Genomic DNA, 56692 nt, shown 5'->3' on the forward strand with positions numbered 1-56692 from the left:
CCCCCGTGCAGGCCCTTGCCGAGCATGGCTCGGCACTACCGCACTGACAACCGCAGCATTCCCCCCCTAACGGCACATCCGGGCGTCATCTGACACCGCTAGACTGCTTGATCGTGTATCAGATGGGACTCTGTATGTTCGGGCGATTTGCCGCCACCGTTGCCGGTGGCACTGTCTTGGCGCTGGCGTTGGCCGGATGCAACCGCAAGAACCCCGAGGCGCCGCGGCAAGCCGCCGGCGCGGTGCTGGTCACCACCCAGGTCGTCAAAGCCGCGCCGTGGAGCGATACCCTGCAGGCCAATGGCACCGCCAAGGCCCGCGAATCCATCATCGTCACCGCCAAGGTCAGCGAGATCATCGACAAGGTGCATTTCGAAAGCGGCCAGCAGGTCGCGGCCGGTGCGCCGCTGGTGACCCTGCGTGGCCAGGCCCAGCAGGCCGCCCTGGCCCAGGCCCAGGCCACCTTCTCCGAGGCCGACCGGCTGTACAAGCGCCAGCGTGAACTGGCCGCACAGCAGTTGGTGGCCCATTCAACCTTGGACACCCAGCAGTCCATCCGCGATGCCGCCGAGGCCCGCGTGCAGCAGATGCGCGCCGATATCGTCGACCGCCAGGTACGCGCGCCATTCGCTGGCGTATTGGGCATCCGCCAGGTCAGCCCCGGCTCGCTGGTCACGCCGACCACCGCCATCGCCACCTTGGACGACATCTCGCGCATGCACGTGGACTTCCAGGTGCCGGAAGCGCAGCTGTCCTCGCTGCAGATCGGCGACAAGGTCAGCGGGAGCAGCATTGCCTACCCGGGCCGCAATTTCGAAGGTGCGGTCAGCACCATCGATGCCCGCGTCGACCCGGGCAGCCGCGCCATCACCGTGCGTGCCGATTTCGACAATGGCGACCACGCGCTGCGCCCGGGCATGTTGCTGGACGTGCGCCTGTACCGCCCCGAGCGCGATGCGCTGGTGATCCCCGAAATCGCCGTGGTCCAGGTGGGCCGCGACTCCTATGTGTTCCGGGTCAAGGACGATGAAAGCGTGGAGCGCGCCGACGTCAAGACCGGCACCCGCCGGGCGGGCGTGGTGGAGATCGTCGATGGCCTGAAGGCCGGCGAGCGCATCGTGATGGACGGCACCGGCAAGCTGCGCCCGGGCATCCGCATCCAGGATGAGAAGCCGGCCAAGGCCGTCGAGGCTGCCGCGGTTGAGAAGGCTGCGGAAGCGCCGGCCCCGGCCAAGACGGCGAGCGCCGGATGAAGCTGTCCGATCTTTCCATCAAGCGGCCGGTATTGGCCGTGGTGATGAGCCTGTTGCTGCTGGTACTGGGCATCATGTCGTTCAACCGCTTGACCCTGCGCGAGCTGCCGGCCATCGATCCGCCCATCGTCTCGGTGTCGGTGGATTACACCGGTGCCTCGGCGGCGGTGATCGAAAGCCGCGTCACCCAGGTGCTGGAAGACGCGCTGGCCGGTATCGAAGGCATCGATACCATCAATGCGCGCAGCACCAACGGCCGCGCCTCGGTCAGCATCGAATTCACCGCCAACCGCGATATCGAAGCGGCCGCCAATGACGTGCGCGACGCGGTCAGCCGCGTTGCCGACCGCATGCCGGAAGAAGCGCGGCCGCCGGAAATCGCCAAGGTCGAGAGCGATGCCGACCCGATCATCTGGTTCAACATGGCGTCCTCGTCGATGGACACGCTGGAGCTCAGCGACTACGCCGACCGCTATGTGGTGGACCGTTTCTCCAGCATCGACGGCGTGGCCCAGGTACGCATCGGCGGCCGCCAGCGCTACGCCATGCGGGTATGGCTGGACCGCGACCAGCTGGCCGCGCGCGGGCTGACCGTCAACGAGGTGGAAACCGCGCTGCGCAACGAGAACGTGGAATTGCCGGCCGGCCGCATCGAATCGGCCGACCGTGATTTCACCCTGCGCGTGGAGCGCAGCTACGTGGCCCCGGCCGACTTTGCCAGCATTCCGCTGGGCAAGGGCAATGACGGCTATGTGGTGCGCCTGGGCGATGTGGCCAAGGTGGAACTGGCCTCGTCCGAACGCCGTGCCTATTACCGCAGCAACGGTGAGCCGGGCATCGGCCTGGGCATCGTCAAGACCTCCACCGCCAATGCCCTGGACGTGGCGCGCGACACCCGCGCCGAGGCCGAGCGCATTGCCCAGACCCTGCCCAAGGGCACGCAGATCTTCGTCGCCTTCGACAACACCACCTTCATCGAGGCGGCGGTGGAACGCGTCTACGCCACCCTGGTCGAAGCGATGATCCTGGTGCTGGTGGTGATCTGGCTGTTCCTGGGCAGCCTGCGCGCGGCACTGATTCCGGCGGTGACGGTACCGGTGTGTCTGGTCGCGGCCTTCATCGCGCTGTTTGCGTTTGGCTTCTCGATCAACCTGTTCACCCTGCTGGCGCTGGTGCTGTGTATCGGCCTGGTGGTGGATGACGCCATCGTCGTGGTCGAGAACGTGCAGCGCCGCATCGATCTGGGCGAGCCACCGCTGGTGGCTGCCAAACGCGGCACCGCGCAGGTGGCATTCGCGGTGATTGCGACCACCGCGGTGCTGGTGGCGGTGTTCCTGCCGGTGGGTTTCCTGGAAGGCAATACCGGTCGACTGTTCCGCGAGCTGGCGGTAGCGCTGGCGGCGGCGGTGGCCTTGTCGGCCTTCGTCGCGCTGACGCTGACGCCGATGATGGCGTCCAAGCTGCTCAAGCCGCACAGCGAGCAGAAGGTCAGCCGCCTGCACGGCTTCATCAACCGCCAGCTGGAACGCTTGTCGGGTGCGTACGGGCGGGTGCTGGACCGGCATGTGCAGCGCAGTTGGGTGTTCGGGCTGGTGATGCTGGCCGCGCTGGGTGCCAGCTGGGGCCTGTTCAAGCTGATTCCATCGGAACTGGCACCGGCCGAAGACCGGGGCTCGTTCCAGATCATGATCGACGGCCCGGAAGGTGCGGGTTTCGATTACACCGTTGGCCAGGTCCAGCAGGTGGAGAAGATCGTCTCCGCCTTTGTCGGCCCGGAGGAACCGATTGTCCGCGCCAACCCGCGCGTGCCCGGGGGCTGGGGCAACAGCGAGGAAATGCATACCGGCCGCATCAGCGTTTTCCTGCAGCCCTGGCGTGAGCGCAGCGAGGCCACCAGCGACGTGGCCACCGCGCTGCAGAAGGAGTTGAACGACCTCAGCGGCGTGCGCGTGCGCACCATGGTCGGTGGCGGCCTGGTCCGCAGCATGGGCCAGCCGTTCCAGATCGTGCTCGGGGGCCCGGAGTACGCCGAGATCGCGCAGTGGCGTGACCGCCTGCTGGCACGCATGGCCGACTATCCCGGCCTGGTGGGCGCCGATTCGGACTACAAGGAAACCCGGCCGCAGATGCGGGTCAACATCGACCGCCAGCGTGCGGCCGACCTCGGCATCTCGGTCACCGACATCGGCCGCGCGCTGGAAACCATGATGGGCTCGCGCCGCGTCACCACCTTCGTCGACAACGGTGAGGAGTACGACGTACTGGTGCAGGCCGGCCGTGAAGGCCGCGCCTCGCCGGCCGACCTGTCGGCCATCCAGGTGCGCGCGCGCTCCGGTGAACTGGTGCCGCTGTCCAACCTGGTCACGCTCAGCGAAGTGGCCGAGGCCGGCAGCCTCAACCGCTTCAACCGCCTGCGCTCGATCACCATCAGCGCCAATGTCGCACCGGGCCACACCCTGGGCGAAACCATTGCCTGGGCGCAGCAGGTGGCCGCTGAAGAGCTGCCGGAGTACGCGCAGATCGACTGGAAGGGCGAGTCGCGTGAGTACCAGAGCGCCGGCGGCGCGGTGCTGCTGACCTTCGCGATGGCACTGCTGGTGGTGTATCTGGTGCTTGCCGCGCAGTTCGAGAGCTTCATCCATCCGCTGGTGATCATGCTGACCGTGCCGCTGGGCGTGCTCGGCGCCTTCGTGGGCCTGTATCTGAGCGGTGGCACGCTCAACCTGTTCAGCCAGATCGGCATCGTCATGCTGGTGGGTCTGGCGGCAAAGAACGGCATCCTCATCGTCGAGTTCGCCAACCAGCTGCGCGATGAAGGGCGCAGCGTGCACCAGGCCATCGTCGAATCGTCGATGGTGCGCCTGCGGCCGATCCTGATGACTTCGATTGCCACCGTGGTCGGCGCCATCCCGCTGGTGGTCGCTGGCGGCCCCGGTTCGGCCAGCCGTGCCACCATCGGCATCGTGGTGATCTTCGGCGTCAGCGTGTCCACCTTCCTGTCGCTGTTCGTGGTACCGGCGTTCTATGCGCTGCTGGCGCCGTACACCAAGTCACCGGAAACCGTGGCCAACGCGCTGAACCGGCTTGAGGCGGAGACCCCGTCGGTGGGCGGCCATGCGTGAGTTGCTGGCCGGCGGCCGTGTCCAGTTGCGTCCCTGGCAGCCCGGGGACGTGGACACGCTGCTGGCCCACGCCAACGATGCGGCGGTATCGCGGGGGCTGAGCACACGCTTTCCCTATCCCTATACCCGCGCCGATGCGCTGGCCTTCCTGGCCGGCGAAGTGATCGAACTGGATCGCAGCGTGTTTGCCCTGGTCATCGATGGCCAGGCCTGCGGCGGCATCGGCGTCAGCCAGGGCCGCAACGAGCGCCGCTATTCGGCAGCGCTGGGCTATTGGCTGGGGCAGCGCCATTGGGGCCAGGGCCTGATGACCGAGGTGGTCGCTGCCTATGCCCCCTGGGTGATGGAAGAGCTTGGCCTGGCGCGGCTGTCCGCGCAGGTGATGGCCAGCAATCCGCGTTCGGCGCGGGTGCTGTTGAAGAACGGATTCAACGAGGAAGGCACCGAGCGGCAATCGGTGTTCAAGGACGGCCAGCTGCACGACATGCGTTGTTTCGCGCGGCTTAGGACTTTGCCGCTTTTGGCGTGACGGCCCTGCACAACCGGGTCTAATCGTGGAAAAATCGGCCAGCCCCGGGATTCCGGGCTTTGGCTACCTTTCAGCTTTCCGGGGAATTACGTGGAATCCATCGTCGAATACGTAAACGGCATCATCTGGAGCAATGCGCTCATTTTCATGTGTCTGGGCGCCGGCCTGTGGTTCAGCCTGCGCACGCGTTTCATGCAGATCCGTGGTTTTGCCGAGATGTGCCGGCTGACGGTACGCGGTGAGAAGTCCGACGCCGGCGTGTCTTCCTTCCAGGCCCTGGCCATGTCGATGGCCGGTCGCATGGGTATCGGCAACATCGCCGGCGTGGCCACGGCCATTGCCTACGGCGGCCCGGGCGCGATCTTCTGGATGTGGGTGATGGGCTTCCTCGGCGCCTCCACCTCCTATGTGGAATCGACCCTGGCGCAGATCTACAAGACCAAGGATGCCGAAGGCCGCTATCGCGGTGGCCCGGCCTATTACATCGAAAAGGCCATGGGCCTGAAGTGGTATGCGGCGGTGTTCGCCGTGGCCACCGTGATCGCCGCCGGCTTCCTGCTGCCGGGCGTACAGGCCAATGCCATCGCCGACAGCGCGGTCAACGTGTTGTGCACCGGCGCCGATGCCTGTGCATCGGTCGGCGGCGCTGCCAGCATGAAGCTGTGGATCGGCCTGAGCGTGGCGCTGCTACTGGGCATCATCATCTTCGGCGGCGTCAAGCGCATTGCCAGCTTCGCCGAGGTGATCGTGCCGTTCATGGCGCTGGGCTTCATCCTGATGGCGATCGTGGTGATGATGCTCAATGCCAGCAAGGTGCCGACGATGTTCGCCGACATCTTCTCCAGTGCCTTCGGTGCCCATGCAGCGTTTGGCGGCATCATCGGCCAGGCCATTGCCTGGGGCGTGAAGCGTGGCATCTACGCCAACGAAGCCGGCCAGGGCACCGGCCCGCACGCGGCTGCCGCCGCCGAGGTCTCGCACCCGGCCAAGCAAGGTTATGTGCAGGCCTTCGCCATCTACTTCGACACCATGCTGGTGTGTACCTCGACCGCGTTCCTGGTGCTGTCCACCGGCATGTACAACGTGTTCCGCGAAGTCACCGAAGGTGGCGTGACCAAGCTGGAAGCCATCATCACCGGCGTCCCCGGCGTACAGCCGTCCGAGGGCGCGCTGTTCACCCAGGCGGCGGTGGAGTCGGTGCTGCCGGGTTGGGGCGCGGGCTTTGTGGCACTGGCGCTGTTCTTCTTCGCCTTCACCACCATCATGGCCTATTACTACATGGCCGAAACCAACCTGACCTATCTGGCCGGCAGCAACCGCACCCATCCGGCGGCGATGCTGGTGCTGCGCCTGGGCATCATGGGCATGGTGGTGTTTGGTGCCTACCACAATGCGAAAATGGCCTGGGCGCTGGGTGATATCGGCGTGGGTCTGATGGCGTGGCTGAACGTGATCGCCATCCTGATCCTGCAGAAGCCGGCCATGCTGGCGCTGCGTGACTACGAGCGGCAGAAGAAGCTGGGCCTGGACCCGGTCTTCGACCCTGACGCATTGGGCATCAAGAACGCCGACTTCTGGCGTGGCAACAAGTAATTCAAAGGAACCGCTGTGAGCAACCCCTGGAACAACCGTCGTCCCTCCTCGCGACCGCCGCGTGCAACCCCGGCGGCACCTGCCGCCACGCGCGAAGGCGACGGTGTCCCGGTACGCGGCGGCGACGAGCTGCGCTTGTACGGCGTCAATGCGGTGCAGGCGATGTTCGCCAAGCGCCCGCAGTCGCTGCGCAAGCTGTACCTGGCCGAGGACATGATCCCGCGCCTGCAGCCGATGCTGAAATGGTGCGTGGCCAACCGCGTGGGTTACCGCGTGGTCGGCGATGGTGACCTGAACAAGCTGGCTGCCACCACCCATCACGAAGGCGTGGTCGCCGACGTGTTGAAGCAGGAACCGTTGCCGCTGGCCACCTGGCTGGCCTCGCTGCAGGACGGCCCGGTGCTGGCGCTGTGGCTGGACGGCGTTGGCAACCCGCACAACTTCGGTGCGATCCTGCGGTCGGCTGCGCATTTCGGTGTTGGCGCGATCCTGCTGCCGGCGGAGTCCGCGCTGGCCCTGTCTGGTTCGGCCGCGCGCGTTGCCGAAGGCGGCGCCGAATCGGTGCCGCTGGTGCGCCTGCCGGCCCTGCCGCAGGCCGTCGCGCAGCTGCGTGATGCCGGCTTCGGGCTGGCAGCGACGCTGGTTGAAGGCGGCGACAACGTGTTCACTACCGCGCTGCCGGACCGGATGGTTTACGTGATGGGAGCGGAAAGCGAAGGCATGGACCGCGGGTTCGCACAAAGCTGTGACCTGCGCCTGTCGATCCCGGGCAGCGGTGCGGTGGAGAGCCTCAACGTGGCTTCGGCAACGGCGGTTTTCCTGGCCAGCTGGAAGAGCCGCCAGCAAGGTTGAACCGCACTGTAGTGCCGAGCCATGCTCGGCAGAGGCCTTACCGGTAAAGTCCCGTTGCCGAGCATGGCTCGGCACTACAAAACAAAGGCGCCTTGTGGCGCCTTTGTCGGCATGGGCTCCACCCGCAATGCAAAACGCCCCTGTTGGGCCTCGCCATGCTGGGCAGAGGCCTTACCGGTATAGCCCCATTGCCGAGCACGGCTCGGCACTACAAAAAACAAAGGCGCCTTGCGGCGCCTTTGTCGTCATGGGCTCCACCCGCAATGCAAAAAGCCCCTGTAGTGCCGAGCATGGCTCGGCACTACAAAACAAAGGCGCCTTGCGGCGCCTTTGTCGTCATTGCCTGCCAACCTCATTCCTTCGGCGGCACCACATCCTTGGCCTCGCTGCCGAAGCTGCCTTCCGATTCGGCGGCCAGATAGGCAAACACGGTGTAGGCGGCCACGTTCTGCGCCAGTGCCTTCGGGTCGATCTTGTCGAGGGTGTCGTCCGGGGTGTGGTGCAGATCGAAGTAATCGGTCCCGTCCTGCGCCAACCACGCCCAGGCACCGCCCTTGGCCGCCAGCGGGCCGACATCCGGGCCGGGGCCGCCTTCGTTGGCACGGTATTCGATGCCCAGCGGGGCCAGCGCCTCGCCGATCTGGCGGGTGGCCTCACGCGATTCTACCGGGTTACCCGAACCGGTGTTGAAGGCATAGATGCGGCCGGCGCCGAAGTCGCTCTCGGCAGCGATGTGCTGCTGCACGATCTCGCCTGCGGCCACGCGCGCGGCAGCATAGGCCTTGCCGCCGTGCAGGCCCTGTTCCTCGTTGGCAAAGGCGATGACGCGGATGGTGCGCTTCGGCGCCTGCTTGAGCTGGCCGATCAGGTGGCCGGCGGCCATGGTGATGCCGACGCCGGCACCATCATCGATGGCACCGGTGCCCAGGTCCCAGGAATCCAGGTGACCACCGATCACCACCACTTCCTTGGGCAGGCTGCGGCCGGTGATTTCACCGATCACGTTCTGCGAGGTGTAGCTGCCATCCCAGCCGCAATCCAGCGCGATGCGGATGCGGGTGGGACCGCGCGCGACCAGACGGTTGAGCTGGTCGGCATCCGGGCCGGACAGCGCGGCCGACGGCACCGGGGTCAGGCCTTCGTCGTAACGGGTAATGCCGGTATGCGGCATGCGGTGCGAATCAGTGCCAGCCGAGCGCATGATGAAACCCACCGCACCCTTGCGGATCGCTTCGGACGGGCCGCGGCTGCGTACACTGCCGCCGATGCCGTAGTCAGCGCCATCGCGCTTGCGGGTCATGGTGAAGTCGACATAGGCGATCTTGCCGGCCAGCGAGCCTTCCGGTGCTGCTTTCAGTGCATCCAGGCCATCAAAGCGCACCACTTCGGCTTCCACCGTACCGGCCGGGCTGCCACCCAGTGCAGTGATGGTCAGCGGCTGTGGGTTGGCGCCGAGCACGGCGGCATGTTCGCTGCGGCGCTCCCACTTGGGGAAGGTGACCGGCTCGGTCCACACCTTGTCGAAACCCAGCTGCTTGAACTTGGCCTTGGCCCATTCCACCGCGCGTGCATCAGCTTCGCTGCCGGCCATACGCGGGCCAACCTCGGTGGTCAGTGATTCCACCACCTGCCAGCCGGTGTTGTCAGCCAGCGCCTGCGTTCGCAATTGCGCGGCCTGCGCCAGCGCCTGGTCCGGAATATGGGTGGGGGCAGCAGTGGCAGCAGCAGAAGTGCAGAACAGCACGATGGCAAGAGCAAGGGCACGGCGGCGCATGGTCGGTTCCACGGTGGATTGAACTATCAGGGTAACAGTGAGCAGAAGTAGGGGAATGTGCCAGTTGGTATGGGTCAACCATCAGGGGCAGATTCAGTGAAGTCCCTATGGCCTTGTTGATCACCTTCAGTTAGGCCGATAGCGCAGTGGAAAACGCTACAGGGTGAATGGGAGTTTTCCTGTGGCCCCGCTGCTGCGGCGCGGGAGAGCCTGCGTTTCCACCGATCGGGTGGTTTCAACAGGACGTTGTAATGACAGTGCGAAACAGGGCTGCAGGGATGGTGTTGATGGCGATGGTGGCGATGGTGGCGCCGGCGGCATGGGCACAGACGCACGCACTTGATGATGTGCGCTTCACCGGCCCCTTGCTGACCCCCTCGCCTTCGACCCTGCCGCAGGGGCAGTTCTTCCTGCAGCCCTATCTGGTGCAGACGCATGGTTCGGGGAGCTACGACGACAAGGGGGATCGCCATGCATTGGCCGCGGCGAACGAAACCTCGCTGCTGTCGGTGCTGCTCAGCGCAGGTCTCACCGACAGGCTGGCCGGAGAATTGGTGATGGACAGTGCGCGCAGCACCCAGGGCGGCCAGCACAGCGATGGCTACCGGCTGGCGGACAGCGCGCTACGCCTGCGCTATCTGTTCCGCGAAGGGGATCCGCTTACCGGCAAGTCCGCGCTTGCGGTGATGTGGGGTCAGGCGCTGCCAACAGGTCGCCATGACCGGCTTGGCGACAACCTGCTCAACGGGCAGGGCAGCGGCGCCTATCGCAGCACGTTATCGCTGCTTGGACAGGCCTACCATTGGTTGCCGAACGGACGGCCACTGCGCTGGCGCTGGCAGGCGCGCTGGAGTCCGTCGCCGCGTGATGTAAGCCTCACCGGTCGCAGTGTTTACGGTACCGGGCAAGGCTTTCGTGGCCAGGTGAGTCCCGGGTCTGCGGTGGGCGCGGGCTTGGGCCTGGAGTACAGCATCGACGTGCATTGGGCGCTGGCCTTGGACCTGAGCGCCAGCCATCAGTCCGGCAATGCGGTGGACGGCACGGTGGTGGTGGAGGACGGTCAGCGCCAGCGTATCCATCGGCGTGATCGCGCGAGCCGCAGCTACAGCATCGCGCCGGCAGTGGAATACAACGTCAGCGACCAACTGGGTTTCCTCGTTGGCGTGCAGGCATCGCTGCCTGGGGGGCGCAACAGCGCCACCTATGTCAGCCCGCAGGTGTCGATGGCGCTTTCGTTCTGAAGGCTGCAATGACAACGGCCGGGCATTGCCCGGCCGTTGTGGTGTAGCGCAGGCCTGCGCCTGTATCAGCGCTTGTTGAGGCTGTCGCGGATTTCACGCAGCAGCAGCACTTCCTCGCTCGGCTCGGCCGGGGCAGCTGGCGCTTCTTCCTTCTTGCGCGAGAGCTTGTTGACGACCTTGACCAGCATGAAGATCGCGAAGGCGACGATGATGAACTGGATCAGCGTGTTGATGAAATCGCCATAGCCGATCACCACGGCGGGGATTTCCTTGCCATCGGCGCCGATCTTGGCCGGCGCCAGCGTCCAGGCCAATGCCGAGAAATCGACATTGCCGATCAGCCAGCCGATCGGCGGCATGATCACCTTGTCCACCAGCGAGGTGACGATTTTGCCGAAGGCGCCACCGATGACGACACCGACTGCCAGGTCGATGACGTTGCCGCGCATGGCGAATTCCTTGAACTCGCTGATCATTCCCATGTGTTTCTCCTAAAGATGCATGAGGGGGAGTGGGCGCAGCCTACTCCAGTGGATGTCATCAGGCGATCACGCCGTCGCGCTGTGCGATTTTTCCTAGGCGGGCGCTGAAACGGTCGCCGCGTTGCAGGGCGGCCACACCGGCGGGAGTGCCCATGAAAACCAGGTCGCCGGCGCGCAGCGCGTAGAGCTTGGACAGCTCGTGCAGGATCTCCGGCACGTTCCAGATCATCTGGTCCAAGGTGGATTTCTGCCGCAGCTGGCCGTTGATCTCCAGCGTGAGTTCCAGCGGCTCGAGATCGCCGACCTGCGCTGCCGGCACCAGGCTGCTGACCGGAGCGGAATGGTCGAAGCCCTTGGAAATATCCCAGGGGCCGCCCTTGGCCTTGGCCGCGGCCTGCAGGTCGCGGCGGGTCAGGTCCAGGCCGACGCCGTAGGCCAGCACCAGCGCCATCGCGTCCTCAACGGCGAGCACGCCGGCGGGTGCGTCCTTGCCCAGTGCGACCACCAGTTCCACTTCGTGGTGCAGGTCGGCGGTGGCGGACGGGTAAGGAATGGGGCCATCGCCAACCACGATGGCATCGGCGGGCTTCATGAAGAACATCGGCTGGCCACGTTCGGCGGCGGCGGGCACGGCGGCGCCCATTTCGCGGGCATGGTCAGCGAAGTTACGGCCGACGCAGTAGATGCGGTGTACCGGGAAAGTACCGCCGCCCTCGACCGGAATGCGGGGCTGGGGCAGGGCGGGGATCAGATCGGTCATGGTTGCGTCCAGGTGAAACGACGCAGAAGTCTAGCGGACGCAGGCCGCGTCTGTAGAGCCGAGCCATGCTCGGCTGGGGCGTTACCGGGAAAGCTTCTGCCGAGCATGGCTCGGCACTACAAGATCGCTCCCTCCCTTTCGTGCAGCGAAGTGGAGGGTTGGAGAGGGGTAAGGCGCTTCGCCGTGCGGTAGAGCCGAGCCATGCTCGGCTGGGGCATTGCCGGGAAAGCCTCTGCCGAGCATGGCTCGGCACTACAGGGCCTCAGCGTGCTTGTGGCAGGGCGGCTTTGCGCACCACGCGGTACTCGGCGTCGACCACGGTCGGGTCAGCCTTGGTGCTGGCGCGGGCCTTGCGCGATGCCAGCAGCTTCCAGGTGATACCGCCCAGTATCATGGCTGCGCCGATGAACACACCGCCCACCACCAATACCGCAAGAATGGCGATACCCAGCAGCCCCAAGGCGATCCGCACCAGCGGATTCCGCGGTTTGCGCGGCTCGAACAGGTTGCGAAGCTTGGCAAATTGGACGTAACGGATATTCATGAAAGTTCGATGACGTTGAGTCTGGGACGGAGTATCAGGGGCGTTGGGGTCAATTGCGTGAAGTTGTCGTTAATTTGAATATGAATAGGCGGTGGCGACAAGGGGTTGAGTCAGCTTCGTCTTGGGCAACGAAGTCGCGTGCGACAATGACGGGCTCTTTTGTATTGGTGTTCCAATGTCCAGTGCCATCGCTTCCGGAATCGAACTTTGCCCGCTGGCCGCAGTGCCGGATCAGGGCTTCCATGCGGTCGTGGCCGTGATCGATGGCGATGCCGAAACCCTGGTGCTGTACCGCGATGGCGATCAGGTCCGGTCCTGGTTGAACGTCTGCCCGCATGCCGGGCGCGCGCTGGACTGGGCGCCGGGCCAGTTCCTGAAGAGCCGCGAAGGGCATCTGGTCTGTGCCGTGCACGGTGCCTCGTTCGAGCTTGACGGTGGCATATGCGTCGCCGGGCCGTGCAAGGGCGACTCGCTGCGCGCGGTGCCGGTGCGGGTACAGGACGGAAAGGTGCTGCTCGGCTGAGGCCGGGCCCACAACCCCGATGTGGGAGCGGCGTAAGCCGCGAAGCCGATAAAGGCGGATGGCAGACCGCCGCCTGCACTCGCCAGATCGCGGCTGGTTGTTCCGCAGAATACGACCGGCAAGGTCACGGGTTTCGCCGCCCCAGCACGCCCCCGCCGCGCCTGCTCAGAACATGATGTTGATCATCAGCACCACGATCACCGTGTAGAGCAGTGACAGCGGTCCGCCCACCCGCCACATCTCGCGCGGGGTGTATTTGGCCGGGCCCATCGCCATCGAGATCACCGGGTTGGAGGCGGTCATCAGGTTGTTGGAGGCCGACAAGGCCACGATCAGCGCGAACGCGGTGGGGTTGCCGCCGGCCGCCAGTGCCAAGTTGACTGCGATCGGCACCATCACGATCGTCGCGCCAACATGGCTGATCACCAGCGAGAACGCGGTGGTCAGCAAGGCCAATGCGATTTCCAGCACCCAGACCGGGATGCCGGTGGGCAGCTTGTCGATGGTATGGCCGGCGATCCAGGCCGCCGCGCCACTGCTGTCCATCGCCCAGCCCAACGGGATCAGCCCGGCCATCATGAAGATGGTCTTCCAGTTGATCGCGGCGTAGGCCTCGTCCATGCGCAGCACCCCGGTCAGCAGCATGCCGGCCACGCCGGTCAGCAGGGTGAGGGCGACCGGCAGGTGCGAGGTGAGTGCGATGATGATGGTGATGGCGAAGATCGCCATGGCGATCTTGAACTTGTGCGGGCGCTGCTCACCCTTTGGGTAGTCGGTGACCACCACGAAGTCGCGGCTGCCGGCAGCGGCGGCGAGGTCCTGCCAGATGCTGTGGAAGACCAGCATGTCACCGGCACGCAGCGGCGTGTTGCGCACGTCCTCGCGGATCACCTGCTTGTCGCGGTTGATCGCCAGCAGGCTGATACCGCGTTCCTTGCGCAGGCGCAGTTCGCCGGCAGTCTTGCCGATGACCTTGGAGGTGGGTGGCACCACCGCCTCGGAAATGCCGGCGCGGGCAGGGTTGAACAGGTCGCCCAGCTGCTTCAGCCGCGAGGACATGCGCAGGAACTGATTCTGCGCGAAATCCGACACCTGCTGGCGCGGGCCCATCGCCCCGATCACGCTGCCCACCCAGATGCGCATGTCTGCCGGCGGCGACAGGCGGGTGTCATCGCCGGTCTTCAGGGCCAGCAGCATCGGTGCATCGAACAGGTTCTCGGCCTCGCCGACGGTCATGCCGACCAGCGGGCTCTCGGCGGTGACCAGCAGCTCGAAGACATCGCCCTCGATGCCATAGGCCTTGGCGAAATAGCTCTCGGTGCGGGCCGGTGCCTGGCCGTCCTCGCTCTCGGTTTCCTCTTCCTGCAGCTTGCGGCTGCCGTAGAAGCGGAAGTAGGCCAGTGATGCGATCAGCAGCGCGATACCAATCGGCAGCGGTGCGAACATGCGCAGCGGTTCGATGGTGGCGGTGCCAGAGGGCAGGTTGTTGTTGGCCGAAACCAGCAGGTCGTTGAGGAGGATCAGCGGTGAGTTGCCGACCATGGTCAGCGCGCCACCCATTACGATGGCGGCCGAGATCGGCAGCAGCTGGCGCTTCAAGGTGAGTGCGGTACGCGAGGCCAGGCGCGAGGCGACTGGCAGGTACAGCGCCATCACCGACGGGTTCTGCATGAACGAAGAGTTCAAGCCGGCGGTGGCGGTGGTCAGCAGCAACAGGCGTTTTTCCAGCCCATGCGAGCGCCGCAGCAACCAGCCGGCAAGCCGGTTCAGCGCACCAGTGCGGTCCAGGCCGGCGCCGAGGATGGTGGTGGCGATGATGCTCATTACCGCGTTACCGGAAAAGCCGCCGAAGATTTCTTCCGGCGCGATCAGGCCGGTGACGCCCAGCACCACCATCACCACCAGCGCCACCACGTCGGCGCGGATGCGCTCGAACAGGAACATCGCCATCGTGAAGCCCACCAGCCCGAGCACGAGCTTCATATCGGTGGTGAGCGTCAGCGCGGTATCCATCAGGGCAGGTGTCTGGAAAAGGAAAACAGGGGCGGGACGACGGCGCAGTCTGCCATCAACGCTGCATGGCCAGCGTGTGGATCAAGCGGCTTGTGGCTTGCTGCGGTCATCACGCCCTCGGTTCTCAGCCAGCGTCGCTGGCGTCTGGCTTGTCGTAAAGCAGGTCCCAGACGCCGTGGCCGAGTTTCTGGCCGCGGGTTTCGAAGTGGGTCTGCGGACGCCAATCCGGGCGCGGCACTGCGCCACGCGGGCCGGCACGGTTGACCAGGCCAGGGGTGGCATCGAGCACGTCCCACATCTGCTCGGCGTAGTCCTCCCAGTCGGTGGCGCAGTGCAGGCGGCCGCCCGGGCGCAGCTTGCGCACCAGCAATTCGGCGAATGCCGGTTGCACCAGGCGGCGCTTGTTGTGGCGCTTCTTGTGCCAGGGATCGGGGAAGTAGATGCGCACTTCGTCCAATGCGCCGTCGGTGATTTCCTTCTCCAGCACCTCGACTGCGTCGTGGTGGTAGAGCTTGACGTTGTCGGCGGCGTCATCGGCCAGCGCATTGAGCAGGCGGCCCACGCCCGGTGCGTGCACCTCGATGCCGATGTAGTCCTTGCTGGTATCGAACTGCGCGGCATAACGCAGGGCTGCGCCATTGCCAAAACCGATTTCCAGCACCTTGGGCGCGTTGCGGCCGAAGGTGGCCTGCAGGTCGCGCGGTTCGCCGTTGAAATCGATGCCGAAACGCGGCCAGCGCTCGTCGAAGGCGCGCTGTTGGGCCGGGGTGAAGCGGCCCTGGCGCAGCACGAAGCTGCGGATCTCGCGGCGGCCTTCGGTCACGGTGAAGGGCTTGGGCGGCGCCTTGGCGCCTGCACTGTCAAAGGGATTGGTCATCAGCCGATCAGCCCATCTACCGGGGAGGAGGCGCTGGCATAGCGCTTGCGCGGGATGCGCCCAGCCAGGAAGGCCTCGCGCCCGGCTTCCACCGCCTTGCGCATGGCACTGGCCATCAACACCGGGTTGCGGGCGCCGGCAATGGCGGTGTTCATCAGCACGCCATCGCAGCCCAGCTCCATCGCGATGGCCGCGTCCGAAGCGGTGCCAACGCCGGCATCGACGATGATCGGCACCTTGGCGTTCTCGATGATCTCGATCAGGTTGTACTTGTTCTGGATGCCCAGGCCGGAACCAATCGGCGCGGCCAGCGGCATCACCGCAGCGCAGCCGATCTCTTCCAGGCGCTTGGCCAGGATCGGGTCGTCCGAGGTGTAGACCATGACGTCGAAGCCGTCCTTGACCAGCTGTTCGGCGGCCTTGAGGGTGGCCATCACGTCCGGGTACAGGGTCTTCTGGTCGCCCAGTACTTCCAGCTTGGTCAGGTTGTGGCCGTCCAGCAGCTCACGGGCCAGGCGGCAGGTACGCACCGCGTCCTCGGCGGTGTAGCAGCCGGCGGTATTGGGCAGGATGGCGTAGCGGTCCGGCGGCAGCACGTCCAGCAGGTTGGGCTCGCCCGGGTTCTGGCCGATATTGGTGCGGCGGATGGCCACGGTGACGATCTGGGCGCCAGCGGCTTCGGTGGCTAGGCGGGTTTCTTCCAGATCCTTGAACTTGCCGGTGCCGGTCAGCAGTCGGGAGGAATAGGTTTTGCCGGCGATGACCAGCGAATCAGGGGGGACATGTGCATTCATGCCCGAATTATCACCCATCCCGCCGACCGGTAGTGCCGAGCCATGCTCGGCAAAGGCTCAACCATGCCCGTAGTGCCGAGCCATGCTCGGCAAAGAGAATCATCGGTAATGCCCCAATGCAGCTAGGCTGTGCTCTCCATGCGCGCCGCTGTAGCCCCCTCCCTTTGCCGCAGGCAAGGGGAGGGCTGGGGAGGGGTTGGCTTTTGAGTCCCTTGCTAACGCGAGTTTCGCGGCTGATGTCATTCCTGCAAGCACTGCTGGGAAAGCCTCTGCCGAGCATGGCTCGGCACTACCTTGCTGCGGTGCCTCAGCCGCCGCCCAGCGCATGCACGATCTCCACCACGTCACCGTCCTGCAGGGTGTGGTCCGCATGCTGGCTGCGTGGAATGATCTCGCCGTTTATCTCGACCGCGACGCGGCGCTCGGCCAGCCCTTCGGCAGCCAACAGTTCGATCAGGCGCAAGGCGGGCTGTAGTTGGCGTGGTTCGCCATTCAGATGGATATTCATGCCGCCATTCTCGCCAGCGCGGAGGAAAAAGCCCAGCCGGCGGACAGTTTGCGGCGGCGCAGCGTGTGTGTCTTACGCGGTAATGAAAACATAACAACGTGCGGCAGCGTATGTCTGCCGCTTCCCCACCCAGGAGTTGAACATGTCTCTTTCCCTTCGCCCGCTGCGCGCCGCCATGGCCGTTGCCATTGCCCTGGCCGCGGTGCCGGCCATGGCGCAGTCGCCTTACTCCAAGACGGTATTCTTCGGTGACAGCCTGACCGACACCGGCTACTTCCGTCCTGTGCTGGTGAAGCTGGATCCCAATGCTTCCCTGGTGGGGCGTTTCACCACCAACCCGGGTTGGGTATGGGCGGACTACATCGCCGACCAGTACGGCACCAACGCCAGCCCCAATGGCAACGGCCAGACCGGCGACAACTACGCTGTTGGCGGCGCCCGTGTGGGTGTGGATGAAGTCGGTTTGCTGGGCCCGACCCCGTCGATGAAGTCGCAGATGACCGCGTATCTGGCGGCCAATGGCGGCAAGGCGGATGCCAATGCGCTCTACACGGTGTGGGGTGGCGCAAACGATCTGTTCACCGTGACCAGCCCGACCCAGGCGCCGGCCGTCATCGGTGCCGCGGTAACCGAGCAGGTGGGCATCGTTGGTGCGTTGAAGGCCGCTGGAGCCGAGTACGTGATGGTGCCGAACCTGCCGGATATCGGCTTGACCCCGATGGCGCGGGCGGGTGGTGCGGCCGGCATGGCACAGGGCACGGCATTGGCCAAGGGCTACAACGACGCGCTGTTCGGCGGCCTGAAGCAGGCTGGCCTGCAGGTGATCCCGGTGGATACGTTCACCATCCTGCAGGAAATCGTCGGCAACCCGGGCGCCTATGGCTTCACCAATGTCAGCAACATGGCCTGCACCTCGGCCTCGTCAGTGACCTGCTCGCCGCTGAGCCTGGTTGCACCGAATGCCAACAACACCTATGTGTTCGCCGACGGCGTGCATCCGACCACGGCGGCGCACCAGATCCTTGGCCAATACGCTATTTCGGTGCTGGAAGCGCCGCGCCTGCAGCAGATCCTGAGTCATTCGGCGCAGACCACCGGCCGTGCCCGCGCCGATCAGGTCGGTGCACATCTGGGCTCGCGTCCGGCCGATGGCCTGAGCTGGTGGGGCAATGTGCGCGGCGACATGCAGCGCTATGACCATGCCGATCTCTACGATGGCCTGGCACCGGCCGGTCTGTTTGGCGTGGATTGGTCGCGTGACGGCATGGTGCTCGGCGGTTTCGCCGGCTACGGCCGCATGGATGCTGACTTCGGCAACAACAAGGGTGACTTCACCCAGGACGACACCACCCTGGGCCTGTTCGCCGGCTGGTATGGCGATCGCGCCTGGGTCAACGGCCAGCTGAGCTACAGCTGGTTGGGGTATGACGTGACCCGCAAGGTGCAGCTTGGCCCGGCCACCCGTGAGCACAAGGGCTCGCCGGACGGCAGCAACCTGACCGCCGCGATCAATGCCGGTTACGAGTTCGGCCAGGCGGGGGGCTTCCGTCACGGTCCGGTGGCTGGCGTGGTCTGGCAGAAGGTGAAGCTGGATGGCTACGTTGAAAGCAACGCCAGTGCCACCGCGTTTGGCTACGGTGACCAGGATCTGGATTCGACCGTTGGCCGCATTGGCTGGCAGGCCCGCTTTGATGGCGATGGCCTGAAGCCGTATGTGCAGGTCACTTATGACCATGAGTTCGAGGACGGTAAGCAGGCCAGCGCCTGGCTGCAGACCTTGGCTGACGTTGGCATGTACAAGGTGCCGGGGCTGGAGTTTGATCGCAACTACGCCACCGCCGTTCTGGGGGTCCGTCTGAAGTTGTGGGGGCTGGACAGCAACATCGGCCTGAGCACCACCACGATGCAGAAGTCCGCGCGTGATGCCACCGTGTTCGCCAGCTTTGGCGGCAGCTTCTGAACTGCCGTGGGAAGTAGTAGCAAGTAGTTAGCTGTTGTGTGTGGGAGGCGGTGCCGCGTCAGTGGCATCGCCTCTTTTTGTTTGCGCGACGGGATCTCCTGGATGCGCGTGGTACCGGGTTTTACGCCCCTGCTGAGCGCCAACGGCCGGGAAAGCAGGACTCAACCTGCTGCATCGACCCGAAGCAAGTGCCGCAGGGCCGGCCGTTGCTTTGTCACAGCGTCACGCATAGACTTCACCCTCGCCAAAGCGGGCGTAGCTCAATGGTAGAGCTGTAGCTTCCCAAGCTACTGACGAGGGTTCGATTCCCTTCGCCCGCTCCACTCCCCGGCGATTGGCAAGGGGCAAAAAGGCAGGCTTTCACGCCGTTGCGAAGTCCCCATTTCAGATCATCCGGATCGACCAAGGCCGCGATATGCTGCGCGCCTACTGTCCGATCCCGCCGCGATGAAACTGGCCATCCTCTCCCGTAATACCAAGCTCTATTCGACCCGTCGATTGGTCGAAGCTGCACGTGCCCGCGGTCATACCGTGCGCATTCTCGATCCGTTGCGCTGCTATATGCGGATAACCTCCAGCGGCTTTGGCATGCACTACAAGGGCAAGGCGCTGACCGGGGTGGACGTGGTGATCCCGCGGATCGGGGCCTCCATCACCCGTTACGGCACTGCTGTGCTGCGCCAGTTCGAAATGATGGGCGCGCGCACCCCCAATCCGTCCGACGCGATCCTGCGCGCCCGCGACAAGCTGCGTGCGCACCAGCTCTTGGCGGCCAAGGGTATCGACATGCCGGTGACGGTATTCGGCGACAACCCCGACGACACCGACGACCTGCTGTCCATGCTGGGACCACCACCGCATGTGGTCAAACTCAGTGAAGGCACGCAGGGCAGGGGGGTGATCCTCACCGAGAAGCTCAGCGCGTCCAAGGGAACCGTCGAGGCCTTGCGTGGCCTGTATGCCAACTTTCTGGTGCAGGAGTTCATCGCCGAGGCCCAGGGAGCAGACCTGCGCTGCCTGGTGGTAGGGGACCAGGTGGTGGCGACCATGCGTCGGCAGGCGCAGGACGGGGATTTCCGTTCCAATCTTCACGCCGGCGGCAGCGCTGAGCGTGTGGTCTGCAGCAAGGCCGAGCAGCAGGTGGCGGTGCGTTCGGCCAAGGCGCTCGGGCTGGGCATCGCCGGTGTCGATCTGATCCGCTCCAAGCGCGGTCCCTTGGTGTTGGAGGTCAATTCCACGCCGGGCCTGGAGGGTATCGAGGGGGTCTCGGGCGACGATATTGCCGGGCGGATGATCGAATACGTGACCAGCCTCAAGCGCTGAAGCAAGGGATGCAATTTCTTTGCATGGTTTTAACAAGCCTTTAATCCGGCTGGCCCTAGCCTGTTTCCACTGTGCCCAGCCCTCCTCAGTGGGTCCGGTGATCGGGAATTTTTAAGGCCCTGGCGGGTTCCGCCGGGGCCTTGTTTTGTCTGGATTTTCGTTTGCATCTGGCAGTTGTTGTGATCTTCACACAGCGCTAGAGTGAGCCCATTCCTAAGGAGAGGGTCCGCTATGCTGCGTGGTCTGTTGTTGGTAGTGCTGTTGGCTCCGGCCGTGGTTGTGGCAAAACCCGCCGAGCCGCCGTTGCAGGCATCCATCCCCTTCCAGGTGCAGCAGCAGAAGGTGCGCGGGGACCTGCAGGGCAATGAGGTGTACAGCGAGATTTCCTCGGCAGACCGAGGTCGCGTGCTTGAAGCACTGGAGCGCATGTCCCAGGCAATCGGTGCGGGTACGGCGGATGCCTTGCCAGCGGAGAAGAAGGTTGCGGTATTCAATGATCAGGAACTGGTAAATGGCATCCTGACCAAGGCTCGCGAGGACAGTCGCCTGGTCTGCAAGCGTGAAAAGCGGGTGGGTTCGCAGATGCCGACCACAAGCTGCCTCACCGTTGCAGAACGCGACCGTATGCGGCGTGAGTCCGAACAGCACGTTCGTTTTGCCCAGGATGGCAAGATCATCATCAACAATAAAGATGCTGTGCGGTAATCCTCGCGGAACGCACTGCTAGGAAGGCATTAACAAAGCCTGTGGTGTAATTCTTGGCAAGCAGACCAAGTCTGCTTGCTATTTCCAAATACGAAGGTAATCGCCCACGTGCGCATTCTTGTAATCGAAGACAACAGCGATATCGCAGCCAACCTTGGTGACTACCTCGAGGATCGTGGGCATACGGTCGATTTCGCCGCCGATGGCGTGACCGGCCTGCACCTGGCTGTGGTGCATGAGTTCGATGCGATCGTGCTGGATCTCAACCTGCCGGGTATGGACGGCATCGAAGTCTGCCGCAAGCTGCGCAACGACGCGCGCAAGCAGACACCGGTGTTGATGCTGACCGCGCGCGACTCGCTCGACAACAAGCTGGCCGGCTTTGATTCCGGTGCCGACGACTACCTGATCAAGCCATTCGCGCTGCAGGAAGTGGAAGTACGGCTCAATGCACTGTCACGCCGTGGCAAGGGTGCCCACACCCGCGTGCTGGAAGTGGGGGATCTGGAATACAACCTGGACACCCTGGAAGTGCGTCGCCAAGGCAAGCTGCTGCAGCTCAACCCGACCGCGTTGAAGATCCTGCAGGCCTTGATGGAGGCTTCGCCGGCGGTGGTTACCCGGCAGGAACTGGAGACCCGCGTGTGGGGCGAGGAACTGCCGGATTCGGACTCGCTGCGCGTGCATATCCATGGCCTGCGCGCTGTGGTGGACAAACCGTTTGAAGTGCCGATGATCCAGACCCGCCACGGCATTGGTTACCGTATCTCCGCACCCGATGCCTGAAACAGCCCTGCCTGAGATCGTGCGCAGGCGCGGACGCTACCGCCGGCGTCTGCGCAGCCGCATCATCCTCTCCTTCGTGTTGTTGGGCTTCTGCCTGACCACGTTGTTCGCATTCGCGACGAATTGGGCACGGATGCGCGTGGAAAACCAGTTGGTAGAGGATGTGATGAATCGCAACCTCGATGCCTCCTGGCAGAGCTATATGCGCAGCGGTGGCACCGACGTTGTCGCGCCGGTGCAGCAGATGCGTGCGTTCCTGTTCCGCCCGGACAAGCTTGATGGTCTACGCCGTGACTATCCCGAATGGGAGGGCTTGCAGGACGGTATCCACAACATCAGTGGTGAGGACGCCGAAGGCAAGCCGTTCTCCTACAAGGTCGGTGTACGCAAGACGCCGGACGCCTGGTTCTTCATTGCCTATGACATGGGGCAGGCGCTTCGTGGTGAGCAGCAGCTCAACCGCGCGCTGTTTCTGTCGGTGATCATCTTCAGTTTGCTGTCCTGGGTGCTGGGCTGGTGGTCTGCCTCAAGGGTGATGCGGCCTGTGTCCGATCTGGCAGCGCGCCTGCGTGCCTATCGCGGTGGCAATACGCATCCCGAGCCGCTTGCCCCGCGTTTTCCCGATGATGAGGTGGGGCAGCTGGCCGAGGCGCTTGATGACTATTCGGCACGTCTGACCGAAGTGGTCCAGCGTGACCGCGAGTTCAATGCTGACGTCAGTCATGAGTTGCGCACTCCGCTGGCGGTGATCCGTGGCGCTACCGAGTTGTTGCTGACGCGCCCCAACCTTGATGACAAGGTGCTACAGCGCTTGCAGCGCATCCAGCGCGCCGAACAGCAATGCAGCGATTTGATCGGTTCGCTGTTGTTGTTGTCGCGCAATGAGCGTGCACAGGGCAGTAGCAATGTCGCCCGGGTCGCCGAGCAGTTGCTGGAATCGCACCGTGCCCAGCTCGGCGGCAAGCCCCTGGAGCTGGTGCTCGACGGGTCGCGTGAGCTGGTGATCGATGCTCCGGAGTCCGCGCTGTCCGTTGCCCTGGGCAACCTGATCGGTAACGCGGTGAAGTATTCGCAGGAAGGCAGGGTGCTGGTGAGGGTTGGCGCGAACGCTGTCGAAGTTATCGATAACGGTCCGGGACTAAGCGAGAAGGATGCTGCCAGCCTGTTCCAGCGTGGCTATCGTGGTACCCATGCAGGACATTCGCAGGGTGGCGGTATCGGCTTGTCCATTGTCAGTCGTCTGTGCGCGTTGTATGGGTGGCAGGTGGATATCCGTCCGGGCGAAGAGCGCGGCGTGATCGCGACGCTGACATTCGCCCCCGAGCAGCCTTGAGCTGCAATCAGAGGCTTCGATCGGCACGCTACAGCCGTATGGCCGTATAGAGCTGTATAGCCATACAGCCATACAGCCGTATAGCTGCACAGCCTGGCGGCAGGTGGCGGGTTGAGGGAGACTGGATTGCGTCAGATTGCCCGCTTTTTGGCCCCTCTCCCGCCAGCGGGAGAAGGGCTGGGGTGGGGAGCGTTCTGCGCACGAATCAGAAGCTGCGATCGGCGCGAAAGGCGGTGAGCCGGGGAGGCTGGATGGCGCCGGATTGCCCGTTTTTAGCCCCTCTCCCGCTGGCGGGAGAGGGGTTGGGGTGAGGGTGCTCTCCGCGCGCTGTTGAAGGCAGCAGTCAAGCCAGCAACCCAGCAAGCTCCCGATAACGTGCATCCAGTGCTTCGATATGCACCTGCAGCGCATCCGGGTGACCATCGTTGATGATCACATCGTCGGCAATGGCCAAGCGCTGCGCGCGGCTGGCCTGTGCCTGGATCATGCGCTCGGCCAGTGCGGCATCGATGTTGTCGCGGCTGCGCAAGCGTGCGTGCTGTACTTCCTCCGGGGTGTCCACCACCAGAATGCGCTGCAGCCAGGGGTAGGTCGAACGCCCGCCGGCTTCAGTCAGGAGTGGAATGGCGGCAATCGCATAGGGACTGGCTGCCGCCTCGCAGAGGCTGCGCACGCGCGCGCGGATTGCGGGATGGGTGATGGCTTCCAGTGCGCGGCGTTCATCGGGGTTGGCGAACACGCGTTGGCGCAAGTAGGCCCTGTCCAGACTGCCATCGGCCTGTAGAACCCCGGCGCCGAACAGCTCGGCAATCGCTGCAAGGCCGGGGCTGCCAATCGCGACAACCTCGCGCGCTGCTACATCCGCATCAGCCACGGCAATGCCCAGCGCCTCGAAGCGCCGGCTGACTTCACTCTTGCCCGAGGCGATGCCGCCGGTCAGTCCGACGATGAAGCTGCTCATGCGATGACTCCGATACAACAATGGCCCATGAAGGGCCATTGTCGCGTGTGCTGCTTTATTGCTGTAGCCCTGCCAGCCGCATGTAGCCGCCTATCATCTGGTCGCCCCACATGAAGACCAGCCAGCCGGCGATGGCCAGATAGGGGCCAAACGGGATGGGTGTGGCGCGGTCGCGCCCCCGCGAGTACAACCAGATCGAGCCGATGATGGCGCCGACCAGCGAGGACAGCAGGATGATCGGCAGAATGCCCTTGAGTCCGCACCAGGCGCCCAGTGCCGCCAGCAACTTGAAGTCGCCGTGGCCCATGCCTTCCTTGCCGGTGATCTGCTTGAACAGCCACCAGACCGTCCACAGTGACAAATAGCCGACTGCGGCGCCAATCAATGCAGGCTTGGCCGGCATGTAGAGATTGTCCATGCTGCCGATCAGGCCCAGCCACATCAAGGGCAGGGTGAGTTGATCAGGCAACAATTGGGTGCGCAGGTCGATACCCGACAGGGCGACCAGGAAGCAGCTCAGCACGATCGCGCCAAAGCCCTGCCAACCAAACCCGAACTGCCAGACGCTGGCCAGCACCATCAAGGCGGTAACCAGCTCCACGATCGGGTATTGGATGGAAATCGGTGCCTGGCAATGCCGGCACTTGCCGCGCTGGATCAGCCAGCTGAACAGCGGGATGTTCTCGTACCAGCTCAGTTTGTGCTTGCAGTGCGGGCAGTGCGACGGCTCCACCACGATGCCCGGCGGCGGCGGCTCATAGATATCCGGCTGCTCGAGGATCTCGCGCGCATCGCGTTTCCACTGCCACTCCATGCGCTTGGGCAAGCGCAGGATCACCACGTTGAGGAAGCTGCCGATCAGCAGTCCCAGTCCAGCCGCGGCGGGGTAGCCGAGGCCGGGATGCTGGTCGAGAAATGCCATGCTTTTAGTTATCCAACAACCGATGCAAGTTTGAAGATCGGTAGGTACATGCCGATGACCATGCCGCCTACGATGGTGCCGATGAAGACCATGATGAGGGGCTCGATCAGGCTGCTCAAGGCGTCGACGGCGTTGTTGACTTCCTGCTCGTAGTACTCGGCAACTTTGAACAGCATCGCGTCAAGTGCACCTGCTTCTTCACCAATGGCTGTCATCTGTATCACCATATGCGGGAACAGGTTGACCTGCTTCATCGCCATGTTCACGGGGTAGCCGACTGCGACATCGTCCCTCATACGCAGAACAGCTTGTTCGTACACCGTGTTGCCTGTGGCTCCGGCGACAATCCCAAGTGCTTCAACAAGAGGAACGCCCGCCTTGAACGTTACGCCGGTCGTGCGAGCAAAGCGGGCAATCGCGCTGTTATGCATGATCTGACCGATGATTGGTACTTTCAGGACCAATTTGTCAACGGTATGTTGCAGGGCAGGTGAGCGTTTGAAAGCGAAGATGAAGCCCACAACCGAACCGATAGTGACGAGCAGGAGCAGCCACCACCATGACACCATGAAGCGGGACATGCCGACAATCATCTGTGTAAACGCTGGCAGCTCCGCGCCGAATCCCTTGAACACTTCTTCGAACTGAGGCACCACCCAGACCAGCAGGATCGAGCTGACCAGGAGGGCGACTGCGACGACCATCGCTGGATAGAACAAGGCTTTTTTGATCTTGCCTTTGAGGCCTTCGATGTTCTCTTTATAGCTGGCGATCGTTTCTAGGACGGTTTCCAGCACGCCGGCGCCTTCGCCGGCTCTGACTAGATTCCGGTAGAGTTCATCAAACTGCACCGGGTGTTTGCTGATGGCCTCATAAAGAGAAGAGCCCCCCTCGATATCCGAGCGGATTTGTCCCACCATCTTCTTCATTCGGAGGTTCTTGTGGCCCTCGCCAATGATCTCCAGGGAGCCAACAATTGGAACGCCCGATTTCATCATTGTTGCCATCTGGCGACTGAAGAAGGCAATTTCCTTGGCGGTGATCTTGGATCCCGCGGCGCCGAACAGTGGCTTCGACTTGGGTTTGACCGTTGAAACGGTGATGCCTTGCCTACGCAGTTCTGCGCGAAGCATGTTGATGTTCTTGGCTTGTTGTTCGCCCTTCATCTTGACGCCGCGTTTGTCTGTTCCCTCCCAGACGAAAGGCAGCAACTGGTTGGTATTGCGGGCGATCGGCTCGTTTTTTACCGCAGTGCGCGTAACGGACATTGATATTGGCTCCCTGCCCTGACCATCCCCAGGTCGAGCATCTGTTGGCCATGGTAGCTGCTTCGCTGCGAACTGGCACCATCCTTGCCACCTTAGTGATGATGCAGAGAGATCACACATGGGGCAAAGAAGGTCAAAAGGTGACGCTGTACGTCACTTTTTTAGAGCGATGGTAGAAGTTGCCTATTGGGGGCTTCCATTCCTTCGGGTTGATGCGATGATTGTCGACGGGGAGCTGGGGGCTGCCAGAACTTGGCACGCAACCTGCTTTGTAACACCCCGCATGGGGGGAGTTTGCCTATGCGGCTTTCACCCTCGTCAACAATCACAAACCTCTAGGGGATGTATCTAATGAAGAAGCAGCAGGGTTTTACGCTGATCGAACTGATGATCGTTGTCGCGATCATCGCCATCCTGGCCGCAATCGCGCTGCCGGCTTACCAGGACTACGTCGTTAAGTCGCAGGGTGCATCGGCACTTGCCGAAATCACCCCGCTGAAGACTCAGTTCGAAGTCATGGTCAATGAAGGCAAGACTCCTTCATTGACGGCCTCTGCAAATGGCTATATCGGTCAGACCGCCAATGGTGGCAGCTATTGCAACCTGGCCCTGACCGGCACCACCGTGATCGAGTGCACCGCCAAGGGTGGCAACGCCACCAAGTTCAATGGCAAGAAGCTGACGCTGACCCGCGATGCCGATGGCATGTGGAAGTGCACCTCTGATCTGGATGCAAAGTACAAGCCGGGCAAGTGCGTCTAATAGACATGCAGCTGGTTTAAAAAAGGGGCGCTTGCGCCCCTTTTTCTTTTGTAGATGGGCGGGATAATCGAGGCGCGGGGCACCGGTAAATGTCCGATGAATGCATCGGAGTGTAGTCTGGTTGTCCGTGACTAACTCTGATCTGGTTACGGCTGGAATGGAGCTGAGTAATGTGTTCTTGCCTTTTCCACGTATCAGAAGCCATAGCGGACCAATGACTCACTTTGCTTCAGCTGCCGGTTGGTTGCGGCGCCATCGATTCCTCCTGCTCGCAACGATCTGCGCGCTCGCAATTGTTATGTTATATCGGCCGGGTCTGAGCGGGGGCTTCTTCTTCGATGACAAGCCCAACATTACCCAGAACGTCTCTCTGTATGTAATGGGGCTGGATCACCATTCATTGGGCCGTGCTGCAATGAGCTTTCCTGGTGGGCACGGTCTGCGTTCGCTGGCGATGTTGACTTTTGGCTTGGATTATTTTCGTGCAGGTGGCTTCGATCCTGCGACATTCAAGGCAACCAATATCGCGATTCACGCGATCAGTGTGATCTTGCTGGCTTGCTTTCTCAAACAATTGCTAACGATAGCAGGTTGGTCCGCCCGGGCGGCCGCAATCGGGGCACTGGTGTTGGCTCTGGCGTGGGCGGCTCACCCGCTGCAAGTATCCTCGGTTCTGTATGTGGTTCAGCGCATGCAGACATTGGCAACGTTGTTTTTGATCCTTGCCTTGTGGTCATACCTGCGTATGCGCACGGTGCAGCTGCGGTCTGGGCATGGCGGTCGTTATGGCGCTTGGGCGCTGGTTTTCTGGATCATGGGAGTGGCAAGCAAGGAAGACGCGATTCTTCTGCCGATGTACACGCTGGCGCTGGAGGCGTGTGTACTGGGATTCCGGGCTGCCAATCCCAAAATCGAGTCTGGTCTACGCAGGTTATATCTGGTTGCGACAGTTGGCGGTGCGATGCTGTTGCTGTTCTGGGCGTTGCCAAAGTATTGGAGCTGGACTGTTTTCCCTGGAAGGGATTTCAATAGTTACGAACGGGTGCTGACGCAGGCGCGGGTGCTGGTGCTGTACCTGTGGCAGATCGCATGGCCTGCTCCGGCAAATCTTCCATTTTACTATGATGCCTACCCGGTATCACGCGGCTTGCTGCAGCCTGTGACAACTTTGGGGTGTTGGATGTTTTTGCTCGCGTTGCTTGCTTCTGCGTTTGCTTTGAGGCGGCGGCGCCCAATTTTCTCATTCGGTGTATTGCTGTTTTTCCTGGGTCATGTGATCAGTAGCAGTATGCTTGGGCTTGAGCTTGTCTTTGAGCATCGCAACCACTTTCCTTTAATTGGAATCATGTTGGCGCTAGCGGACTTGGCCTTCTTGGCGATTCAGCGTTGGGGGAATGGAGCAATTGCGGCGGTGCTCGCGTCGTCGTTTTTACTGGTGCCCGCGTTGGGCGTCACGACTTTCAAACGTGCACAGATATGGGGTGACAACCTTTCCCTCGCAAAGGAAAGTGTAAGGATCGCCCCCCATTCCAGTCGCGCATGGGTGGCTTTGTGTCGAGCGCATTTTGATCTTAGTCAAGGTGATTACAGCGGTGAGCAGTTTGCTAACGCGATTGCAGCATGCAAGAGAGGTGGTGAAGCTACGGGGTCCATCATGGCACTGGCAAATGTAGTTATTTTCAAATCGCTTCGCGGCGATGCATCAGACGCGGATTGGGGATTGCTGCTTACGGGTCTGCGTACCGCAGTGATTACGCCGGAGAACAAAGCTGTTGCCATGAACATGGTAGGCAACGCCAATCATGGTCTGGATCTGGATCCAAAGGGTGTTTCCGAAACAGTCGAAATTGTTCAGCGACGCGCCGGGTTTTCTCCAGTGGAGTATGTCTCCATAGCAAGATTTCTGTTGGATCATGGGGAGAATCCGGATCAGGCGTATCGTTATCTGCAATTGGCTGTAGATGGCTTTCCGGCGGGCGACCCGGCGGTCGGTCGACTGCTGCTTGGTTTGAGGGAGGAAGGGCGCGGAGAATGGGCGGACAGGCTGGCTGCGGGCTTACAATCCAAGAATTGAGTCGTGCCTGTTCTGGCGCGTTTAGCTGCTGCGAAGTATCGGGAACTGGAAGATGATGCGGGGAACTTCAATGAAGGCGATTGAGTGCGGCAAAGATCTTGCCATCAATGGAGCAGCGCCTGCTTTCTCGATGCCACTACATGTTGGTCGTCCGAACATTGCCAATCGAGATGCGTTCCTGGAAGGAGTCGGGCAGGTGCTCGACAACGGTTGGTTGACCAATAACGGCCCAAAGGTTCAGGAGCTTGAACGGAGGTTATCAGAACGACTTGGGGTCAGGCACTGTGTGGCGATGTGCAATGGCACCATAGCGCTTGAGATCGCCATTCGTGCTCTGGGCCTTACTGGCGAGGTCATCGTTCCTTCCTGGACGTTTGTTGCAACCGCACATGCTCTGCATTGGCAAGGTATCACTCCGGTATTTGCAGATGTCGATAGATACACGCAAAACCTCGATACAGAATCGGTAAGGCGCGCAATAACCGCAAAGACTACCGGGATAATCGGTGTGCATCTTTGGGGGCGGGCGGCTCCCGTGGATGCCCTTCAGGAGTTGGCTGAAGAGTTTAATCTAAAGCTGATGTTCGATGCCGCACATGCTTTCGGTAGTACCTACAAGGGACAGTGTATCGGTCGTTTTGGTGCCTGCGAGGTGTTCAGTTTCCATGCGACAAAGGCGTTCAGCACGATGGAAGGGGGGGCAGTAGCCACCAATGATGATGCGCTGGCCGATACGCTTAGGCTCATGCGGAATTTCGGGTTCAAGGGATATGACAATGTCATCCACCCCGGGACCAACGGCAAGATGATCGAGGTCTGTGCAGCGATGGGGTTGGCTAACCTAGATGCTTTTCCGCAGATCACCTCTATCAATCGCAGAAACCACGCCATCTATCGGGAAGTATTTTCGGGTATCGAGGGGGTGAGCATCCTTGACTATGATAATTCGGAGTTCAACAGCTACCACTATGTCGTATTGCAGATGGATTCACGCTGTAGGGTGACCCGCGACCAGTTGATAGAGGCGTTGCACGCTGAGAATATTCTGGCGCGTCGCTATTTCTGGCCGGGCGTCCATCGAATGCAGCCCTATAGTGATATGTTTGGTAACGCCAGCGAGCGCCTGCCGATTACCTGCGAGATCGCTGAGGGGATAGTGGTCTTGCCCAACGGAAACAGCATCGGAGATCATGAAATTCGCGTGATTGGATCGGTGCTGCGAGTGCTGATCGGGCAGTCCTGACTCATGGTCGAAAGAGCATTCTTGATATTCTCGGGAGCGAACGATCGTGCCGTTCTTGCGCTCATTCGCGCCTTTTCGGAATGTTCCGTAAAATTTGCCATCATTGCCCGCAATTCCTTTGATACTGTTGCCTGGACTGCGTATGCGGATCATGTTTGCGTAGTGCGGCAAAGTGATGAGCTGGACGCGACGCTGCTTGCTGGCTGGGTGGCCTCTGCAAGAGCTCGTTTTCCGGGTGCGGAACTCGTTCTTGTGCCATCGTCCGAATATCTAAATACGTTTCTGCTAGGGCTGGAGCCAGAATTTCTAAGAATACAATTGGGTTGCATTCTTCCACTGGTTGATGCGTCCGTTTATGCCCGGTTGAGTAATAAGATGTCTTCCATCCAGTACTTCGCCGGATTTGGGGTTGCAGCGCCAAAGCAACTCGACGTGAGCGAAGTGAAAGTATTTCCTGTGGTGGCGAAACCTTTTCGGAATGTCGGCGCGGACCAGATCGTTCGATACCCGATCATCATCGGAAGCAGTTCAGAGCTGACATTTTTCAGACAGCGCCAGGACTTCGAGGAATTCTTCCTTCAAGAGTATGTTGTAGGCAAGAGTTACTATCTGCTGATATATATATCAGCGGACGGGCGAATATTTTCTTCTTCGCAGTTGAATTCTGGCCAGCAGTCTGGTGGGAAGTCAATAGTGATGGCTGAAACTGCTTCATTCCATAAAGACGAAGCGAGTTCGAGAGTGCTTGCTGCGCTTGCTGCGGTTGATTTCCGGGGATTTGCAATGGTTGAGTTCATTGTGTCCGGACAGCGAAAGCATTTCATTGAGATGAATCCTCGTGTGTGGGGGCCGCTACAGTTGGTGACTTCACACGACTGTGGAATTGTCGAGGCATTTATTGGTGACTATGCTCATTCTGATCCAAATTATTATGATCATATCCGACGCTCCAAGCCGGAACGTGCTAGATATCTGTGGTTGGGCGGGGTCCTGGCTGAGATCCGGAGCGGACGACGCGTGAGATGGGCTGTGTCCTCCGGAGTTTTCCGCAAGGTGCTCTCCTATTTGGCGAGTGATGTCTATTTTCGTCGCGATAGCTGGCGAATTTTTGTGCGAGGTTTTTTTAAATGACCAGCTCCGTTGCGGTGAGCCTGCGCGACAGGCTGATACTGCTCTATTCCAATATTTCCAAGCATTCTTCATATCAGTCGTTTCCGGATTTCGTTGCAGAGCTAATTGGACACCAAGTTTCCATCGATGCCGGATGGCGAGGTGATCGAGTCAGGCTGCGATATATCGAGTCGGTACTTTCCCGTTTTGATTGGGTCGAATGTACTGATTTTGGTGCAAATACGGGATTCTTCGGCTTGAGCCTTGCGCATCAGTTCCCATCAAAGCGGGTTCGCGCAATTGAGGCGAATCCGGTGCATGCTCGTTTGATCAGCGCTGTGGGGGAAGCATTCCAGATGTCCAATGTAGAGGTAATTGGGCGGGCGCTGAATATAGACGATCTGCCGATGTTGCCAGCAACCGACGTTATGCTACATCTGAATGTGCTGCATCATGCAGGGTCCGATTTTGATACCGACAAGGTTGCGAATGCCGAGGATTTCGTAAGATATGCCCTCGAGTATCTGAGTAGACTGCGTGCTTGCAGTAAGGTGCTGATATTCCAGATGGGTACCAACTTGGGCGGTAAAAAAGATTCGCCGGTGTTCGATCATCAAGATGATGTAGGTAAGCTGGATTTCATCGCAAACATGCTGCGGGGGGGCGGTTGGCATATTGACTGCGTTGCTTACCCGACCCGCCCTGAAGCTGATGAGGATATTGAGTATGTCGAAATTCCACCGGATATTGATCTTGCCGACCTGGATGCCGTTGATTCAGTGCTGCGTCCTTTTCGACTGACACATCATCGCGGTGAATTCTATCGCCGTCCTATCTTTGTTTGTAGTGCTGAAGGCGATTGACATGAAGGTGCCGCTGCTCAATCGGGCAATGTCAGCGCTGAGCTGGAGCGCGTTCGAAGTACTGGCACGATACGGATTCCAGTTCGTGCTGACTTTGATATTGGCTCGGATACTGCAACCCGTTGATTTCGGCTTGGTGGCAATGCTGCTGGTTTTTATTGTCTTTGCTGCATTGCTTGTTGAGGGTGGGCTCGGGTCTGCTTTGATTCAAAAGCAATATACAAGCGTTGACGAAGAGACCAGTGTTTTCTTGTTTAATTTATTGCTTTCTATTTTCGCTCTGCTGATTCTGTGGTTTGTTGCCCCTGCAGTCAGTGATTTTTATTTTCAGCCTAGCTTGGAGTGGATGTTGAGGGTAATGGCGCTGGTTTTGCCATTGGGTGCCGTGGCCGCAGTGCCGAACGCGATTCTGTCCCAGCAGTTGCACTTCAAAAAGCGAGCATATATTGAACTAGCAGTTTCTTTTATTGCAGGTGCGCTGGCGCTCGTCCTTGCTTTGAACGAATTCGGTGCATGGAGCTTGGTTTGGCAGGCCGTAGCTGCTGCCATCCTGCGTGCCGTACTTCTATGGTTTGTGGTTCGATGGAGACCGCGGGGTAGGTTCGAGTGGGCCTCGTTCAGGAGATTGTTTCATTTCGGGGGGTACCTGCTGTTGGCCAATGCACTGAATATCGGCTCTAATCGCTTGCAATCGCTATTGATCGGCCGAATGTTTGACGCAAACACATTGGGGGTGTACACATTGGCGCAAAGTACCCAGCAGGCGCCTAGTCAGTTGATGAGTGCCGTATTGAATAGAGTGGGGTTGCCTGTTTTTTCGGAGATAGCTGCCCGGCCAGATCGCCTTGCCGGAGCGCTGCGCTTTTCAATGCGTCTGGCATTTTTTGTCTTCACGCCCTGCATAGTGCTGGTTGCAGTGCTTGCTCAAGAGCTCGCAGTGTCGATGTATGGACCAAAATGGGCTGCTGTGGGGACCTTGTTGGTGCCATTGGCTTTGTCATCTCTTTTTTGGCCGTTGCATGTGTTGAACCTTGCTGCAATAGGTGCGCGCGGACGTTCTGATGTGGTGTTCAGACTCGAAATCGTGAAGGCCCTGTTGACCATTAGTCTTGTATTGGGAGGGAGCCTTATCGGTGTGCTTGGCGTGGCCTGGGCCGTGTTTGTTTCTAGTGCGGCCTGTGTGCTCATCAATACTTGGCATTCAAGTGAATTGGTTGGTTACGGATTAATGGCGCAGCTACGTGACCAGGTTCCTGTACTTCTACTATCGGTGGTTGTAGCGATTGCGGCTTGGTTGGCCGCAAAGCTGGCTTCGGGCCCCGGGTTTGCCATTGCTGCGGCCTTGCCGGTAGCTGTGTTTGTTTACCTCGTTGGGGCCAGGATATTGCAGATAGGAGCTTTGGACGATTTTGCTTCTCTAGTGCGCAGACTGACGACCGATGGGCAAGCATCCTCGGAAGTGCAAGACTGATGTCGGCTCCGTTTCCAGCCCCTGTCATCTGTGTATGCATAGCGACCTACAATCAGGCTGCGTACATAGAGGCTTGCATCCGCAGCGTCCTTGATCAAGACGTCGCGGCTGACCTTTGCGTGCTTGTCGGAGACGATGCCTCCACGGATGCAACCGGAAGCATAGTGGAAGGCTTGATCGCTGAGTATGGTGGGCGCCTTCGCAGTATTCGAAGGCTGCACAACGTGGGAGCTTTCGCAAATATGCGCGAACTTGTACTCATGGCGCGAGGGGATTATGTGGCGCGGGTTGATGGTGATGATTATTGGCTTCCCGGGAAACTGAAGAAGCAGCTTGAGTATTTGCAGAGCAACCTCGAGTGCAGTGCGGTGTATGCAAATGCCATCACCGTGGATGCATCGGGAACAGCTACAGGGGTATTCAATGACGTGGGTGATTCGACTTTCAGCTTGGCGCAAATGCTTCGGTATGGAAATTTCCTGAACAATAGTTCGGTTCTGTTTCGTGGCGCTGGTATAGGTGCGTGGCGGGATGTTGAAGTACAGATCGACTATCAAGCGCATCTTTGGCACGCTAGGCACGGATTGCTGGGCCACATCGGTGAGCCGTTGGTGGCATATCGGGTCGGAGCGCAAGGTTCATTGATGACAAGAAGCGAAGTGCACGTACGTGAGCTGTACTGGCAAGCAGTACGGAGTGTGCCCCGGGAGCTGATTAGCTCTGGTGATTACGCAAGAGGGGTGGTTGATTTCCTGCGGCGGGTTTTCTTCCGGAGTGTGCGAGCGCGCGATGCCGCGCTGTTCAAAAGCTGGTTTGGTCGTGCGCTTGCCGAATCTCCTTTGGGAAGAGGGCACACTTGCGTGCTCTTCGTGATATCGGTGACTCGCATGGCTAGCAAACTTGCATCTGCTCTATTGATGCGCCCGTTTCGTCGAGGAGCACCTCAGGTGCTGTACCGTCGATGATGAGTTGGGGAGATGGGTTTGAAGGTTGAAAAGGTAGTTCCCTATTTTCTAGCAGGTTGGGTACCAGGAGGAAGGCGTTGGTGCGTGCTTTGTGGCAGGCGAGTATGGCGATTCATGCCATACAAACGTCAAGGTAAAGGGCCTCGGTTGACAGACGTGCTAGGGGTGGTGGGCAGTGATGCTCGAAATTTCGAGTGCCCACGCTGCGGTTGTAGCGATCGAGAACGCCATCTGATGCTGTACATGCAGCGGGCTGGCTTGTTTGCGGAGATATCAAGAAAATCCATACTGCACTTTGCGCCAGAACGGCGCATGACTCGTGCGATTTTCGATATGAAACCTCTGCATTACGTCCGTGCTGACCTTCATCCAACAGATGGTGATATTGAATGTGTTGACATTCAGTCGATGCCGTACGGGGAAGGGTCGTTTGATCTATTGATCGCAAATCATGTGCTTGAACATGTTGCAGATGATACCGCAGCATTGGCGGAGATATTCAGGGTGCTAAAGGAAAATGGCTTGGCAATTCTGCAGACCCCATATGCCAGCAAGCTGCATTCCACCTGGCAGGACTTGGGGGTGGATACCGGAGAGGCACGTCAGCTCGCTTTTGGTCAGGCAGATCACGTTCGTCTTTTTGGGCGCGATATTTTCTCAAGATTTGAGGCTGCTGGTCTGGTTTCGTGCGTTTCTCGGCACAATGAGCTGCTTGCCAATGTGGATCCGGTTATGCATGGGGTTAACGCCAAGGAGCCTTTCTTTCTCTTCAGGAAAATAGCTGGAAGTTGGCGCGAGAAGGGGCGGTAATGCCTTCCGGCCTCACCTTAGTTCCGGTGGACCGTACTTGAGTAGTAGTGAAATTTTGTGTGGTACTGGAGTCAGTATCCTGAGATAACGCCACAGGCTGATGCTTGTGGAAGCTTGGACGTTTTGGCGAACGGCACGTAGCAGGCTGAACATGCGTAGAGATTCAATCACTGCGGGAAAGTAGATGGATTTTACTGGTTGTGTATCCAGTTTGAGGCCGGTTATCAGGATCCCCTCGCACAAGAGGCTGATGATCTGGATGAAATACAGCGGCCAGGCGAGGGCGGTAGGCGTGCAGACCAAGACCAGATTCGCCCGGTTGCGTTCACTCAGGTAGCGTCGGTGGTATGTTGTTCTCAAACGACCTTGGCGAATGCTGTTGCCGCCGAAGCTGGTGCCCTGTCGATGGTCGTAGCCCCCTTGCGCGGTGACGCTGATATTCCCACCACGTAGCCGCAACAGCGTGCACAGGTAGAGATCTTCCACATTGGATTCCATCCATTCGGGAAACCCCCCGAGCTGATTCCAGGTTTCCCGCTTCAGGAACATGCAAGCCCCTTGCACGTAGGCGAGGTTCTTATTGCCTGGCCGAAAATTCGCGACCGGCGTATGTAATATATCCAAGCAGACTCCAAGGTCTACTTGCGATTTGTCGTACCAATCGTACTGGGGAAGGCTGAAGATACCGGGTTCGGGACTCATGTTTGCATGCGAAAGCAAGGCTTGAAGAGCGCCGGGTCTAAGTGCGGCATCGTTGTTCAACAGTAGGATATATTTTCCACGCGCTGCGTCGACGAGGCGATTGTTCGATTTGCAGTAACCAACATTGGTCTCACTTGCAAGGACGCGCACTTGTGGATGACGTTGTGCTAGCACTTCAAGCGAACGATCACTTGAGGCGTCATCGTGTACAAGTATTTCTAAGCTGGCTCCGACATCCTGGGTGTAGAGGGATGTAAGGCAGTCGTGGAGGAGGTCCTCGCCGTTATAGTTTGCGATACATATGCTTATCAAGGGGGAGGAGTGGCTGCCCGTGCTCATATGAGCGACTCGTAGATAGCTACGTGATGCGCTGCAACGTTGTCCCAACTTGATTGCAAGGCGATCGCGTGTTGCTGCACTCGCGCCGACGCTAGATGTTCAATGTCGTTTAGTTTTTGGTGCAATCGTTCTGCTAGCTGTAGCACATCTGCGGGTCGGAATGTCCATGAGTCGTCAATGGCGAGTTCGGTCAAGGCGCCGACCTGACTGGTGAGGACAGGGCAGCCCATCTCAGCGGCTCGGCAAGCGGCACCGGATTGGCCTGAGAATCTTATGTAAGGGAAGACACAGAAATCTGCGATTCTGATGAGTGCATCGATATCTTGGTCTGACTGAAAACCCTGCCTGAGAATAACTCGTCTTTCCGCGACGGCTTGGGCGAGCTCGTTGCGCAAATGACGGGCGTTTGGAGTGGTCCTGAGTAGCTTGGCTATGGCTTTACTGAAGCTACCGGACTCCCCGTCCCATAGACGTCCGGCAATGAGAAGGTGAGTGTTTCTATGCCGGAGTTCGATCATCTTCCAGGCCGCGAGTAATACCTCGATTCCTTTGTAGCCCCGCAGGTTGCCAAATAGCAAAATATAGCGCGCGTGTGGATCAAGTCCGAGCTTCGCATAGTCAGTAGCGCAACGTGTTGCCGGTGAGGTGGATGCGCCCATGCCGTGTTGGATACGTCGAATACCGGTTGAGCTTCCGGGGATGCTTTTCTCCAGACTATCGAGGCCTACGTTACTGTGAACGAGAAGCATGTCCGCAGTTCCTAGAAGTCCTTTCTCAAAATAGCTGAATGGATTTCTTGTCTCATGAGGCTTTGGATTATGTACAGTGATGATCAGCTTTTTTCCCGAGTGCTTTGCCAGCCTTGCCAATGGCCAAAGATAAATAGAGAGCGGGGGAGCCCAATGCTGGATATGCATGATCTGGCCGCGGGCCGATGCAACTTTCAGCCAGCTGAAGGGGTTATACCAGCTGAGGTCCCCGCGACTTTTTGTTTGTACGGTGCTGGCGGGGTGCAGGAATGATGGATAGGCCGAATGATAGTCGGTAGCAATCAGTTGGACGGTACCAATGCGGTCCAGTGCTTGCTTCAGAGCGTCGCCATATGGGCTTAAGCCGCGCACCGGACGACCAAACTGGCAAACGAGTTGCACTTTTAATGTTTGGTCCGAACTTTTCCTTTCCATTTGCAAAGTGGCTGCCGTCCTGGTTGGATTTCACTGGTCGCGGCGATAGGTAAGGCTGGTGATCTGTTCAGAGATCAGGCCAATCAGGAAAATTATTACTGAAGCGCTGAACAGCAGTGTGCTCATGTTGGTGAGGCGATGTGTTGCCACAAAAGTAAACGCGTAGTAGGTCAGCCCGGTTAAAAAGAATGCCGCGGAAATAGGGGCGAATAGTTTTAATGGTGAGTAAAGGGTTGCGATTTTAAATATTATAAGCAAAAACCGGATCCCGTCCTTGATAGGGCGTATATGGCTGCCATTGCCGATGCGCTTTTTCACCGGGATCGTTACGTAGCCAACCGGATAGGCGCTGCGAAAAAAAGCCATGGTGCATGTGGTTGGGTAGCTGAAGCCGTTTGGCAGCAAGTGCAGAAATTCGCGAAAACGGTCGGCTCGTGCTGCTCTGAAGCCGGACGTCAGGTCGGCGATGCGGTGTCCGGTCATGCAGCTTGCTAGCCAGTTGTAAAATCCATTGGCCAAGCCCCGGTGCAGATTGGCTTGGCCGCTGCTGTCGCGGGCGCCGACGACCATATCATAGCCATCATCCAGCTTTGCCAGCAGTTGGGCGATATGGTCGGCACTGTGCTGGCCATCGGCGTCCATGAATACCAAAATTCGTCCAGTGGCGGCGCGGGCGCCACGCTTGATCGCCGCGCCATTGCCCATGGAGTACGGGCTGCTCAGCACGCTGGCGCCGTGTTCATTGGCAATTGCCGCAGTCTGGTCGGTCGACCCGTCGTCGACCACGATGATCTCGGCGGCTGGATAGGCCTTGCGCAGCTCGGGCAGGGTCCGTTTCAACCCTTCGGCCTCGTTCTTTGCAGGCAGGATGATGCTCAGTTCACGCACGTTTGAATACCAGAAGTTCTCCCCTCCGCCATAGTAGCCGGGTTGGTGGCTGCGATGCGGACGGGCTGCCGGTTTATAAAAGGCTTCTTGAGGTAATCTGGGCGCCTGCTTTCAGGGGATGCCTCAATGAACGTTGCCACTGCAAACCTCGTCGGAATCACCGGCATCGCCCGCCGGCTGGTCCAGGATGGTGCCTTGGATGAGGCGGTCGCCCGCACGGCGATGACTCATGCGGCCGACGCCAAGGTGCCATTGGCGCAGTGGCTGGCTGACAAGAAGCTGGTAAGCGCCGCGCATATGGCTGCTGCCAACGCGATGGAATTCGGCATGCCGCTGCTGGACGTGTCGGTATTCGATGCCAGCCAGAACGCGATGAAACTGGTCAGCGAGGAACTGCTGCGCCGGCACCAGGTGCTGCCGCTGTTCAAGCGCGGTGGCAAGTTGTTCGTCGGTACCAGCAACCCGACGCAGCAGTTGGATGAGATCAAGTTCCAGACCAACCTAGTGGTCGAGCCGATCCTGGTGGACGAGGAACAGATCCGCCGTACCCTGGATCTATGGCTTGCCAGCAACGACTCGCTGGGCGACAGCCTTGGCGGTGACGATGAGGGCATGGGTGATCTGGATGTCGCGGCCGGCGATGAGGAGATGGGCGGCGGTGGCGACACCGGCGTGGATGCCAAGGGCGATGACACCCCGGTCGTCAAATTCGTCAACAAGGCCCTGGTCGACGCGATCCGCAAGGGCGCTTCGGACATCCATTTCGAGCCCTACGAAGACGATTATCGGGTGCGCTTCCGCATCGATGGCCTGCTCAAGACGGTGGCCAAGGCGCCGGTGAAGCTGAACCAGCGTATCGCCGCGCGCCTCAAGGTAATGGCGCAGCTGGATATCGCTGAGAAGCGGGTGCCGCAGGATGGTCGCATCAAGCTCAACCTGTCCAAGAGCAAGCAGATCGACTTCCGTGTCAGTACCTTGCCAACCTTGTTTGGCGAGAAGGTGGTGCTGCGTATTCTTGACGGCAGCGCGGCCAAGCTGGGCATCGACAAGTTGGGCTATGAGCCCGATCAGCAGAAGCTGTTCCTCGAGGCCATCCACAAGCCGTACGGCATGGTGCTGGTCACTGGCCCGACCGGTTCGGGTAAGACGGTGTCGTTGTACACCGCGCTGGGCATCCTCAATGACGATACCCGCAACATTTCCACGGCCGAGGATCCGGTGGAAATCCGCCTGCCGGGCGTGAACCAGGTGCAGCAGAACAACAAGCGCGGCATGACCTTTGCCGCAGCGCTGCGCTCGTTCCTGCGACAGGATCCGGACATCATCATGGTCGGCGAAATCCGTGACCTTGAGACCGCGGAAATCGCGATCAAGGCGGCGCAGACCGGCCATATGGTGCTTTCCACGCTGCATACCAATGATGCGCCGCAGACCATCGCACGTTTGATGAACATGGGTATCGCGCCCTACAACATCACCTCGTCGGTGACCTTGGTGATTGCGCAGCGCCTGGCGCGGCGTCTGTGCCCGAACTGCAAGCGGCCGACCCAGTTGCCGGAGAATGCGCTGTTGGCCGAAGGCTATACCGCCGAGCAGATCGCCAAGGGCATCAACCTGTTCGAGCCGGTGGGCTGTGATGAATGCACGGAAGGCTACAAGGGCCGTACCGGTATCTATCAGGTGATGCCAATGACCGACGACATCGCGGCTATCGTCCTGCAGGGCGGCAACGCGATGGATATTGCGGACGCTGCGCAGAAAATCGGCATCAATGATCTGCGCCAGTCAGCATTGTTGAAGGCGGCGCAGGGCACCACCAGCCTGGCCGAAATCAACCGCGTCACCAAGGACTAAGCCGGGGTAGTGCCGAGCCGCGCTCGGCAGGGGACGTTCCCGGTAATCGTCAGCATGTAGTGCCGAGCCATGCTCGGCAGAAGCCTTCCTGGTAGAGCCGCAGCCGAGCATGGCTCGGCTCTACAGTGGGGTTTCCGGGTAATGCCAGCCGAGCATGGCTCGGCTCTACCTTGGTTATGGGTACCGCCTTACTCCATGCCCAGCTTTTTCAGCTTGTAGCGCAGCGCGCGGAATGTGATGCCCAGTTGCGCGGCGGTCTTGGTCTTGTTCCAGCGGTTCTCTTCCAGAGCCTTCTGGATCACTGTGCGCTCCATCTGTTCGATGTAGGAGGGCAGGGCGGAGCTGGCGGGGTCAATGTCGACCACGGCCTCCTGCACGACAGGGACGACCGGTGCGGCAGTCGGTGCATCGCCGCTGGGGGCAGTGCGCGGCGCGGCATTCTGCGCTTGCGGCAGGCGCAGGTCGCTGGCATCGATGCGGTCGCCATCCGCCAGGGCCAGGGAGCGCTCAAGGATGTTCTCCAGTTCGCGGACGTTGCCGGGAAAGGAATAGGCGTCCAGCGCCTCCAGCGCCGAGGCAGCCAGTTGCGGCGGCTTCTGGCCCTGGGATTGCGCCAGCCGTTGCAGGATGGTGTTGGCCAGTTGCGGCAGATCGCCGCGGCGTTCACGCAGCGGGGGTACCCGCAGTTCGATCACGTTGATGCGGTAATACAGGTCATGGCGGAAGCGGCCGTCCTGCACCAACGTGCCCAGGTCCTTGTGGGTGGCCGAGAGGATGCGCACATCCACGGTGACTTCGGTGGCGGCCCCAACGGGGCGCACCGATTTTTCCTGGATGGCGCGCAGCAGCTTGACCTGCATCTGCAGTGGCAGCTCGGCTACTTCGTCCAGGAACAGGGTGCCGCCATTGGCAGCCTGGAACAGCCCTGGCTTGTCGGCATGGGCACCGGTGAAGCTGCCCTTGCGATGGCCAAAGAACTCGCTTTCCATCAGTTCGCTGGGGATGGCACCGCAGTTGACCGGGATGAAGGGGCCTGCCGCGCGTGCGCCCTGGTCGTGGATGGTGCGCGCCACCAACTCCTTGCCGACGCCGGATTCGCCCAGGATATAGACCGGGGCCTGGCTGCGGGCAACCTTGCCGATGGTGGCGCGCAGTTCGTCCATCGCCGGTGAGCTGCCGAGCAGGCGGGTGGCACTTTCCGGCGGGGGCGGGGTGCTGGGACGGGCTTCGTTGTTCAGTTCGATGGCGTGGCGGACCAGCCCGCGCAGCACATTGATGTCCACCGGCTTGCTGACGAAGTCGAAGGCGCCGGCTTTGAGGGCCTCCACGGCCAGGTCCATGCTGCCGAAGGCGGTGATCATCGCCACCGGGGTGGAGGGGTGGTCGCGGGTGATTTCGGTGACCAGTTCGATGCCATTGCCGTCGGGCAGGCGCATGTCGGTCAGGCACAGGTCGAAATGATTGCTGGCCAGCAGCTCCCGGGCCTCGGCCAGGTTGGCGGCGGTGCTTATCCGCAGACCCATCCGCCCGAGGGTGAGGACAAGCAGTTCACGGATATCGCGTTCGTCATCGACGATCAGGGCGCTGTGTGTTGCGTTCATGAATGGAACGATAGCCGAGGTGGAGGCTTGCCTACAAACGATTGCATCGAAAAATGGATCATTGGCGCTCACCGCGGGCGAACGCGGTTTTCGGGGTGCTCAGGGTCAAGCGGAAGCAGGCGCCGCCAGCGGGAATGGACACGTAATCCAGCTGGGCCTGGTTGGCGCGGCAGAGCTCGCGCGCGATGTACAGGCCCAGGCCGGTTCCATGTTCCGAGGTGGTGTAGAACGGCCGGAACAGCTGGGTGGCGATGGCGTCCGGTATGCCGGGCCCCCGGTCCATCACGTCGATAACGGCATTGCGCTCGGCCGAGGCGACGCGGATGCGGATGCGCGCCGGCTCATCGGCCACGCGGCCATACTTGAGGGCGTTGTGTACCAGGGCGGTCAGTACCTGGTGCAGGTGCCGGGGGTCCATCATCGCCACCACCGACGGTTCACGGATCACCGCCTCCAGACTGTCGTTCTCCAGTGACAAGGTCTGCCGGTACTCGATGACGAAGCGGCGCACGAAAGCGGCCAGGTCGAGGTTCTCGGGGTTGGCGCGTTCGCGCCGGGCCAATGCCAGCACGCTTTCGACGATGCCGTTGGTCCGCTGGCATTGCTGGTGGATGATCTGCAGCAGGCGGCGGTCGGCTTCGCCGAGGTCTTCGGACTCTTCCAGCAGCTGGGTGGCGTAGTTGATCGCCGCCAGCGGGTTGCGGATCTCGTGCGCCAGGCTCGCTGAAAAGCGGCCCAGGGTGGACAGCGTCAGTGACTCGGCCCGGCGCGAAACCACGGTGGTGTCGTCCAGGAAGATCAGCGACATGTCGCTGTCGGCCAGCAGACGGGCGAAGCGCGGTAGTACCTCGGTCTGCTCCGGGGCCAGTTGCAGTGGCGTTTCGTCTTCGTGCCAGCCATTGCGCCAACGCTGCAAGCGCCGCGCCAGCTCCGGCGATGCCATGTTCAGGGCGACGCGTTCGGTGGCCAGCGCGCCTTCCATGTCGCCGAGCAGGGCGGTGGCGGCTTCGTTGGCCAGGGTGATGCGTCCGTTGGTATCCACCACCAGCACACCAGTGCGCATGCGGCGGATGATCAGTTCATTCACTTCAAACAGATTGGCAACTTCGGCGCCGCGCTGATCGGCCAGTTGCTGGGTGCGGCGGGTGCGGCTGCCAATCTGATAGGCAATGAAGGTCAGGGCCAGGTAGCTCGTGACGAACATCGCCAGTTCGGCCAGGGTACGGGTGTTCTGGCCGCCTTCCAGCATCTGCCAGATGTATTCGGCGACGCTGGCCGCGGAGGCCAGCAAGGCGATCAGCATTGCCCGCGACAGCGGGAGCAGTAAGCCCGCAGCGGCGATATTGAACAGCAGCGACATCGACACACCGGCGCTGGCGCCGGGCAGGGCGTGGCTGAGCAGGGTGGCGGCGATTATGTCGACCATCACGCTGCCAAATACGATGCGCTGCAGCCAGCGTTCGTTGCGCCCCCAGATCAGCAGCGCCACCGAGATCAACAGGTAGGCGACGGAGACCGACTGCGCCAGCAAGGGTTGGTGAGCGTCGCCAACCATGGAGGTCAGCGGCCCGAACACCAGTGCGCTCAGCAGTGCGGCGACCAGGACCCGGTACAACGCGAAGAAGTACAGCTCGCGCGTTGGAATGGATTCGATGCGGTCGATGATCGACGAACTGGGGGCCAAGCTGGATCTCCTATCCAGGCGTAATCGCGCCAGTATAGGTGCGCCGACCGCGCTGCGGGGGACTCCCCGACATGCCGGACAATCATTGGCAAGTTGCTGAATTGGAAGACAAAAGCGTGCCGTTCTTGGCGATTTGTACAGACTTCTTTGCGTGCTGGGCCGCCGTCGGCGACAATATTGGGCCCGCCCGCCCTGCAAGTAGGCCAGTTTCGGCCCTGTGGGCTGCGTGCGGTCGTTCCTATTCCCACGGTGACGCATGAATTTTCACGAGTACCAGTCAAAACAACTGCTTGCCGAATACGGCATCCCGGTCCCGGCCGGCAAGGTCGCTGCGACCCCGGACGAGGCAGTAGCTGCTGCCCAGTCGCTGGGCCAGGGCCCCTGGATGGTCAAGGCTCAGATCCACGCTGGCGGCCGCGGCAAGGCTGGCGGCGTCAAGTTCTGCAAGACCACCGACGACGTCAAGGCCGCTGCGGCCAAGATGCTCGGCACCAAGATGGCCACCTACCAGACCGCAGGCGTCGAGCTGCCGGTCAACCTGGTGCTGGTGACCACCGCCGGTGAGATCGTCAAGGAGCTGTACCTGTCGGTGCTGGTTGACCGTGGTACCAAGACCATCACCTACATCGCTTCTTCGGAAGGCGGCGTGGAGATCGAGCAGGTTGCTGCTGAGACCCCGGAACTGATCCACTCGCTCAACGTCGACTTCGTTGAAGGCGTGCAGGGTTACCACGGCCGTGATTTCGGCTTCAAGCTGGGCCTGACCGCCAAGCAGGCTGGCCAGTTCGCCAGCATCATGGTCAACCTGTACCGCCTGTTCAACGAAAAGGACCTGGCGCTGGTTGAAATCAACCCGCTGGCGATCCTGGACGACGGCAACCTGTACGCGCTGGACGGCAAGTTCGACAGCGACGACAACGCCGCGTTCCGCCAGAAGGCCCTGGTCGCCATGCGTGACAAGACCCAGGAAGACCCGACCGAAGTGATCGCTTCGGAGCTGGACATCAACTACGTCACCATGGACGGCAACATCGGCTGCATGGTCAACGGCGCAGGCCTGGCCATGGCCACCATGGACGTCATCAAGCTCAACGGCGGCGAGCCGGCGAACTTCCTGGACGTGGGCGGTGGCGCCAACAAGCAGCGCGTCATTGAAGCCTTCAAGCTGATCCTGTCCTCGGACAAGGTCGAAGGCATCTTCGTCAACATCTTCGGCGGCATCGTCCGCTGCGACATGATTGCCGAAGGCATCATCGCTGCCGTGAAGGAAGTGGGCGTCAAGGTTCCGGTGGTGGTGCGCCTGGAAGGCACCAACGTGGAAGAAGGCAAGCAGCTGCTGCGTGACAGCGGCATGGCGATCATCCCGGCTGACAACATCAACGATGGCGCCAAGAAGATCGTTGAAGCTGTCAAGAACGCCGCCTGATCCGACACCGAAGGAAATCCAATGTCAGTTTTGATCAACAAGAACACCAAGGTGATCGTGCAGGGCTTTACCGGCCAGCAGGGCACCTTCCACGCCACTCAGATGATCGAGTACGGCACCCAGGTTGTCGGCGGCGTGACCCCGGGCAAGGGCGGCACCACCCACATCGACCTGCCGGTGTTCAACACCGTGGCCGATGCCGTGCAGAGCACCGGTGCCAATGCCTCGGTCATCTACGTGCCGCCGCCGTACGCGGCTGACGCGATCCTGGAAGCCGCTGCTGCCGGCATCAAGGTCATCGTCTGCATCACCGAAGGCATCCCGGTGCTGGACATGCTGCGCGTCAAGAACGTGCTGACCCGTTCGCATCCGGACACCGTGCTGATCGGGCCGAACTGCCCCGGCGTGATCACCCCGGGCGAGTGCAAGATCGGCATCATGCCGGGCCACATCCACATGCCGGGCAAGATCGGCATCGTGTCGCGTTCGGGCACCCTGACCTATGAAGCGGTCAAGCAGACCACGGAAGTGGGCCTGGGCCAGTCGACCTGCATCGGTATCGGCGGCGACCCGATCAATGGCCTGAACTTCGTTGACTGCCTGAAGCTGTTCAACGAAGACCCGCAGACCGAAGGCATCATCATGGTTGGCGAAATCGGCGGCGACGCTGAGGAAGCCGGTGCCGAATACATCAAGAACCACGTGAAGAAGCCGGTTGTCGGCTTCATCGCAGGTGCTTCGGCTCCGGCCGGCAAGCGCATGGGCCACGCCGGTGCGATCGCATCGGGCGGCAAGGGCACTGCCGAGGGCAAGTTCGCAGCAATGGAAGCTGCTGGCGTTGTCACCGTCCGTTCGCCGGGCGACCTGGGCGCTGCCATCGCGAAGCTGGTCAAGTAAGACTGCGCTTCAGTGATTTGAGAGAGGCCACCTTCGGGTGGCCTTTCTTGTTTTTGGGGTGGGTGATCGGGGTGTAAAAGCCAAAAACAAAAACAAAAACAACATCTAAGAGCCTGCCCTCACCCCTACCCCTCTCCCGCAGGCGGGAGAGGGGACAGCCAGAGCCAAAGCCCAAGCCCAAGTCACAGCCACAGCCACAGCCACAGCCAGAGCCAGAGCCAGAGCCAGAGCCGGAGCCGGAGCTGGAGCTGAAGTCCAAGTCGACGTTAGATCACTGACTAAAGCTCATCTTTTGCACTGGCTGTAGCTTTGGCTTTGGCTTTGGCTTTAGCTGTGGCTGTGGCTGTGACTTGGGCTTGGGCTTTGGCAGTGGCTCTGGCTCTGGTTCTAGCTCTAGCTCCGGCTGTTGCTTTCCCCTCTCCCGCCTGCGGGAGAGGGGTAGGGGTGAGGGGAAGCTCTGGCTTTTTGCCGTTAGCCTTTCCCATCGCTATCTGTCACCTCGAAGGCAGCGCCCCAAAAGCCAAAATCGTTACATCCCAAAGCGCGCTTTCCCTGATTTCAACCACCGCCTTGCCAGGTAATCGTCCCCCTACAAAGGAGGCAACCATGCGCAAAGGCAGCAAGACCAACTGCGCCCGTGTCCTGCGCCGACGCATGACAGATGCCGAACGACGCATCTGGTACTTCCTCAGAGGGCGCCACCTGGCCGACTTCAAGTCCCGCCGGCAACACCCCATCGGGCCTTATGTCGTGGATTTCGTCTGCCTGGAGCAAAAACTGGTTATCGAACTCGACGGCGGCCAACACGCATCCGACCCCAACGACCCCCGTCGTGACGCCTTCCTGCAACGGCAGGGCTACCGCGTGCTGCGCTTCTGGAATAATGAGGCCCTGAGCCACACCGACGCGGTCTGCGAAAGCATCCGGCGCGCGGCGTTGGTAACACCAAGCCCCCGCAGGGTGCGGGGCCAAGCAGAAGGTTGTTGATCATGTCCGAAACGCTACGCATCGCCCTGGCCCAGTTCGATTTCCCGGTCGGGGACGTGGCCGGCAACGCCAGCCGTATCATCGAGCTGATGCATGAGGCGCGTGACGAATACGGCGCCGACGTGGTGCTGCTTCCGGAACTGGCCATCAGCGGCTATCCGCCTGAAGACCTGCTGATGCGGCCGGGCTTCCTGCGCAGCTGTGAGCAGGCGTTGGCGCGTGTCGCCGCGCAGGCCCAAGGCATCGTCGCCGTCGTCGGTTGGCCGCAAAGCGCTGGAGCGGTGGTTTACAACGCGGCGAGCGTGCTCCGTGACGGCGCCATTGCCGCAACTTACCGCAAGCGCGAGCTACCCAATTACGCCGTGTTCGACGAACGCCGCTACTTCGACGTGGACCCGGATGGCGGTAACTGCGTGTTCGAGGTGAACGGCGTGAAATTGGGGCTGGTGATCTGCGAAGACCTCTGGTTTCCCGAGCCGCTTGCCGCCACCGTCAAGGCCGGCGCCGAGCTGGTGCTGGTGCCCAATGCCTCACCTTATGAGCGCGGCAAGCACGCCCAGCGCGATGCCCTGCTGGCCGAACGCAGCCGCGAGAGCGGTGCCGCCATCGCCTACGTCAACACCGTCGGCGGCCAGGATGCGGTGGTGTTTGATGGCGCGTCGGTGGTCGCCGATGGTGATGGCACGGTGCACCCGGCCGCGGTTGCCTTCACCGAGGAAATGCTGCTGGTCGAATACAACGTCGCCGCGCGCAGCTTCATGCCGCTGCGCTGGATCGATGATGGCGATGAAAGCATGGACGCGCTGGCCTGGCGCGCGGTTACCCGCGGCATCCAGGACTATTGCGGCAAGAATGGCTTCAGCAAGGTGTGGCTGGGCCTGTCCGGTGGCATCGACTCGGCGTTGGTGCTGGCCTTGGCCGTGGATGCATTGGGTGCCGAGAATGTCACCGCGGTCAGCCTGCCATCGCGCTATACCGCCGATCTGTCCAATGATCTGGCGGTGGAACAATGCCGTGCGCTTGGGGTGAAGCTTGAAACCGTGCCGATCGAGCCGGCCTTCCAGGGATTGATGCAGTCGCTGTCGACGATGTTCGAGGGCCAGGCGGCCGATGTCACCGAAGAAAACCTGCAGTCGCGCAGCCGTGGCGTGATCCTGATGGCCTTGGCCAACAAGTTCGGCGGCCTGCTGCTGACCACCGGCAACAAGAGCGAGTACGCCGTCGGCTATGCCACCATCTATGGGGATATGTGCGGCGGCTATGCGCCGTTGAAGGACCTGTACAAGACCGAAGTCTACGGTCTGTCCAAGTGGCGCAATACGGTGGGCGGCGCGCCGGTGATTCCGCCTGCGGTCATCGCGCGGGCGCCTTCGGCGGAATTGCGCGACAACCAGACCGACCAGGATTCGCTGCCGGCCTACGATGTGCTGGACGGCATCCTGTATCGCTATATCGACCAGGAACAGTCGCGCGAAGACATCGTCGCTGCAGGTTACGCGCCGGAAGTGGTGGATCGGGTACTGAAGCTGGTGCGGATCAGTGAGTGGAAGCGGCACCAGGCCGCGCCTGGTCCGAAGGTGTCTCGGCGCGCCTTTGGCCGCGAGCGCCGTTATCCCATTACCAATGGCTACCGCGGTTGATCGGCTGACTTCCGGCGGATGCAAATAGAAGGGGCCGCAAGGCCCCTTCTATGAGGAGGGGGCTGAAGCTTGAAGGCCAAAAGCTCCCCCCGTCCGCCCTCCGGGCACCTTCCCCCGCAAGCGGGAGAAGGGAAGAGCCAAAACCCAGGCCAAAGCCAAAGCTCAAAGCCGAAGTCAAAGCTCAAAGCCGAAGTCAAAGCTCAAAGCCGAACCCAAAGCCCACAAATCCGGAAACAAGAAAGGGGCCCTTGGGCCCCTTTCCTTCACCACAATTACCGCTACCGCTTACTTGCCGCGGTTCATCGTGGCATTGCTCTGGCCGGTGGCTACCGAACGCTCCCCGGCAAACGGGTTCAGCTTGCGGATCATCCACGGGTACTTCGGCCAGTTGCCGGCCAGCCACGGGTGCTCGGGCTGGTTCAGCTGCAGCACGCGGCGGGCGTCGTCAGCCAGGGTCTTGTTGCCCAGATGCGTGTAGGCCTCGCCCAGCAGCGCTACCGCGTCGTACTGGAAGGCGCTCTGCGGATAGGTCTCCAGCAGGTAGTTGGCGCGGCCAACCACCGACACCCAGGCGCCGCGACGGGCGTAATACAGCGCATCGTCCAGCTCATGCTGGGCGAACACATCGCGCAACTCGATCATGCGCTGGCGCGCATCGGCGGCGTAACGGCTGTTCGGGTAGCGCTCGGTGACGATGTTGAAGTCGGCATAGGCCTGGCGCGGGGTCGACAGATCGCGGCGGCTCGGGTCCAGCGACCATACGCGGCGCAGGAAAACCGTATCGCGGTTGCCGTTGGCAAGGCCGCGCAGGTAGTACAGGTAAGCGATGTTGCGGTGGGTCGGGTAGGTGCGGATGAAGCGGTCGATGCTCGACACCGCGTCATCGTTCTTGCCGGCCTTGTACTGAGCGTAGGCGCTTTCGATCATCGCCTGCTCGGTGTACGGGCCGTACGGGTACTGCGCAATCAGGCGCTTGAAGCTGGTTTCGGCACCGGACCAGTTGCCGCCCTCCATCAGCTTGTGGCTCTTTTCGAACAGTTGTTCGACCGGCGCGCCTTCGTCGGCGTCCTTCTTGGCGCCGCGGTGGCAGCCAGTGGCGACGAAGACCAAAACCAGCAGCAGGGCGGTGAGGCGGACGGGCGCGGACAGCAGCGAAGAGCGTCGGATCATGGGTTCAGGGCAGGACGCGGCAGGAATACGAAGGGGCGATGATAGCCTAGTGGCCTGTCCTGCGACTGACTGTTGTCGCTTGGACCCCATAATTTCGTCTTTAGCCGGTCTTTGCCCATGTCCGAGAACACCTCTTCCAGCCCGCGCCAGGCGCAGGTTCCCGATTCCGCCGCCGGTCGTCGCTTCGACGCGGTCCTGGCCGAACTGTTCCCCGAATTCTCCCGTTCGCGGCTGACCGAATGGATCAAATCCGGCGCAGTTCTGCTCGATGGCGAGCCCGTCCGCCCGCGCGATCCGGTCCGCGGCGGCGAAATCGCCACCCTGAATGCGGTGCTGGAGGTCGAAGTGCATGCGCAGCCGGAGGACATCCCGCTGTCGATCCTGTACGAGGACGAGCATGTGTTCGTGATCGACAAGCCGGCTGGCCTGGTGGTCCATCCGGGCGCTGGCAATCCCAGCGGCACCCTGCTCAACGCCTTGCTGTTCCGTGACCCGGCCATCGCCAAGGTGCCGCGCGCCGGCGTGGTCCATCGCCTGGACAAGGACACCAGCGGGGTCATGGTGGTGGCCCGCACTGTGCAGGCGCAGACCGCGCTGGTGGAGCAGCTTTCCGCGCGCGAGGTCCACCGCCAGTACCTGGCGGTGGTGGTGGGTGCGCTGGTTTCGGGGGGCACGGTGGATGCGGCGATCGATAGGCATGCGCGCGATCGCCTGAAGATGGGTGTACGCGAGGACGGCAAGGAGGCGGTGACCCATTACCGCCTGCGTGAGCGCTTCCGCGCCCACACTGCGCTGGAGTGCCGCCTGGAAACCGGCCGTACCCACCAGATCCGCGTGCATATGGCGCATCTGAAGCACGCCATCGTCGGTGATCCGCTGTACGGCGGCTCGCTGAAACTGCCCAAGGGCGCCACCGATGAGCTGGTAGCGGCGCTGCGCAGCTTCAAGCGCCAGGCGCTGCATGCCGAGACGCTGGAGTTCCAGCACCCGATCAGCGGCGAAACCATCAGCAATACCGCGCCGGTTCCGGCTGACCTGGTTGCGCTGATGAAGGTGCTGCGCGAGGACTCCAAGGCCTTTGCCGAGCGCGAACGAGGCCGTTGGTAATGGCCGGGGCGAGCCCGCTGTGGCTGGCCGACTGGCCTGCGCCCCCGGGGGTGCGGGCCTTCACCACGATGCGCCATGGCGCCGGCGGCTCGCTGCCGCCGTTTGACAGCTTCAATATGGGCAACCGGACCGCTGCTGACGGCGACGATCCGGTCCAGGTGCAACGCAACCGCGACGCCTTGCAGCAGCTGGCCAAGCTGCCCTCGGCCCCGCACTGGCTGCGCCAGGTGCACAGCAGTGACGCCCTGCGCTTTGACGCGCCGCCGCTGGCACAGGGGCTGGAGGCAGAGCCGACCGCCGATGCCTCCGTCACGTCCGTCCCGGGCGTGGTGCTGGCCATCCTCACCGCCGACTGCCTGCCGGTGGTGTTCGCCGCCCGTGATGGCAGCGAAGTGGCCGCTGCCCATGCCGGTTGGGGTGGGCTGGCGCGCGGCATGCTGGAGAACACCCTGGCGGCCATGCACACCCCCGCCGAGGCGCTGGTGGCGTGGATAGGCCCGGCGGCCGGTCCGGCCCTGTACGAGGTGGGCGTGGACGTGCGCGAGGCCTTCCTGGCGCATTCCAGCGCCGCTGAAAGCCACTTCGTCGCTACCCGGCCCGGTCACTGGAAGGTGGACCTGCCGGGGCTGGCCCGGCAGCGGCTGGTTGCGGCGGGCATGCAGGCGCAGGCCATCCATGGCGGTGACCTGTGCACCATGGCCGATCCACAGCGCTGGTTCTCGCATCGGCGCGACCGCCGCAGTGGCCGTATCGCCACCCTGGTGTGGATGGAGCGATGAGCCTGCCGCTGTTCGCGCAGGTGCTGGGCCCCGCGTTTGAGCAGCTGGCACCACAGGTGCGCGCGTTGCACGCGATCCCCGCCCGCCAGCGCTGGAGCGGGCAGGGCGAGGTGCTGCGTGGCAGCCACTGGCTGGTGGCGCCCTGCGCCTGGCTGGCGCGGCTGCCGCCGACCTCAAGCGTACCGGTGACGGTGGAGTTCGTGGTCGATGCTGCGGGTGAACGCTGGAACCGGCAGTTCGGTGCCGCGCGCATGGCCTCGCGGCTGTGGCAGCGCGGGGGGCGCTTGTTCGAACAGTTGGGGGCGGTGCGCTTCCGGTTTGGCCTGCGCGAGCAGGACGGGCAGATCCTTTGGCGGGCCGAGCGGGTCTGGGCCTTCGGCGTGCTGCCGCTGCCGGCGCGCTGGTTCGCCCAGGTGCATTGCCGCGAGCGTGAGCACCAGGGGCGCTATGAATTCCTGGTGGATGTCTCGATGCCGCTGATCGGGCGGTTGATCCGTTACGAAGGTTGGCTGTTGCCGGAGGGCAGGCATGGCTGAGCCGGCGGTGATCGTGTTCGATGGTGTCTGCGCGCTGTGCAGCCGCTGGGTGCGCTTCCTGCTGCGTTTTGATCGGGCCGGGCGCTACCGCTTTGCCGCGATGCAGGGCGGGCAGGGCCGTGCGCTGCTGGCCACGCATGGGCTGGACCCGGATGACCCGCTGTCGTTCCTGCTGGTGGCTGAGGGCGTGGCGTATACAGATACGGACGCGATCCTGCGGGTGCTGACCGGGCTGGACGGCGCTTGGCGTCTGGCCGGGATTGTGCGGGTGTTGCCGGCCTCCCTGCGGGATCCGGCGTATCGCTGGTTGGCACGGAATCGCTACCGCTGGTTTGGGCGGCATGACAGCTGTTTTCTGCCGACGGCGGAGCAGCGCGGGCGGTTTTTGGATTGAGTGGTTGTCTTGGGGTCTACGGGCTGGAAGCTTCCCCTCACCCCAACCCCCGCTCCGCGCCCCGGCCCTCGCGCTGGCGCGAGGTCGTTCAAGGAGCAGCGAACCGGTGGTTCGCAAGCTGCTCCTCTCACCCCGCAGGCGGGAGAGGGGCTCGCATTGCTTGCACTCGTAGTGCATTAGCCTCTCTCCCGCACGCGGGAGAGGGGGTGGGGTGAGGGCAGGCTCTTGCCTTCGCTCCAGCCCTAAGCCCCCTCCAACGCCAACAGATAATCCCGCCGCCAGCGATGGATATCATGCGTGCGCAGCTGCTCCATCATCACCTGCCAACGCTCGATCCGCTCTGCCCGCGGCATATTCGCCGCCGTCGCGATGGCATCGGCCACGCCATCCAGATCATGCGGATTGACCAGCAGCGCCTGCTTCAATTCATCCGCCGCCCCGGCCAATAGCGATAGCACCAACATGCCCGGATTCTCCGGGTCCTGCGCGGCGATGTACTCCTTGGCGACAAGATTCATGCCGTCGCGCAAGGGCGTCACCAAGCCCACGGCTGCCTGCCGGTAGAACCCGGTCAATGTGCTGTGTGCATAGTTCTGGTTGACGTAACGCAGCGGCGTCCAATCCGCCTCGGCATGGCCGCCGTTGATATGCCCTGCCAGGCGTTCCAGGTCGCTGCGCAGCTTGCGGTACTCGGTGACACTGCCGCGCGACACCGGGGCGATCTGCAGATAGGTCATCTCGCCCTTCTGCTGCGGGTAGCGGTCGAGGTAGCGCTCGAAGCCGTGGAAGCGTTCCGGTAGACCCTTGGAGTAGTCCAGCCGGTCCACACCGATTGCCAGCTTGCGGTGTTGCAGGCTCTGGCGCAGATCGCGTACCGGCTTGTTGCTGGCGGCGCTGCGCGCCTGCCGCGCGATGTGTTCGGTATCGATGCCGATGGGGAAGGCCGAGGTGCGCACGCGGCGTCCGTCCGGTGCCTGTATCCACTCGTTGTCGACCAGGCCGCCACCGCCGAACAGGCGCACATAGGACTGGAAGCGGTCGACATCGCGGCGGGTCTGGAAGCCGAGCAGATCGTATGCGTACAAGGTCTGGAACAGGGCGCGGTGATCGGGCAAGGCCTGGATCAGGTCCGCCGACGGCACCGGCACGTGCAGGAAGAAGCCTATCCGGCAGCCCACGCCGCGCTCGCGCAGCAGGGATGCCAGCGGGATCAGGTGGTAGTCGTGGATCCACACCGTGTCGTCGTCGCGCAGCAGCGGCGCCAGCGTATCGGCAAACAAGGTGTTGACCTTCCAGTAGCCCTCGCGCTTGCGGCGGTCGTAGTCGACCAGGTCCAGGCGGAAATGCAGCAGCGGCCACAGTGCTCGGTTGGCGAAGCCGTTGTAGTAGTTGTCCAGGTCGGATTTGGACAGGTCCATGGTGAGGTAGCGGATGGCACCATCCTGCGCTTCGTGCAGCGCGCCGCTGTCGCCTGCGACGCTGCGGCCGCTCCAGCCAAACCACAGTCCACCGCGCTCGCGCAGCGCCGCCAGCAGGCCGGTTGCCAGCCCGCCGGCGCGGTTTTCGCCAGGCAACGCCACCCGGTTGGAGACGACAACCAAGCGGCTCACGAGGCCTCCTGCCAGCTGCGCGACAGGCGCATGGCGGCGATCACCAGCCCCACATGCGAGTAGGTCTGCGGGAAATTGCCCCAGGCCTGGCCATCGAAGGACAGGTCCTCGGACAGCAGGCCCAGGTGATTGCGTTGCTGCAGCAGCACCTCGAACATGGCGCGCGCTTCGTCGATGCGGCCAATCGCCGCCAATGCGTCGATGTACCAGAACGTACAGATGGTGAAGCTGGTTTCCGGTGCGCCAAAGTCATCCGGGGCGATGTAGCGGTACAGCGCATTGCCGTGCTTCAGGTCACGGCCGATGGCTTCGACGGTGGCGATGAAGCGGGCGTCATGGGCATCGATGAAGCCGATGTCGGCCAACAGCAACAAGGAGGCATCCAGCCGGTGACCGCCGAAGGTGTCGGTGAAGTGGCCAAGCTGCTCGCTCCAGCTCTCATGCATGATCCGCGCGTGAATCTGGTTGGCCCGTTCGCGCCAGTACACGGCGCGGCCTTCGAGTTTCAAGCGGGTTGCGATCTTCGAAAGCCTGTCACAGGCCGCCCAACACATCGCACTGGTGTAGGTATGCACTTCGGTACGGCCACGGAATTCCCACAGCCCGGCATCCGGGACGTCGTGCAAGGCGAAGGCCTGCTCGCCAAGAGGTTCCAGTCGCGCGAAGGTGTGCGTGTCGCCGGGGTCCTGCAGGCGCTGGTCGAAGAACAACTGGGTGGAAGCCAGCACCACGCTGCCGTAGACATCGTGCTGGCGCTGCACCCAGGCCAGGTTGCCGCGGCGTACCGGGCCCATGCCGCAATAGCCGGACAGCGTGGCGACTTCCTCCTCATCAAGTTTGGCTTCGAAGCCGATGCCGTACAGCGGCTGCAGGCTGCCGTCGGTGCTGGCAAGGTTGAAGATGTAGCCCAGGAACTGCTCCATGGTGCGGGTCGCACCGAGCCGGTTGAGCGCGCGCACCACGAAGGCGGCATCACGCAGCCAGCAGTAGCGGTAATCCCAGTTGCGGCTGCTGCCGGGGGCCTCCGGGATGGAGGTGGTCATCGCCGCGATGATGGCGCCGCTGTCCTCGTACTGGCACAGTTTCAAGGTGATGGCGCTGCGGATCACCGCGTCCTGCCATTCCAGCGGTACCGACAGGTAACGCACCCATTCGCGCCAGTAGTCGCGCGTGCGCTGCATGGCCTCCTGCACATAGCCGCTGAGCGAGCGGTTGAGCGATTCATCCACGCCCAGCACCAGGTGCACGCGGTGGTTGAGCACGAACGGCAGGCCATCGCGCACGAAGCGCACCGGTACGTCGGTGGTCAGGCGCAGGACGTGGTCCGGCAGCAGCCAGCGGATGTGGTTGCTGCCCCAGGTGGTTTCCGGCTGGTGCGCGCCCCAATCGGCCAACGGCCGCGCGCGCACGATGATGCGTGGGCTGCCAGATAGCGGGGTGACCTGGCGGATCAGGCTGACCGGGCGGTAGAAGCGGTCGTTCTGGCGCCAGCGCGGGGCGAAATCGATGATCTGCACCGCGCCGCCATGCTGGTCGTACAGCACCGTGCGCAGGATGGCGGTATTGGTGAGATAGGACTGCTCGCTGTCGCGGAAGTCCTCCAGCTCGATGCCGAAGTCACCGCCAGGGTGCTGGTTGGGGCCGAGCAGGGCGCAGAAGGCCGGGTCGCCATCGAAGCTGGGCAGGCAGCTCCACACCACACGCGCCTGTTTGTCGATAAGCGCACCGAAACTGCCATTGCCAACTACGCCAAGGTCGAGGGTGGCGTCTTGCATTGCATACTCCTGGTTGCGCGAACGCCGCTGGCGCCGCTGTTTCCTCCGGGTGGGTCAGGTAGTGGCTGCGCGCAGCCAAGCGTGGACGGCATTGATATCAGGCAGGGCGGAGCGGGCGTGGCTGTCTCCACGCTGGCCGACCAGTACGCCGAGGCCGCCAGCGTGCTGCGCTGCCTGGAAGCCGTGTTCGTCGGTGAGGTCATCGCCGATGAAGATCGGGCGCCGGCCTTGGAAAGGCGGTTGTTGCATCAGTTGCTGCAGTGCGCGGCCCTTGTCGTGGCCACTGCCGACAAACTCGATCACATGATTGCCGGGTTGCAGGCGCACGCCGGGCAGCTGCGGCAGCGAGGCATTGGCAAAGGCGATCACTGCCGCACCCGCGTCGGGCGCGTTGCGCCAATGCAATGCCAGGGCCTGGCCTTTGTTCTCGATCAGTACGCCGGGATGGGCATGTGCCAGCTGCATCGCGCGCTGGTGCAGTGCATGCAGCCAGCTGGCGGTATCGCTTTCGGCAAGCGCAGCATCGACGGCGGTGAGCAGTTGCGCGCCGTGCAGCCCGGCCATCGGTAGCTGCAGTGGCGCGAACATTGTCTGCAGCTGGCCGACGGGGCGCCCACTGAGCAGCGCCAGCGCACCGCCAAGACGCTGCTGCACGCTGGCCAGCAGCGTGAGCAGTGGGGGATCGGGCACTACCTTGT

General features: G+C 61.8%; 49 protein-coding genes and 1 tRNA gene (1 of these 50 cut by a window edge). 30 read left to right on the forward strand and 20 right to left on the reverse strand.

Going from position 1 to position 56692, the window contains the following annotated elements:
• The first annotated feature begins 134 nt into the window (after positions 1 to 134).
• The 5 genes from ACVOLQ_RS08125 to ACVOLQ_RS08145 all read left to right on the forward strand — a co-directional run bounded on the left by ACVOLQ_RS08125 (position 135) and on the right by ACVOLQ_RS08145 (position 7349).
• Positions 135 to 1253, forward strand: a complete 1119-nt coding sequence (locus ACVOLQ_RS08125) for an efflux RND transporter periplasmic adaptor subunit (RefSeq protein WP_481527657.1) — start codon at positions 135 to 137, stop codon at positions 1251 to 1253.
• Positions 1250 to 4375: an efflux RND transporter permease subunit gene (locus ACVOLQ_RS08130; protein ID WP_313173969.1), complete on the forward strand. Its 3126-nt coding sequence runs from the start codon at positions 1250 to 1252 to the stop codon at positions 4373 to 4375. Before ACVOLQ_RS08125 ends, ACVOLQ_RS08130 begins: the two co-directional genes overlap by 4 nt.
• Positions 4368 to 4904: a GNAT family N-acetyltransferase gene (locus ACVOLQ_RS08135; RefSeq protein ID WP_481527658.1), complete on the forward strand. Its 537-nt coding sequence runs from the start codon at positions 4368 to 4370 to the stop codon at positions 4902 to 4904. The genes ACVOLQ_RS08130 and ACVOLQ_RS08135 overlap by 8 nt, the downstream gene beginning before the upstream one ends.
• Before the next feature lie 147 nt (positions 4905 to 5051).
• On the forward strand, positions 5052 to 6497 hold the full coding sequence (locus tag ACVOLQ_RS08140) for an alanine/glycine:cation symporter family protein (RefSeq protein WP_481527718.1): 1446 nt from the start codon (positions 5052 to 5054) through the stop codon (positions 6495 to 6497).
• Between the two features lie 15 nt (positions 6498 to 6512).
• On the forward strand, positions 6513 to 7349 hold the full coding sequence (locus tag ACVOLQ_RS08145) for a TrmH family RNA methyltransferase (protein WP_481527659.1): 837 nt from the start codon (positions 6513 to 6515) through the stop codon (positions 7347 to 7349).
• 352 nt (positions 7350 to 7701) lie between these two features.
• Here the strand turns inward: ACVOLQ_RS08145 and ACVOLQ_RS08150 are convergent, their stop codons facing one another.
• The gene (locus ACVOLQ_RS08150) at positions 7702 to 9123 is read right to left on the reverse strand and encodes a M28 family peptidase (RefSeq protein WP_481527660.1); all 1422 of its coding nucleotides are present in this window, start codon (positions 9121 to 9123) and stop codon (positions 7702 to 7704) included.
• Between the two features lie 251 nt (positions 9124 to 9374).
• Here ACVOLQ_RS08150 and ACVOLQ_RS08155 point away from each other — a divergent pair, with 251 nt between their 5' ends.
• A complete protein-coding gene (locus tag ACVOLQ_RS08155; RefSeq protein WP_481527661.1) occupies positions 9375 to 10364 on the forward strand; it encodes a hypothetical protein in 990 nt (329 codons plus the stop codon).
• A gap of 65 nt (positions 10365 to 10429) precedes the next feature.
• Here ACVOLQ_RS08155 and mscL read toward each other — a convergent pair whose 3' ends face one another.
• The 3 genes from mscL to ACVOLQ_RS08170 form a co-directional block, all read right to left on the reverse strand.
• Positions 10430 to 10846, reverse strand: a complete 417-nt coding sequence (gene mscL / locus ACVOLQ_RS08160) for a large-conductance mechanosensitive channel protein MscL (RefSeq protein WP_481527662.1) — start codon at positions 10844 to 10846, stop codon at positions 10430 to 10432.
• A 58-nt stretch (positions 10847 to 10904) separates the two neighbouring features.
• Complete coding sequence (locus tag ACVOLQ_RS08165) at positions 10905 to 11606, reverse strand: fumarylacetoacetate hydrolase family protein (RefSeq protein WP_481527663.1); 702 nt, start codon at positions 11604 to 11606, stop codon at positions 10905 to 10907.
• A gap of 262 nt (positions 11607 to 11868) precedes the next feature.
• On the reverse strand, positions 11869 to 12150 hold the full coding sequence (locus ACVOLQ_RS08170) for a hypothetical protein (protein ID WP_481527664.1): 282 nt from the start codon (positions 12148 to 12150) through the stop codon (positions 11869 to 11871).
• Between the two features lie 175 nt (positions 12151 to 12325).
• Between ACVOLQ_RS08170 and ACVOLQ_RS08175 the strand changes: the two genes are divergently transcribed.
• Complete coding sequence (locus tag ACVOLQ_RS08175) at positions 12326 to 12673, forward strand: Rieske (2Fe-2S) protein (protein ID WP_313174481.1); 348 nt, start codon at positions 12326 to 12328, stop codon at positions 12671 to 12673.
• 165 nt (positions 12674 to 12838) lie between these two features.
• Here ACVOLQ_RS08175 and ACVOLQ_RS08180 read toward each other — a convergent pair whose 3' ends face one another.
• From ACVOLQ_RS08180 to thiS, 4 genes are all read right to left on the reverse strand, one after another.
• Positions 12839 to 14686 (reverse strand): SLC13 family permease, encoded by a 1848-nt coding sequence (locus ACVOLQ_RS08180; protein WP_293715705.1) that lies wholly within the window; start codon positions 14684 to 14686, stop codon positions 12839 to 12841.
• Positions 14687 to 14810: 124 nt separating this feature from the next.
• Entirely contained in the window at positions 14811 to 15563 is a 753-nt protein-coding gene (gene trmB, locus ACVOLQ_RS08185) for a tRNA (guanosine(46)-N7)-methyltransferase TrmB (RefSeq protein WP_313174483.1), read from the reverse strand.
• Positions 15563 to 16357, reverse strand: a complete 795-nt coding sequence (locus ACVOLQ_RS08190) for a thiazole synthase (RefSeq protein ID WP_293715828.1) — start codon at positions 16355 to 16357, stop codon at positions 15563 to 15565. Before ACVOLQ_RS08190 ends, trmB begins: the two co-directional genes overlap by 1 nt.
• A gap of 307 nt (positions 16358 to 16664) precedes the next feature.
• Complete coding sequence (gene thiS / locus ACVOLQ_RS08195) at positions 16665 to 16865, reverse strand: sulfur carrier protein ThiS (protein WP_481527665.1); 201 nt, start codon at positions 16863 to 16865, stop codon at positions 16665 to 16667.
• A 175-nt stretch (positions 16866 to 17040) separates the two neighbouring features.
• On the opposite strand from thiS, the gene ACVOLQ_RS08200 reads away from it, so the two are divergent.
• The 6 genes from ACVOLQ_RS08200 (at position 17041) to ACVOLQ_RS08225 (ending at position 22972) form a co-directional block, all read left to right on the forward strand.
• A complete protein-coding gene (locus tag ACVOLQ_RS08200; protein WP_481527719.1) occupies positions 17041 to 18825 on the forward strand; it encodes an autotransporter outer membrane beta-barrel domain-containing protein in 1785 nt (594 codons plus the stop codon).
• A gap of 249 nt (positions 18826 to 19074) precedes the next feature.
• Positions 19075 to 19148, forward strand: a tRNA-Gly gene (locus tag ACVOLQ_RS08205).
• A 124-nt stretch (positions 19149 to 19272) separates the two neighbouring features.
• Entirely contained in the window at positions 19273 to 20148 is an 876-nt protein-coding gene (gene rimK / locus ACVOLQ_RS08210; protein WP_313174487.1) for a 30S ribosomal protein S6--L-glutamate ligase, read from the forward strand.
• A gap of 231 nt (positions 20149 to 20379) precedes the next feature.
• Entirely contained in the window at positions 20380 to 20853 is a 474-nt protein-coding gene (locus ACVOLQ_RS08215; protein ID WP_481527666.1) for a hypothetical protein, read from the forward strand.
• Between the two features lie 108 nt (positions 20854 to 20961).
• Positions 20962 to 21639, forward strand: coding sequence for a response regulator transcription factor (locus ACVOLQ_RS08220; RefSeq protein WP_057629745.1), 678 nt, complete (start codon positions 20962 to 20964; stop codon positions 21637 to 21639).
• The gene (locus ACVOLQ_RS08225; RefSeq protein ID WP_481527667.1) at positions 21632 to 22972 is read left to right on the forward strand and encodes a sensor histidine kinase; all 1341 of its coding nucleotides are present in this window, start codon (positions 21632 to 21634) and stop codon (positions 22970 to 22972) included. Before ACVOLQ_RS08220 ends, ACVOLQ_RS08225 begins: the two co-directional genes overlap by 8 nt.
• Positions 22973 to 23315: 343 nt before the next feature.
• On the opposite strand, the gene coaE is transcribed toward ACVOLQ_RS08225, so the two are convergent.
• From coaE to ACVOLQ_RS08240, 3 genes are read right to left on the reverse strand one after another with little or no spacing between them, the layout of a single operon-like run.
• Entirely contained in the window at positions 23316 to 23933 is a 618-nt protein-coding gene (coaE, locus tag ACVOLQ_RS08230) for a dephospho-CoA kinase (RefSeq protein ID WP_481527668.1), read from the reverse strand.
• A 55-nt stretch (positions 23934 to 23988) separates the two neighbouring features.
• Positions 23989 to 24855 (reverse strand): prepilin peptidase, encoded by an 867-nt coding sequence (locus tag ACVOLQ_RS08235; RefSeq protein WP_313174493.1) that lies wholly within the window; start codon positions 24853 to 24855, stop codon positions 23989 to 23991.
• Positions 24856 to 24863: 8 nt separating this feature from the next.
• Entirely contained in the window at positions 24864 to 26123 is a 1260-nt protein-coding gene (locus ACVOLQ_RS08240) for a type II secretion system F family protein (RefSeq protein ID WP_481527669.1), read from the reverse strand.
• Positions 26124 to 26474: 351 nt separating this feature from the next.
• Here ACVOLQ_RS08240 and ACVOLQ_RS08245 point away from each other — a divergent pair, with 351 nt between their 5' ends.
• The 8 genes from ACVOLQ_RS08245 (at position 26475) to ACVOLQ_RS08280 (ending at position 35421) form a co-directional block, all read left to right on the forward strand.
• Positions 26475 to 26885, forward strand: coding sequence for a pilin (locus ACVOLQ_RS08245; protein ID WP_481527670.1), 411 nt, complete (start codon positions 26475 to 26477; stop codon positions 26883 to 26885).
• Positions 26886 to 27042: 157 nt separating this feature from the next.
• Positions 27043 to 28959 (forward strand): hypothetical protein, encoded by a 1917-nt coding sequence (locus tag ACVOLQ_RS08250; protein WP_481527671.1) that lies wholly within the window; start codon positions 27043 to 27045, stop codon positions 28957 to 28959.
• A 70-nt stretch (positions 28960 to 29029) separates the two neighbouring features.
• The gene (locus tag ACVOLQ_RS08255) at positions 29030 to 30202 is read left to right on the forward strand and encodes an aminotransferase class I/II-fold pyridoxal phosphate-dependent enzyme (RefSeq protein ID WP_481527672.1); all 1173 of its coding nucleotides are present in this window, start codon (positions 29030 to 29032) and stop codon (positions 30200 to 30202) included.
• A 3-nt stretch (positions 30203 to 30205) separates the two neighbouring features.
• The gene (locus ACVOLQ_RS08260) at positions 30206 to 31333 is read left to right on the forward strand and encodes an ATP-grasp domain-containing protein (RefSeq protein ID WP_481527673.1); all 1128 of its coding nucleotides are present in this window, start codon (positions 30206 to 30208) and stop codon (positions 31331 to 31333) included.
• Positions 31330 to 32175, forward strand: coding sequence for a hypothetical protein (locus tag ACVOLQ_RS08265; RefSeq protein ID WP_481527674.1), 846 nt, complete (start codon positions 31330 to 31332; stop codon positions 32173 to 32175). The genes ACVOLQ_RS08260 and ACVOLQ_RS08265 overlap by 4 nt, the downstream gene beginning before the upstream one ends.
• A 1-nt stretch (position 32176) precedes the next feature.
• The gene (locus ACVOLQ_RS08270) at positions 32177 to 33646 is read left to right on the forward strand and encodes a lipopolysaccharide biosynthesis protein (protein ID WP_481527675.1); all 1470 of its coding nucleotides are present in this window, start codon (positions 32177 to 32179) and stop codon (positions 33644 to 33646) included.
• Positions 33646 to 34611 (forward strand): glycosyltransferase, encoded by a 966-nt coding sequence (locus ACVOLQ_RS08275; protein WP_481527676.1) that lies wholly within the window; start codon positions 33646 to 33648, stop codon positions 34609 to 34611. Before ACVOLQ_RS08270 ends, ACVOLQ_RS08275 begins: the two co-directional genes overlap by 1 nt.
• A gap of 234 nt (positions 34612 to 34845) precedes the next feature.
• Complete coding sequence (locus ACVOLQ_RS08280) at positions 34846 to 35421, forward strand: class I SAM-dependent methyltransferase (RefSeq protein ID WP_481527677.1); 576 nt, start codon at positions 34846 to 34848, stop codon at positions 35419 to 35421.
• Positions 35422 to 35433: 12 nt separating this feature from the next.
• Here ACVOLQ_RS08280 and ACVOLQ_RS08285 read toward each other — a convergent pair whose 3' ends face one another.
• From ACVOLQ_RS08285 to ACVOLQ_RS08295, 3 genes are read right to left on the reverse strand one after another with little or no spacing between them, the layout of a single operon-like run.
• Entirely contained in the window at positions 35434 to 36462 is a 1029-nt protein-coding gene (locus ACVOLQ_RS08285; RefSeq protein ID WP_481527678.1) for a glycosyltransferase family 2 protein, read from the reverse strand.
• On the reverse strand, positions 36459 to 37646 hold the full coding sequence (locus ACVOLQ_RS08290) for a glycosyltransferase family 4 protein (RefSeq protein ID WP_481527679.1): 1188 nt from the start codon (positions 37644 to 37646) through the stop codon (positions 36459 to 36461). Before ACVOLQ_RS08290 ends, ACVOLQ_RS08285 begins: the two co-directional genes overlap by 4 nt.
• 30 nt (positions 37647 to 37676) lie before the next feature.
• Positions 37677 to 38534, reverse strand: coding sequence for a glycosyltransferase family 2 protein (locus ACVOLQ_RS08295; RefSeq protein ID WP_481527680.1), 858 nt, complete (start codon positions 38532 to 38534; stop codon positions 37677 to 37679).
• Between the two features lie 126 nt (positions 38535 to 38660).
• On the opposite strand from ACVOLQ_RS08295, the gene pilB reads away from it, so the two are divergent.
• Positions 38661 to 40388, forward strand: coding sequence for a type IV-A pilus assembly ATPase PilB (gene pilB, locus ACVOLQ_RS08300; RefSeq protein WP_481527681.1), 1728 nt, complete (start codon positions 38661 to 38663; stop codon positions 40386 to 40388).
• Positions 40389 to 40576: 188 nt separating this feature from the next.
• Here the strand turns inward: pilB and ACVOLQ_RS08305 are convergent, their stop codons facing one another.
• Together ACVOLQ_RS08305 and ACVOLQ_RS08310 are read right to left on the reverse strand one after the other, a co-directional pair.
• Positions 40577 to 41989 (reverse strand): sigma-54-dependent transcriptional regulator, encoded by a 1413-nt coding sequence (locus ACVOLQ_RS08305; protein ID WP_481527682.1) that lies wholly within the window; start codon positions 41987 to 41989, stop codon positions 40577 to 40579.
• 58 nt (positions 41990 to 42047) lie between these two features.
• Complete coding sequence (locus tag ACVOLQ_RS08310; protein ID WP_481527683.1) at positions 42048 to 43673, reverse strand: sensor histidine kinase; 1626 nt, start codon at positions 43671 to 43673, stop codon at positions 42048 to 42050.
• Positions 43674 to 43929: 256 nt separating this feature from the next.
• On the opposite strand from ACVOLQ_RS08310, the gene sucC reads away from it, so the two are divergent.
• From sucC to ACVOLQ_RS08330, 4 genes are all read left to right on the forward strand, one after another.
• Complete coding sequence (sucC, locus tag ACVOLQ_RS08315) at positions 43930 to 45099, forward strand: ADP-forming succinate--CoA ligase subunit beta (protein ID WP_057629765.1); 1170 nt, start codon at positions 43930 to 43932, stop codon at positions 45097 to 45099.
• Positions 45100 to 45120: 21 nt separating this feature from the next.
• A complete protein-coding gene (gene sucD, locus ACVOLQ_RS08320; protein WP_282267250.1) occupies positions 45121 to 45996 on the forward strand; it encodes a succinate--CoA ligase subunit alpha in 876 nt (291 codons plus the stop codon).
• A 606-nt stretch (positions 45997 to 46602) separates the two neighbouring features.
• Entirely contained in the window at positions 46603 to 46983 is a 381-nt protein-coding gene (locus tag ACVOLQ_RS08325; RefSeq protein ID WP_481527684.1) for an endonuclease domain-containing protein, read from the forward strand.
• A gap of 2 nt (positions 46984 to 46985) precedes the next feature.
• Entirely contained in the window at positions 46986 to 48623 is a 1638-nt protein-coding gene (locus ACVOLQ_RS08330) for an NAD+ synthase (RefSeq protein ID WP_313174514.1), read from the forward strand.
• A 285-nt stretch (positions 48624 to 48908) separates the two neighbouring features.
• Here ACVOLQ_RS08330 and ACVOLQ_RS08335 read toward each other — a convergent pair whose 3' ends face one another.
• Positions 48909 to 49793: an outer membrane protein assembly factor BamD gene (locus ACVOLQ_RS08335; RefSeq protein ID WP_313174581.1), complete on the reverse strand. Its 885-nt coding sequence runs from the start codon at positions 49791 to 49793 to the stop codon at positions 48909 to 48911.
• A gap of 117 nt (positions 49794 to 49910) precedes the next feature.
• On the opposite strand from ACVOLQ_RS08335, the gene rluD reads away from it, so the two are divergent.
• From rluD to ACVOLQ_RS08355, 4 genes are read left to right on the forward strand one after another with little or no spacing between them, the layout of a single operon-like run.
• A complete protein-coding gene (gene rluD / locus ACVOLQ_RS08340) occupies positions 49911 to 50900 on the forward strand; it encodes a 23S rRNA pseudouridine(1911/1915/1917) synthase RluD (protein ID WP_481527685.1) in 990 nt (329 codons plus the stop codon).
• A complete protein-coding gene (gene pgeF, locus ACVOLQ_RS08345; protein WP_481527686.1) occupies positions 50900 to 51679 on the forward strand; it encodes a peptidoglycan editing factor PgeF in 780 nt (259 codons plus the stop codon). The genes rluD and pgeF overlap by 1 nt, the downstream gene beginning before the upstream one ends.
• A 2-nt stretch (positions 51680 to 51681) precedes the next feature.
• Entirely contained in the window at positions 51682 to 52215 is a 534-nt protein-coding gene (locus tag ACVOLQ_RS08350) for a DUF4166 domain-containing protein (protein ID WP_481527720.1), read from the forward strand.
• Positions 52208 to 52609: a thiol-disulfide oxidoreductase DCC family protein gene (locus ACVOLQ_RS08355; RefSeq protein ID WP_481527687.1), complete on the forward strand. Its 402-nt coding sequence runs from the start codon at positions 52208 to 52210 to the stop codon at positions 52607 to 52609. Before ACVOLQ_RS08350 ends, ACVOLQ_RS08355 begins: the two co-directional genes overlap by 8 nt.
• 242 nt (positions 52610 to 52851) lie before the next feature.
• Here the strand turns inward: ACVOLQ_RS08355 and otsA are convergent, their stop codons facing one another.
• The 3 genes in view from otsA to otsB are tightly spaced (at most 54 nt apart) and all read right to left on the reverse strand, a layout consistent with a single transcriptional unit that may run on beyond the window.
• A complete protein-coding gene (gene otsA, locus ACVOLQ_RS08360; protein WP_481527688.1) occupies positions 52852 to 54219 on the reverse strand; it encodes an alpha,alpha-trehalose-phosphate synthase (UDP-forming) in 1368 nt (455 codons plus the stop codon).
• A complete protein-coding gene (locus ACVOLQ_RS08365) occupies positions 54216 to 55994 on the reverse strand; it encodes a glycoside hydrolase family 15 protein (RefSeq protein ID WP_481527689.1) in 1779 nt (592 codons plus the stop codon). The genes otsA and ACVOLQ_RS08365 overlap by 4 nt, the downstream gene beginning before the upstream one ends.
• A gap of 54 nt (positions 55995 to 56048) precedes the next feature.
• Positions 56049 to 56692, reverse strand: the 3' portion of a protein-coding gene (gene otsB, locus ACVOLQ_RS08370; protein ID WP_481527690.1) for a trehalose-phosphatase. Its footprint extends 103 nt past the window's final position; the window shows 644 of its 747 coding nt (coding positions 104-747); its start codon lies beyond the right edge, outside the window — the gene reads right to left on this strand; it ends in the stop codon at positions 56049 to 56051.

The organism is Stenotrophomonas sp. STEN031 (assembly GCF_056759975.1).

Excerpts from the sequence above, each read along its gene's own strand:
- ACVOLQ_RS08125 (WP_481527657.1), top strand. The coding sequence starts at position 135 with ATGTTCGGGCGATTTGCCGCCACCGTTGCCGGTGGCACTGTCTTGGCG.
- ACVOLQ_RS08130 (WP_313173969.1), top strand. The coding sequence starts at position 1,250 with ATGAAGCTGTCCGATCTTTCCATCAAGCGGCCGGTATTGGCCGTGGTG.
- ACVOLQ_RS08135 (WP_481527658.1), top strand. The coding sequence starts at position 4,368 with ATGCGTGAGTTGCTGGCCGGCGGCCGTGTCCAGTTGCGTCCCTGGCAG.
- ACVOLQ_RS08140 (WP_481527718.1), top strand. The coding sequence starts at position 5,052 with ATGTGTCTGGGCGCCGGCCTGTGGTTCAGCCTGCGCACGCGTTTCATG.
- ACVOLQ_RS08150 (WP_481527660.1), bottom strand. The coding sequence starts at position 9,123 with ATGCGCCGCCGTGCCCTTGCTCTTGCCATCGTGCTGTTCTGCACTTCT.
- ACVOLQ_RS08155 (WP_481527661.1), top strand. The coding sequence starts at position 9,375 with ATGACAGTGCGAAACAGGGCTGCAGGGATGGTGTTGATGGCGATGGTG.
- mscL (WP_481527662.1), bottom strand. The coding sequence starts at position 10,846 with ATGGGAATGATCAGCGAGTTCAAGGAATTCGCCATGCGCGGCAACGTC.
- ACVOLQ_RS08165 (WP_481527663.1), bottom strand. The coding sequence starts at position 11,606 with ATGACCGATCTGATCCCCGCCCTGCCCCAGCCCCGCATTCCGGTCGAG.
- ACVOLQ_RS08170 (WP_481527664.1), bottom strand. The coding sequence starts at position 12,150 with ATGAATATCCGTTACGTCCAATTTGCCAAGCTTCGCAACCTGTTCGAG.
- ACVOLQ_RS08175 (WP_313174481.1), top strand. The coding sequence starts at position 12,326 with ATGTCCAGTGCCATCGCTTCCGGAATCGAACTTTGCCCGCTGGCCGCA.
- ACVOLQ_RS08180 (WP_293715705.1), bottom strand. The coding sequence starts at position 14,686 with ATGGATACCGCGCTGACGCTCACCACCGATATGAAGCTCGTGCTCGGG.
- trmB (WP_313174483.1), bottom strand. The coding sequence starts at position 15,563 with ATGACCAATCCCTTTGACAGTGCAGGCGCCAAGGCGCCGCCCAAGCCC.
- ACVOLQ_RS08190 (WP_293715828.1), bottom strand. The coding sequence starts at position 16,357 with ATGAATGCACATGTCCCCCCTGATTCGCTGGTCATCGCCGGCAAAACC.
- thiS (WP_481527665.1), bottom strand. The coding sequence starts at position 16,865 with ATGAATATCCATCTGAATGGCGAACCACGCCAACTACAGCCCGCCTTG.
- ACVOLQ_RS08200 (WP_481527719.1), top strand. The coding sequence starts at position 17,041 with ATGGCCGTTGCCATTGCCCTGGCCGCGGTGCCGGCCATGGCGCAGTCG.
- rimK (WP_313174487.1), top strand. The coding sequence starts at position 19,273 with ATGAAACTGGCCATCCTCTCCCGTAATACCAAGCTCTATTCGACCCGT.
- ACVOLQ_RS08215 (WP_481527666.1), top strand. The coding sequence starts at position 20,380 with ATGCTGCGTGGTCTGTTGTTGGTAGTGCTGTTGGCTCCGGCCGTGGTT.
- ACVOLQ_RS08225 (WP_481527667.1), top strand. The coding sequence starts at position 21,632 with ATGCCTGAAACAGCCCTGCCTGAGATCGTGCGCAGGCGCGGACGCTAC.
- coaE (WP_481527668.1), bottom strand. The coding sequence starts at position 23,933 with ATGAGCAGCTTCATCGTCGGACTGACCGGCGGCATCGCCTCGGGCAAG.
- ACVOLQ_RS08235 (WP_313174493.1), bottom strand. The coding sequence starts at position 24,855 with ATGGCATTTCTCGACCAGCATCCCGGCCTCGGCTACCCCGCCGCGGCT.
- ACVOLQ_RS08240 (WP_481527669.1), bottom strand. The coding sequence starts at position 26,123 with ATGTCCGTTACGCGCACTGCGGTAAAAAACGAGCCGATCGCCCGCAAT.
- ACVOLQ_RS08245 (WP_481527670.1), top strand. The coding sequence starts at position 26,475 with ATGAAGAAGCAGCAGGGTTTTACGCTGATCGAACTGATGATCGTTGTC.
- ACVOLQ_RS08250 (WP_481527671.1), top strand. The coding sequence starts at position 27,043 with ATGGAGCTGAGTAATGTGTTCTTGCCTTTTCCACGTATCAGAAGCCAT.
- ACVOLQ_RS08255 (WP_481527672.1), top strand. The coding sequence starts at position 29,030 with ATGAAGGCGATTGAGTGCGGCAAAGATCTTGCCATCAATGGAGCAGCG.
- ACVOLQ_RS08260 (WP_481527673.1), top strand. The coding sequence starts at position 30,206 with ATGGTCGAAAGAGCATTCTTGATATTCTCGGGAGCGAACGATCGTGCC.
- ACVOLQ_RS08265 (WP_481527674.1), top strand. The coding sequence starts at position 31,330 with ATGACCAGCTCCGTTGCGGTGAGCCTGCGCGACAGGCTGATACTGCTC.
- ACVOLQ_RS08270 (WP_481527675.1), top strand. The coding sequence starts at position 32,177 with ATGAAGGTGCCGCTGCTCAATCGGGCAATGTCAGCGCTGAGCTGGAGC.
- ACVOLQ_RS08275 (WP_481527676.1), top strand. The coding sequence starts at position 33,646 with ATGTCGGCTCCGTTTCCAGCCCCTGTCATCTGTGTATGCATAGCGACC.
- ACVOLQ_RS08280 (WP_481527677.1), top strand. The coding sequence starts at position 34,846 with ATGCTGTACATGCAGCGGGCTGGCTTGTTTGCGGAGATATCAAGAAAA.
- ACVOLQ_RS08285 (WP_481527678.1), bottom strand. The coding sequence starts at position 36,462 with ATGAGCACGGGCAGCCACTCCTCCCCCTTGATAAGCATATGTATCGCA.
- ACVOLQ_RS08290 (WP_481527679.1), bottom strand. The coding sequence starts at position 37,646 with ATGGAAAGGAAAAGTTCGGACCAAACATTAAAAGTGCAACTCGTTTGC.
- pilB (WP_481527681.1), top strand. The coding sequence starts at position 38,661 with ATGAACGTTGCCACTGCAAACCTCGTCGGAATCACCGGCATCGCCCGC.
- ACVOLQ_RS08305 (WP_481527682.1), bottom strand. The coding sequence starts at position 41,989 with ATGAACGCAACACACAGCGCCCTGATCGTCGATGACGAACGCGATATC.
- sucC (WP_057629765.1), top strand. The coding sequence starts at position 43,930 with ATGAATTTTCACGAGTACCAGTCAAAACAACTGCTTGCCGAATACGGC.
- sucD (WP_282267250.1), top strand. The coding sequence starts at position 45,121 with ATGTCAGTTTTGATCAACAAGAACACCAAGGTGATCGTGCAGGGCTTT.
- ACVOLQ_RS08325 (WP_481527684.1), top strand. The coding sequence starts at position 46,603 with ATGCGCAAAGGCAGCAAGACCAACTGCGCCCGTGTCCTGCGCCGACGC.
- ACVOLQ_RS08330 (WP_313174514.1), top strand. The coding sequence starts at position 46,986 with ATGTCCGAAACGCTACGCATCGCCCTGGCCCAGTTCGATTTCCCGGTC.
- ACVOLQ_RS08335 (WP_313174581.1), bottom strand. The coding sequence starts at position 49,793 with ATGATCCGACGCTCTTCGCTGCTGTCCGCGCCCGTCCGCCTCACCGCC.
- rluD (WP_481527685.1), top strand. The coding sequence starts at position 49,911 with ATGTCCGAGAACACCTCTTCCAGCCCGCGCCAGGCGCAGGTTCCCGAT.
- pgeF (WP_481527686.1), top strand. The coding sequence starts at position 50,900 with ATGGCCGGGGCGAGCCCGCTGTGGCTGGCCGACTGGCCTGCGCCCCCG.
- ACVOLQ_RS08355 (WP_481527687.1), top strand. The coding sequence starts at position 52,208 with ATGGCTGAGCCGGCGGTGATCGTGTTCGATGGTGTCTGCGCGCTGTGC.
- ACVOLQ_RS08365 (WP_481527689.1), bottom strand. The coding sequence starts at position 55,994 with ATGCAAGACGCCACCCTCGACCTTGGCGTAGTTGGCAATGGCAGTTTC.